The sequence below is a fragment of the Solibacillus sp. FSL W8-0372 genome (genome assembly GCF_037969735.1).
Classification (GTDB): Bacteria; Bacillota; Bacilli; order Bacillales_A; family Planococcaceae; genus Solibacillus; species Solibacillus faecavium.
Genome location: NZ_CP150204.1, coordinates 2,230,224 through 2,287,387, shown reverse-complemented (window position 1 = coordinate 2,287,387; position 57,164 = coordinate 2,230,224). Strand labels below are relative to the sequence as shown.

The window sequence follows — 57,164 nt, the reverse complement described above, 5'->3', positions numbered from 1 at the left end:
CGACTGCAGAACGTGTAAAAGATAGCTTAAAATATTTGGTTGTTTCAGGTGTTTTCTTTGAAGAATTAGGATTCAAATATTTAGGTCCGATCGATGGTCATGATTTTGAAGCATTGGAAAAAACATTAGAATATGCAAAGAAAGTTCAAGGTCCTGTTCTCGTGCATGTCATTACGAAAAAAGGTAAAGGCTACAAACCTGCAGAAGATGATACAGTCGGTACTTGGCACGGAACTGGCCCATATAAAATGGAAACAGGTGCATTCGTAAAATCTGCCTCTAAAGGTCCTGCATGGAGTAGTTTAGTAGCGGAATCGGTTCGTAAATGCATGAAAGAGGATAACCGTATTGTGACAATTACACCAGCAATGCCGGTTGGATCGAAGCTTGAAGGGATTCAACGTGACTTCCCGAATCGCTTCTTTGATGTCGGAATTGCAGAACAGCATGCAACGACAATGGCTGCGGGTCTTGCCACACAGCATATGAAACCGTTTTTATCGATTTATTCTACGTTCCTTCAGCGTGCGTATGACCAGGTCCTACATGATATAGCCCGTCCAAACCTGAACGTATTTATCGGAATTGATCGTGCAGGCTTAGTTGGAGCAGATGGTGAAACACACCAGGGCGTATTTGATGTTTCATTTTTACGTCATATCCCGAACATCGTATTAATGATGCCAAAGGATGAAAATGAAGGGCAACATATGGTGAAAACAGCACTAGAGTATAATGACGGGCCTATAGCTCTTCGTTATCCTCGCGGTAATGGCTATGGAGTAGAAATGGATGCAGAAATGAAAGCGTTGCCGATTGGATCATGGGAAGTATTGCGTGAAGGATCAGATGCCGTTATTTTAACATTCGGTACAACAATTCCAATGGCGTTACATGCGGCTGAATTATTGGCTGAGCAGGGTATTTCTGTTCGTGTTGTCAATGCACGTTTTATCAAGCCTATGGACGAAGTGATGCTGCATGAAATTATGCAGGCAAATCTACCAATTTTAACAATTGAAGAAACGATGTTGCAAGGTGGATTTGGTAGCGCAGTATTGGAATTTGCCTTTGATAAGCAATATCGAAATGTGGAGATTGAGCGTATCGGTATTCCGGACGAATTTATCGAACATGGTGAAGTAGATCTATTATTAGAAGAAATTAACGTGACGGCTGAAGAAGCGGTAAAACGCATTACACAGCTCGTACCGAATAAACAGTCGGATAGGGTTTAATATAGAATGACAAAGCAAAAAAAAGAACGGGTAGATGTAATGCTTGTAGAGCGCGGGTTGTGCGAAACTCGGGAAAAGGCAAAGCGCTCAATCATGGCTGGTCTTGTGTTTTCCAATGAAGTACGTATCGACAAAGCAGGGGAGAAAATTGAGGTTGACGCCCCGCTGCAAGTAAAAGGATCGCAATTAAAATATGTATCACGCGGTGGATTAAAACTTGAAAAGGCACTTGAAATTTTTGATTTATCCGTAGATGGCAAGCTTATGCTTGATATTGGTTCGTCAACAGGCGGCTTTACAGATTGCGCTTTACAAAACGGTGCCCGTCATTGTTATGCACTTGATGTGGGCTCGAATCAGCTAGCATGGAAAATTCGGTCGGATGAACGTGTGACGGTTATGGAAAAAACGAATTTCCGTTATACAAAACCGGAAGATTTAGTGGAAGGCTTACCGGATTTTGCAACAATCGATGTTTCCTTTATTTCCTTATCGCTTATTTTACCTGTTTTGAAAACGGTATTAATGCAAGGGGGCGATGTAATGGCCCTTGTAAAGCCCCAATTTGAAGCTGGTAGAGAAAACGTAGGGAAAAAAGGAATTGTCCGGGATCCGAAAGTCCACTTAGCTGTTTTAGAGGAAACCGCTAAAATGGCGACTGAAAATGGTTTTGTTGTTAAGGATGCATCATTCTCACCGATAACTGGTGGGGAAGGAAATATCGAATTTTTATTCCATTTGTATAACCCTCATGATGGTGAAGAAGTAGACGCATTTACAAGTTTTGATCAAGTCGTAAACGATGCACATACTAGTTTAAAATAATGAAAAGTACAAAATGGGTCGAAATGACTTATTTTGTGCTTTTTATTTTCAAAATAAAGCAATCTAAACTGAAGGAAAGGAGATAAATATGAAGCATTATTTCATAGGTTTGCTAAGTTTCATTGTACTTTTTACATTTCAAACGACCGCACAGGCTGTTAACGTGAATTTGCAATATAGTGGTGAAGCAGAGACAAATGGAAAACTAAGTGACTTAAATCAATATCCTGAATATTTTATCGGAACAGAAACGCGAAATACACAAATTATAATTCCCGATGAACCAACATTAATAATGCTTAATGCCGCACTTGAGCTGACAAATTACTTATCTAATATATCAGCTTACAATAAAGTGAAACTATTAAAAGAATCACAGGTAAAAGCCATTTTCGATGCAACTATTATTATTGGGCAAGAAAATCAATTTAAAAATGCATCATTTAATAAGTTAATCCGTAAAAGTAAAGTAAATGATGGTCTATCGCTTGAAATCCAGCCAATTACGTTACGTCAATCTACTAAAAATGTACTTGTCGTTACAGGCGGAGATGATGCTGAGTTTGAAAAAATAGCTGTATTAACAGAGGAAGCATTTATTCAGCAGTTATACGGCAGCCAATTAACCATTTCAAATATGCCAATAATAAAAAAAAGGACGGATTTAAATTTAATTACATTTAAAAATATGGGGATTCCGAGTATAACGTTAAGTGGTGAAAAAATGAGTTCAGATATATATTCTTATTATATACCTTACTATCCATTTATCGATATGAAGACTAGTATCCACCTACATTTGAAGATTTCTGAGATGATTCAATCGAGTCAAAAAGAGAAAGGTAACCCTTTGGAAGAATTGGTGCTTCTCGTCAACGATGTGCCTCATAGTATAAATTTACGTAAAGTAAAGACTGAGAGGAATGGCGATATTTTTGTTGATGTACCACTAAGTAAAGCGGTTTTTACAAAGTCAGCTTTCATACAGGTTCAGCTTACAGCAAATGGATTACTTAGTAATCCTGAAAAGTGGGTGTATATTGACGATTCAAGTACATTAAATTTCCATGTTGATAAGCAAACGGTTTCACAATTCACATTCCGCTTCTTCCCATTTCCTAAAATTGATGAATCTGTCACGATAGTTGTGCCTGATCAATTTCGCTGGTCCGATTTAATAACTGTTTACGAGTCACTTACTATTAATAATACTTTACCTAAGATTACACTTGTTAATACTGAGGATGTTAAAACTAACTTATTAGAAAATAGTCATGTAATTTTTATCGGTGGTAAAAAACAGCACAAACTGCTAAAGGATGAAGTATTGGCTGTTCATTACAATGGTAATGTTCCTGATTTAACAGAGCATGGTTTTTTCAATGTATCGGAATTTGCATTTATTCAAAACAATCCTTGGGATGAAGATTATGCCCTAGTAGTTTTTGATGCAGTTAATAGCACAGAACAATATGTGCCAAAGGAATTTGCTGCAAGTTTAAAAATTCTTGGGGACAATGCCAATATTGCAGTTAATGGCAGCGGTGGCAAACTTCATACTAATGAAGCGCAAGTAACTGAAAAAAACTTGATGCAAAAGCTTACAACCAACATGCTTGACAGTAAAAGTTTCTATCTGTTTTTCCTGTTCCTGTTTGCAGTCATTGCGTTAAATGTTTATGTATGGCGGAAACGGAAAAAGAAAAAATAATTAATAATAACCCAAACGCTTTTTGTATTTATACGAAAAGCGTTGTTTGTTTTGCAATTATAGGAAGAAGAAAATACCTGTAAAAAAGGATAATTGAACATATGTACTATTTTTTCTTGTATTTCTTTTATGCAAATGTTAGTGTAAATATACATATATTCTTATCTATTTTAATGAGGTGACTTTTGTGAACAAAGGACAGCGCCATATTCGTATACGCGATATTATTACAAATAATGAAATTGAAACACAGGATGATTTAGTCGATCATTTAAAAAACGCGGGCTACAATGTTACACAAGCTACCGTATCCCGTGATATTAAAGAACTGCATCTAGTTAAAGTTCCCCTGCAGGACGGGCGTTATAAATATAGTTTACCAGCCGATCAGAGATTCAATCCGATTCAAAAATTGCATCGATCATTGTCAGATGCATTCGTATCGATTGATGGAGCTTCACATTTTTTAGTAATGAAGACATTGCCGGGAAATGCCAATGCAATTGGATCCTTATTGGATCACTTAGATTGGACGGAAATTTTAGGAACAATCTGTGGTGATGATACAATCTTAATTATGTGCCGCACAGAAAATGATCGTGAAGAAATAAAAAATCGATTATTAGACATGCTGTAAACCGAGGTGGAGTGGTTTGTTAAGAGAATTAAGTATTCGAAATTTTGCTATTATAGATGATTTAACGGTAAGTTTTTCTGGAGGTTTAACTGTATTAACAGGGGAAACTGGTGCCGGGAAATCAATTATTATTGATGCAGTTAATATATTAGCCGGTGGTCGAGGATCAACCGAATTTATTCGTCATGGTGAAAAAAAGGCAGAGTTGGGTGGACTATTCCAAGTGAATAATAGTCAACATCCGATATTTATGAAACTAGAGGAACATGGGGTAGAGGCAGAAGAAGGGACCATCATACTTCGTCGTGATTTACATGATTCGGGAAAAAGTATTTGCAGAGTTAATGGCAAACTTGTTCCATTATCTGTTTTACGTGATATTGGTGGTAGTTTAATCGATATTCATGGACAGCATGAAAATCAGGAGCTGATGGATGAGAAATTCCATATACATTTATTGGACCATTTTGCACATCATGAACTTCATTCTGTAAAAGCACAATACAGTGAAGCGTATGAAGCATACCGTCAGTTAAAAAAAGAAGTTGCGGAGCTAAGTATGGACGAGCAGCGGATGGCACAGCGTATCGACTTATATCAATTTCAAATTCAGGAGCTGGAGCAGGCTGCATTAAAAGAGGATGAAGAGGATGAGCTGAACGAAGAACGACTGCGTTTAATGAATTTCCATAAAATCTTTGAACGGGCAAACATGGCATATGAAGCAATTTCCGGTGATGCGAATGGTCTTGATTTTATCGGTAATGCTATGAATGCACTTGAAGATATTGTAGATCTTGATTCGAACTTTAAGGAGCCTTCCGAAGCTGTTACAACAAGCTTTTATGCACTTCAGGATGCCGCGTACCAAATTAAAAATGTGCTCGATGATTTGGAATATGATGCCGAGCGTTTAAATGAAGTCGAACAGCGTCTTGCATTATATCAAAATATGAAACGTAAATATGGTACGACTGTAGAAGAAATTTTAAACTACTACGAAAAAATTGAAGAAGAGCTTAGCCAGCTTATGAACCGCGATGAAACATTGCAGCGAAACGAGCAATTATTAGCGAGCATGGAAGAAAACTTAAATCAAATGGCAAAAGAATTAACTGCCATTCGAAAAGAAAATGCCGTAAAGCTAAGTGAAGCAATAATGAATGAATTACGCATGCTGCATATGGAAAAAGCGCAGTTTATCGTTCAGTTTAATCGATTGGCACAATTTGATGCGAATGGTAGAGATTTCGTTGCATTCTATATTTCAACAAATGTCGGAGAACCTCCAAAATCGTTGCCTAAAGTGGCATCAGGTGGAGAGCTTTCACGAATGATGCTTGCTTTAAAGACAATTTTTTCAACTTCCAATGGCATTACATCCATCATTTTTGATGAGGTGGATACTGGTGTAAGCGGTCGAGTTGCTCAAGCCATAGCCGAGAAGATTGCTGCGATTTCAGTGAATTCTCAAGTATTGTGTATTTCGCATTTACCACAAGTAGCAGCAATGGCTGATCATCATTATTATATAAAGAAACAGGTTGAATATGATCGTACTTTTACAACACTTTCTGAAATGGAAGAAAAAGAACGCGTTGAAGAAATCAGCCGCATGATGAGTGGCTCTGAAATTACAGAGCTTACATTACAACATGCTTCAGAACTAATTCAAATGGCAAATGAACGTAAAGAATCCATGAAATAATAAATTATAGAGCCGTCTAAAAAATAAAAAAATTTTTTAGACGGCTTTTGCTGTTTTGTTTATTAGAGGAATCGCTTCGTTAAGCTAAATGTAATTGAATACATTCTAATTTTTCCTCATATCAACAAAATTTTTCCGTTCATAACTCCTTCGTTTCTTCACATAGTAAGCGCATAGAGGAGGTGAATGATGATAAAAAAATGGTCGTTACTCGTTGCAATGCTTTTAATATTGTCGCCAATGCAGGTTTTTGGGAAATCTTTAATTCCGATGGGGCATTCAATCGGAGTACAATTGCAAATGCCATATGTTATAGTTGCTCAGGACGTTTTATTAGAAAGTAGTGAATGGCTGAAAAAGGGAGAGCGGGTTTTAAAATTAAATGGTGAAACAATTAGCCAGCTAGAAGATTTATCCGGTCAAGATGAATCGTTTACCCTAACATTGGAAAATGGAAAGCAACAGCGAGAAATTAGTGTATCTGCCCATGAGTTGGTACATTTAAAGCCATTTTTAAGAAGCGAAACAGATGGTGTAGGAACACTCACGTATATCGATCCCGAAACGATGGAATACGGAGCACTTGGCCATCAAATAGTAGACTCCACGATGAAACTGCCTCCAAAATTCAGTGAAGGTGCTATTTATGAAGCATCGATTTCACAGGTGAAAAAGAGTACTCCGGGTCAACCAGGCTACAAAATTTCAATTGTAGATAAATCTCAAACACCACTCGGAACTGTTAACAGTAATGATGTATACGGTATTTTTGGAAATTGGGAACAATCATTACATGACAGTTTGCATCCACCGCTTGAAATTATACATGCAAATCAATTAAAAAAAGGTAAAGCACAAATCTTAACGGCAATCGACGGTGAAGAGGTCAATTTATTTGATATAAAAATTGACAAACAAACGGATAATACTTTTACGTTCCATGTTGTCGATGAGCGTCTAATCGATAAAACAGGCGGTATTGTTCAAGGGATGAGTGGCAGCCCGATTATTCAAGACAATCAATTTGTAGGAGCTGTAACGCACATGTTTATTGAAGAACCTACAAAGGGCGCCGGAATTCTTGTCATAGAAATGTTAAAAAAGAGTCCATAATAAAAAAAAATGACTACACTTTTAATAAAGTGTAGTCATTTTTTCCTTTTTTCATTACAATAGTACTTAGAGATAATTCGACAAAAGTAGAACCATATATTTCCTTGTCGATAAAGGTAGAAATCATAATACTTGTTACTCATTTTTGTGTGTGGAGAAGGATTTATAGTAATTCTGTCGAAACTTCCCTACAGGACAATGCAAAAGGGATTGGTATCAACTGTCGATCATTTTTGTTATATTCTTATGACAAATAATTTGGGGCATTTGTTAATAAACTCGGCAAAGTTTGTTTTTGTAGGGGAGAAATTGGACAAAATAAAAGGGGGATTTTGATTGACAAAGGTAAAAATTGCGATTGCTGATGATAATCGCGAATTAATAAAAATGATGGAGATTTATTTCGCGAACCATCCGCAAATTGAAATTGTGGCAACTGCTTCAAATGGAAAATTATGCATTAAAATGTTGGAAGAGCATAAAATCGACGTACTGCTTCTGGATATCATTATGCCACATTTAGATGGACTGGCTGTATTGGAAGAAATGTACAATGATGAACGTCATCTAAATACTCAGGTTATTATGCTTACTGCTTTTGGACAAGAGGATGTTATGAAGCAGGCTGTGAATTTTGGCGCATCTTACTTTATGCTGAAACCATTCGAATTTGAACAGCTTGTGCACAAAATTCTACATTGCGCTGGCAAAAAGTTTGAACAGGAAAAACGTACACCAATTTTAGCAACAAACACACCTACAAAAATTGATACGCGTTTATTGGATACAACAATTACAGGTATAATTAAAGAAATCGGTGTACCTGCCCATATAAAAGGATATGCTTATTTACGTGAAGCAATTCAAATGGTGTACAATGATATCGAATTATTAAGTTCCGTAACGAAAATTCTGTATCCGGAAATCGCCAAGAAATTCAGCACAACGCCTTCTCGAGTAGAACGGGCTATCCGTCATGCAATAGAAGTAGCATGGAACAGAGGCAGCTATGAGAACATTTCAGAGCTATTTGGCTATACAGTGCACCATATGAAGTCAAAGCCGACAAATTCGGAGTTCATTGCAATGATTGCGGACAAGATTCGTATTGAAATGGTAGCTTCGTAATATAATAGATTTTAACACGTTCATTTTCAGCTTAAATGCTAATATGGAGGTGTTTTTTTTATCAATTAAGTTTAAGACTGGAAAAGTCGGGGAATATTTAAAACAAGTAAGGCCTAGAAGTCTCCCTTACCTCCTTTCAAAGAATAATGCCATGCTCGGTATTACTCACTTTTTGTGTCCAGGAATTGTACTGGACACTTTTTTATTTCATCGTGTTTCATTCTGTTATGTGAATTTAACATTAATTTTACATTACTCATATTAATCTTAGGTAAAATGATAGGAAATGATTATAGGAGAGATGATAGATGAAGCGATTGAAAATGCCCATATTTGTACTTGTTATAATCATATTCATTCTTCTTTTAACATTTCCTTTCAATTTTAAGACAGCTTCTGCACCAGCGGATTTTACAACGGATGTTAAAAGAAATTATATAGAAGGATTACAGACTCAACGGGAAGAATGTTATAGTGATATATTATTATTAGGGACATTAAACAATTCAGAACTAAAATTGGCTAACGAAAACATGCAGGAGTACTTAAATGAACTAAATAGTTTGAAAAATGTCATAATTTCGAAGGGGGTTAAAAATAAAATCCTTAACGAGTCTATTGAACTAGACATTATGCTTATTAACAATACTATCAAGGCCATAGAGACTAATGATGAACGTTATTTAGATGGGGTATCAGAAATATATCATAGTTTATTACAATACCATCATACTTTATATTAATAGTAGATAGGTAATAATACCTTTTGGGAATAATGCTTTATAATTAACTTTTTAACTAAGCAAAATAGCCATTTTTTGTGAAAATTTTTAACTAAACAAATATCAAATCTTTGTATATACTGAATGTATCCGGGAGGTTGATATTCGTGGTTATTTTTGAAAATAGTTTTTTTGAAATTACAGTGGATAATGAAATAGTATATATAAAAACAATACAACCAGGTTTTTTATTAAAAGATTTTGATATGATTGTGCGTCTAAATCCTCGCATCAAATTAACCAATTTTGCAGTATTGAAAAAGGTATTAATGGAGATTACATCTACCCCCGTAGAAATCGGGACGTGGCTGCCGGCTATTACGGTTGAAGTGTCGCGAGATAAAATGTCTGCTTCTCTCTTCGTCTATGAAACTGTAGAGTCCATTAAAGTAAATCCACAATTATTTCTAGATAATGTAAAAAATATATTATCTCAAAATAATATAAGTTATGGTATTATCGATTTACAAATCGACTCTATAGTAAGTGGCAAGGCTATAATGATCGCCCAAGGCTCACCTCCAGTTAAAGGGGATGATGCAAAAATTACCTATTTACAGCTACCTAATCGAAAACCCGTTATTCGAGAAGACGGTACAGCGGATTATTACGATATGAATTTTATATTTGAAATTGAACAAGGGGCATGGCTAGGTGAAAAGATTCATGCCAAACCTGGAACCCCAGGAGTAAACGTTTATGGAGAGTCGATTCCAGCGCAGCAGGGACGTGATTTACCACTGAAATATGACAGCAAGTCAGCCTATGAAAAGGAAGAAAACGGAAAAACAGTCCTTCTTTCAAAAATTAGCGGGGTATTTGAAAACCATAAAGGCATGATAAGTGTCAATCATCATTTACCGATTAATGGTGATGTTAGCGTTGAGACTGGAAACATTGACTTTAATGGATCAATTTCTATACGAGGTACGGTTCAGCCAGGATATTCCGTCATTGCAAAAGGGGATATTTCGATTGAAGGTCCAGAAGGTGTATCTGGTGCAAAACTCATTAAATCGACAGATGGAGATGTTTTTATACGAGGTGGCATTTTTGGATTAGGTCAAACCCGTGTTGAGGCAGGAGGCAGTATATTCGTCAAACACGTAAATGAAGCCCATCTCGTAGCAGGAAAAGATGTTAATATTGGGTTTTATGCTTTAGGATCTATCATTACAGCACAGTCGATTTTTGTGGATGAACGAAAAGGTAAAATTATAGGCGGTACAGCTATTGCAAAAAATAAAATCGTTACAGCCATTACGGGAAACCGACTGGAACGAAGAACAGAACTAATTATAAATGGCGTAAATAAAGCAGAGGGGCTTGAGCTCATTCAATCGAAGGCCGCATTGCTGAAGACGATTCAGGAGGATATATTGCAGTTGGAAAGCCAAATAAATCGTCTAATGCCGGTCGTCCAAAATATGACGAAGCCACAACTTGCAGTGTTTGAGCAAACAAAGCAGAAGCTCGACAATAATAAATCGACGGCAATGGAACTAGATCGGGAAATTAAGCAGTTAATGAATGATTTACGTAAAGTCGGAAAGGAAGAAATCGAAGTGAAAAAAGAAGCTTACCCAGGAACGTATATTCAAATTGGTAAAAAGTCTTCGTTTTTATCGACGATGACTAATGGAAGATTTTTAATTGAAAACGGAGAGCTGAATGTATAATGAATGACATACCTGTTTTTGCTCATCGTGGTGCATCGAGTTTTTATTTGGAAAATACTTTCTCTGCATTTAAAAAGGCAAAAGAACTGGGTGCAGATGGAATTGAACTTGATCTCCAAATTTCAAAAGATGGCATTTTAGTTGTGTTCCATGATCTCGATTTGAAAAGGCTGGCAGGAAAGAATAGACTTGTTTCACAGTGTGATTACAAAGAGCTCGTAAAATACAATTTAGGTCCCCGCTTTAAACGGTTCTTTCTTCAAGAGAGGATGATGTCCTTTGAGGATGTGCTGAAGTGGGCAAATAAAGAAAATATTGCACTAAACATAGAATTAAAAGAATCACTTATCTCCAAAGAGACTGTCCTAAAATCATTCCTACATAATATACAATTGCCGGCAAACAGTCATTTTTCGTCATTTCATGAATCATTATTAAAATCAGTAAAAGAAGTCCTACCGAAAGCTGAAACGGCCATCATTATAACGAAAAAGTTCGATTGGAATTCATTAGGGAAGTGCAATTATATTGATGCGATTCATGCACATAGGAAATACTATAAAATGCAGTACTTGGAATTGTGTACAGCAGCAAATATGGGTATACGATTTTACAGCATTAGGGGGAACGAACCATTTTTAAAAAATCCCCATCAAGCGGTGATTGGGTGGATAACCGATTTTCCACATAAAGTACTAGAAGCTCAACAACGTAAAAAAGGTGTCTAGAATATTTTCTAGGCACCTTTTTCGTATACTCAATTATTTTTGCCAGCGCTCCGATACTTTACCACGCTTGCGATCCCGATGTAGTAAAAAGCCTGCAAAAAACAAAAACGCTACTGCAAAAAAGATGGCGCCTACAATGAATTGTAACCAAATCCATGGAAATGGTGAAATTAATATACCAAAAAGAGTATCGCGCATAAATTTAATACCAGCAGCCATTAATATTGCTGGAATGACTAGAACGATAAATGCAGCCATACGTGCCATTAAAAGACCTCCTACCGACTGATTGCACAGCCTACCGTATAAACAGGCTAATGTCATTAATATTGAAGTTTCACTTAATTTTACAATGACACAAAAGAATGTCAATAACATCAATCCAATTTAACGAATTCTATTAAAAGATATGTCGAATTTACATCAACATGTTATGTTGGCATAATAAAAGCCTCATAGAAAATATTGCATTTTTTAATGATAATAAATGCTCAAAATAGTCCGAATTTTCTAATTTAATTAAATTTGGAGATTTCTAGTTGCATCATTTTTAAATTATAAGTATTGTAAAAATAACGATAATAAAATTATACAAATTTAAGTATTTATTATCTTAATTAACAAAATATAATAATATACGAGAAAGTAAGCGCTTTCTTAATTGGAGGAGTAGAGTATTATGGAGATTTTCAAGTACATGCAGAAGTATGATTTTGAGCAAGTTGTCTTTTGCCAAGATGAAGCATCGGGGTTAAAAGCGGTAATTGCAATTCATGATACAACATTAGGTCCAGCTCTAGGAGGTTCACGGATGTGGACTTATGCCTCAGAGGAAGCGGCAATTGAAGATGCACTTCGTCTAGCCCGTGGAATGACATATAAAAATGCGGCGGCAGGTTTAAATTTAGGTGGTGGTAAAACCGTAATTATCGGGGACCCATTCACAGATAAAAATGAAGAAATGTTCCGCGCTTTAGGGCGCTTTATCCAAGGCTTAAACGGTCGTTACATTACAGCAGAAGATGTAGGTACGACAGTGGCCGATATGGATTTAATTCACGAAGAGACAAATTATGTAACAGGTATATCGCCAGCATTCGGCAGCTCTGGCAATCCGTCGCCAATTACAGCATATGGTGTATTTTTGGGGATGAAAGCAGCAGCGAAGGAAGCGTTTGGCGATGATTCACTGTCGGGTCGTACAGTATCAGTACAAGGGCTTGGAAATGTTGCATATACTTTATGTGAATATTTACATAAAGAAGGCGCGAAATTGATTGTAACCGACATTAATCAGCAGGCGATCGACCGTGTCGTATCAAATTTTGATGCTGTCGCAGTTGCACCGGATGCAATTTACGAGCAGGAAGTCGATATTTTCTCACCATGTGCACTTGGCGCTATTGTGAATGATGTAACGATTCCACAATTAAAAGCAAAAGTGATTGCAGGATCGGCGAATAACCAGCTGGCAGAATCTAGACACGGTAAAGTATTGCATGAAATGGGTATTGTCTATGCACCGGACTATGTAATTAATGCTGGTGGTGTAATTAACGTTGCTGACGAATTATACGGCTATAACCGTGAACGTGCGATGAAGCGGGTTGAGACGATTTACACAAGTTTAGAGAAAATTTTTGCGATCTCGAAAAAGGAAGATATTCCAACATACTTAGCAGCGAATCGTTTGGCTGAAGAGCGTATTGCCCGTGTAGCAAAATCCCGCAGTCAGTTCCTGCAAAATGAAAAAAACATATTAAATGGACGTTAATAGATTTCTTCTAGCTTCTTGCTAAAAGATAAAGCCTTTGTTAAATGTGACGGGTGTGGTTTTGCAACAAAATGCCACATCCGGATGACTGCAGAGGTGTATTGGATTTTAAATGCAAAAAGGGGTGTTGGAAATGGCGAAAGATTATGATGTTGTGATTTTAGGCGGTGGCACAGGCGGTTATGTTGCTGCAATCCGTGCATCACAGCTTGGCTTGAAAACGGCAATCGTTGAAAAGAATAAGCTTGGGGGCACATGCCTACATGCGGGCTGTATTCCTACGAAGGCATTGCTCCGCAGTGCAGAAGTATATGTACAATCAAAAAAAGCGCTTGATTTTGGAGTGGAAGTTAATGATGTAAAGGTTAACTTCGAACAAGTTCAAAAGCGGAAGTCAAACGTCGTAGAGCAACTTTATAAAGGTGTCCAACACTTAATGAAAAAAGGGAAAATTGATGTATATGACGGTTTCGGTCGTATTATGGGTCCTTCTATATTCTCTCCGATGCCAGGTACCATTTCAGTAGAAATGAATGACGGTACGGAAAACGAAATGCTTGTCCCGAAAAACGTAATTGTTGCGACAGGCTCCCGTCCTAGACACCTGGATGGGTTAAAAGTCGATGGGGAAAAAGTTTTCACATCGGATGAATTTTTAACAATTGAAAAGCTACCTAAGTCTGTCATTATTATCGGTGGTGGTGTAATCGGTGTTGAGTGGGCTTCGATGCTTGTTGATTTTGATGTCGATGTCACGATTTTGGAGCTGGGTGACCGTTTATTACCGACAGAGGATGAAGCGATTTCTGCTGAAATGCTTAAATCATTGAAAAAGCGTGGTGTAAACGTCCATCTGAATGTGAAGCTTGATCCTTCAGCAATTAATGTACAGGATAATGTATCACTACAGCTGAATGATAAGGAAATTTCGGCAGAGGCACTTCTATTGTCAGTCGGAAGAATAGCGAATACAAAAAATATCGGACTTGAAAACACGGAAATAGAAGTCGAAAATGGCTTTATTTCAGTAAATGATAATTTCCAGACGAAAGAAAGTCATATATATGCTATTGGAGACGTTATCGGTGGAATGCAGTTGGCACACGTTGCATCACATGAAGGTATTTTGGCAGTGGAACATATTGCTAGCGGAAATTCCAATCCACTTCATTACGCCAACATTGCAAGAGGTGTTTACAGTAATCCGGAAGTAGCTAGCGTTGGTCTTACAGAACAACAAGCAAAAGATAACGGCTATAATGTCGTATCGACAACTTTCCCGTTCAAGGCAATAGGTAAAGCAATTGTTTATGGGGAAACAGAAGGATTTGTAAAAGTCATTGCGGATGAAAACACAAATGATTTAGTAGGTGTACACTTAATTGGTCCTCATGCGACAGATTTAATATCTGAAGCAGCACTAGGGCTATTTTTAAACGCTTCTCCTTGGGAACTTGGACAAATGGTGCACTTGCATCCTTCGTTGAGTGAAATTATCGGAGAAGCAGCACTTGCAATTGAAGGAAAAGCAATCCACTTTTAACTTCTTATAACTTTTAGCGCTATGATTCAATTATGCAAAGAAATAATTGATAAATGATAGGGGGTATTTTATGACTGAAACAAATATTACACACGAAGAGTTAGGGTTAACGGATGCAGATGCAATTAAAATGTATGAAACGATGCTAATGGCTCGCCGTATAGATGAGCGTATGTGGCTATTAAATCGTGCAGGCAAAATCCCGTTTGTTATTTCATGTCAAGGACAGGAGGCGGCTCAGGTAGGGGCTGCATTTGCACTTGACCATACGAAGGATTATATAGCACCATACTATCGTGATATGGGGGTAGTCCTTCATTTTGGCATGACAGCAAAGGATTTAATGCTTTCTGCCTTTGCAAAAGCTGAAGATCCAAATTCAGGCGGTCGTCAAATGCCGGGACACTTCGGACAAAAGAAAAACCGCATACTTACGGGATCATCGCCTGTAACGACACAGTTACCGCATGCAGTCGGTGTGGCACTTGCAGGAAAAATGCAGCAAAAGGACTTTATTACATTCGTGACATTAGGTGAAGGTTCGTCAAACCAAGGGGATTTCCATGAAGGAGCCAACTTTGCAGGCGTTCATAAATTACCGGTCATTATCATGGTTGAAAATAATCAATATGCAATCTCTGTTCCGGTAGAACGTCAGTTGGGCTGTGCACAAGTGTCTGACCGTGCAATTGGTTATGGCATGCCTGGGGTAACAGTAGACGGCAAAAATCCGTTGGAAGTGTATAAAGTTATTAAAGAAGCAGCGGATCGCGCACGCAGCGGTGGGGGCCCTTCTTTAATTGAAACGGTTACTTTCCGTTTAACGGCACACTCTTCAGATGATGATGATCGTCAATACCGTACAGCCGAGGATATTGCAGAAGGAAAGGCAAAAGATCCGATTCTTCTTTTCGAAGCATACTTAAAAGACCGCGGAATTGCGGATGATAATTTATTTGAGCAAATAAATGATCGCATAATGCAAACGGTTAACGAGGCGACAGACTATGCAGAAAATGCAGCATATGCCTCACCGGAACATGCGATGCGTTTCGTGTATGCGGAAGGAGAGGATGCGTAATGCCGGTAATTTCTTATATTGATGCGATTAACTTAGCAATGAAAGAAGAAATGGAACGTGATGAGCGTGTCTTCGTATTAGGAGAAGACGTCGGTTTAAAAGGCGGGGTATTTAAAGCAACAACTGGTTTATATGATCAGTTTGGTGAAGCACGTGTGCTCGATACACCTTTAGCTGAAAGTGCCATAGCAGGTGTTGCGATTGGAGCAGCGATGTATGGGATGCGTCCAATTGCTGAAATGCAGTTTGCAGACTTTATTATGCCAGCAGTGAATCAGATTGTTTCAGAAGCAGCAAAAATCCGCTACCGATCTAACAATGACTGGAGCTGTCCGTTAGTTGTCCGTGCTCCATTTGGCGGTGGGATTCACGGTGCACTATATCATTCACAATCGGTAGAAGCAATGTTTGCCGGGACACCAGGATTAAAAATCGTTATTCCTTCAACGCCATATGATGCAAAAGGATTATTAAAAGCGGCTATTCGCGATCCGGACCCAGTGTTATTTTTTGAACATAAGCGTGCTTACCGCCTGATTAAAGGGGAAGTACCTACAGATGATTATATATTGCCGATTGGCAAAGCGGATGTGAAGCGTGAAGGTGATGATGTCACAGTGATTACGTACGGATTAGCTGTTCATTTTGCCCTACAAGCTGCAGAGCGTTTAGCCAAAGATGGTATTGAAACACATATTCTGGATTTGCGGACAGTGTATCCTCTTGATCAAGAAGCGATTATTGAAGCCGCAAAGAAAACAGGGAAGATCCTGCTTGTAACAGAGGATAATAAAGAAGGTAGCATTATGAGTGAAGTAGCGGCGATTATTGCAGAGCATTGTCTATTTGATTTAGATGCACCAATCAAACGATTGGCAGGACCTGATGTTCCCGCGATGCCATATGCACCAACAATGGAAAAGTTTTTCATGATTAATCCTGACAAAGTGGAAAAGGCAATTCGCGAACTCGCAGCGTTTTAGAATTTATAATGTAATACATTTTTATTCGAAAGTTGAGTATGCGCTGGCCACAAACTTATAAAAGAAGGAGTTGATTGAAATGAAGGGGAGGCGACTCCTGCGGGAAGAGCACGAGCGGAAAATCCACTTATTTCGGAATGTATTCCGAAATAAGTTAGTTGGAGCCGTGCCCGCGGAAAGCGTCCGACCCGGAATGGAAATCAACTCTTACATTATGCGGAGGAATCATATTAAATGTGGAAATTTGTACTATTTCACCAAAGTGTTATTAGTTAAAGGGGGATTGTTAAATGACCATTCAAAATATTGTCATGCCACAACTTGGCGAAAGTGTAACAGAAGGTAAAATCGAGCGTTGGCTAGTCCAGGTGGGCGATAAAGTAAATAAATATGACCCGTTGGCAGAAGTGACGACAGATAAAGTAAATGCAGAAATCCCTTCTTCTTTTGCTGGTGTTATTAAGGAACTCATCGCTTCTGAAGGCGAAACTCTACCGGTAGGAGCAGTTGTATGTACGATTGAAATAGAAGGGTCCGAACTGCCACCTGCACCTGTAGAAAAAAGCTCAAATGTCAGCTCAGCAATTTTAAATGCAGGAGTACAGCGAAAAGAAGAAGAGCCGGTTGCAAAAAAAGAGGAGAAACCAGCTCGTACAGAACGAAAACCGGGCAGATTTTCTCCGGCAGTTTTAGCATTGGCAAATGAACATGATGTAGATTTGTCCCAAATCGAAGGTACAGGAACGGGCAACCGTATTACGAGAAAAGATGTCGAAGCATACGTGGCAGCTGGAAAGCCTACTAATCAAGCAATCTCAAATGATGAACAACCAGTAGCATTTGTTGAGCCACAGCATGAAATGACACCTCAACCACAGCCTTCGTCACCGTCTCCAGCTGCACCACGTCCAAACGAACAAGTGACGGCTGCAGGAGATATTGAAATTCCGGTAACACAAGTACGTAAAGCGATTGCGAAAAACATGCTGCGCAGTACACATGAAATTCCTCATGCATGGATGATGATGGAAGTGGATGTAACCGAGCTTGTCGAATACCGAGATAGCATTAAAGAGGAATTTAAGAAAAAAGAGGGCTTTAACCTAACTTATTTCGCATTCTTCCTAAAAGCTGTTTCGCAGGCGTTAAAAGAATATCCAATCATCAACTCTGTATGGGCTGAAGATAAAATTATTCAAAAGAAAGATATTAATCTATCAATTGCAGTTGCTACAGATGATGCATTGTTTGTGCCGGTTATTAAAAATGTCGATGAAAAATCGATTAAAGGCATTGCAAGAGAAATTCACGAATATGCACATCTTGTACGCACTGGGAAGCTGAAACTCGAGCATATGCAAGGTGGTACATTTACGGTCAACAATACGGGTTCATTTGGTTCTGTTCAGTCAATGGGCATTATCAACCATCCACAAGCAGCAATATTACAGGTGGAAAGTATTGTAAAGAAGCCTGTAATAGTACAGGGTAATATGATTGCACCTAGGTCCATAGTAAATTTATGTTTATCATTAGACCACCGAATTTTGGATGGTATGATTTGTGGTAAATTCCTATCTCGTGTGAAGGAAATTCTCGAAAACGTAGATAAAAAGAAGATGTCAGTCTACTAAAAGTACCGCGAAAGCCTGTAAAATAAGGCTTTCGCGTTTTTTTTTACTTTATTGTCAGAACATTCTCGTGTAAAATATAGTACAGAAATATAACAAGGGGGGAAGCTACTAAGCGTCCACATGTCAATGAATATGAAAGATATTGAATTTCAGTCTGCTAGCTACAATCAGTGGAAGGAAGAAGCGGTAAAAGCTTTAAAAGGAAAACCGTTTGAATCCCTATTCACAAAAACGATTGAAAACATTACGCTTGAGCCACTATATACACAAGAAACATTATTGGAGAAGCTGGGGGATCAATTAGAAAAGCAAGTATCAACGATTCGCTCGCTAACTGAGTCAGCAAGTTTTACTGTTGCACAGCAAATTAATGGGGCAGATGCTGCAAGCTTTTTTGCAAACCTAGAAGAAAGCTTATTACGTGGCAACGAAATGATTACTATCTACAGCCCTGTTGCTTTTGACTGGTCAGAAGAAAATTTAAGCAAACTCGCTACTTATTTTTCTGAAAATTCATTTAAAGTTACAGTGAAATCTTCTGAAGATGACGTGTTACGTGTATTTGATTATATAGATAAATCAAAACGTGCAGCTGTAAAAGGATTCATTGTTGCACCAGAAGCCATTTTGCTGGCTGATTATCCAAACGTCCGTACATATGCGGCCGACACAGTTCCGTTCCACAATGATGGCGCAAATGCAGTTCAAGAGCTTGCTATTGCATTAGTACAAGCTGCTGAACTGGCTAAAGATACGGATGATTTCAAAACGTTTGAAAATAAATTTTTCGTGCAATTTGCTGTCGATACACAATTCTTTGCAGAAGTCGCAAAAATCCGTGCATTCAAAGTGTTATGGAAAGCGTTTACTTCAGCATTTGGTCATGAAGCAAGTGCAGTAACGGTAGTAGCTGAAACATCTGTACGTAGCTTCTCAAAGTATGATGTATACGTAAACTTATTACGCGCAGGAAACGAAGCATTCTCAGCGGCAATCGGTGGTGCCGATGTAATTACAGTGCATCCACATGACGCATTAACAGCACTGACTGGCCAATCTGTCCGTATTGCACGCAACGTATCCCTTGTTACAAAAGAAGAGTCTCACGTAACAAACGTAATCGACCCAGCTGGTGGTTCGTACTTTATCGAATCATTGACAGCGGATTATGTAAAAGAAGCATGGGCACTGTTTTTGGAAATCGAAAAAGCAGGCGGATTACACGCTTACGGCATTGATGCAAAAATTGAAGAAGTTTATAACACAAGAATTGCGCAAGTGGAAACACGTAAGCATTCTTTAATTGGTACAAATATTTATGCAAATCCTGTAGATGAAATCCCTACAGCTGAAAACGCTCAATTTGCTGATGTGAAGCGTATTGCACTTCCATTTGAAAATTTGCGTGCTAATTTTGCTCAATCAGGATTAAAGCCAGCTATTTTAACATTTGGTGAGCTGAAAAACTATAAACCACGTGCTGATTTCGTACAAGGCTTCTTTGCAACAGCAGGAATTGTGGCACATCAAACTGCCGGGTTCCAAACAATTGAAGATGCTGTGCAGTGGTTAGAAAGCGCGGAATATGATTATGTGGTTGTTGCAGCTACTGATGATGATACAAAGGCCATTTTACCGACACTGCTACAAAGTAAAAAAGCAAATGTCGTACTGGATGTTGCTGGTAAATTCAAAGATGATGAAGCAGCATGGACTGCAAATGGCTTAAACGGCTTTATTTTTGCGGGTCAAAATATTGTTCAAAAACTAAATGATGTCGTGACGCGTGTGAAGGAGGTACAACAATGAGTAAAGCAAATTTCGAATCCGTTGTAATTGAAGATGTGCTAAAGGCGGAGCAACTTACTTCTACAGGCTCATATTTAACAAATGAAGGCATCGAAGTAAATTCGGTATACAATCAAGCAGATAATCAACAAGCTAAACATTTAAATGATGTGGCAGGTATCGCACCTAATACGCGTGGACCATACCCTACAATGTATGTTGCTCGTCCATGGACAGTTCGTCAATATGCAGGCTTCTCGACAGCAGAGGAATCAAATGCGTTTTACCGTCGTAACCTTGCGATGGGACAAAAAGGTTTATCTGTAGCATTCGACTTAGCAACACACCGCGGCTATGACTCAGATCACCCTCGTGTAACAGGGGATGTCGGAAAAGCCGGAGTGGCAATCGATTCTGTTGAAGATGCGAAAATTTTGTTTGACGGAATTCCGTTGGATCAAATGTCGGTATCAATGACAATGAATGGTGCTGTACTACCTGTATTGGCTTTCTATATTGTGGCTGCAGAAGAGCAGGGCGTTTCACCAGACAAATTGGCAGGAACGATTCAAAACGACATTTTAAAAGAGTATATGGTGCGTAATACGTATATTTACCCACCAGCTATGTCGATGAAAATTATTGCCGATATTTTCGAATATACAGCTAAATACATGCCAAAATTCAACTCGATTTCAATTTCAGGCTACCATATTCAAGAAGCTGGTGCGACGAATGATATCGAGCTTGCTTATACATTGGCTGACGGTTTGGAATATGTACGTACAGGATTAAAAGCAGGGATTGATATCGATGCATTTGCACCACGATTATCATTCTTCTGGGCTATCGGTATGAATTACTACATGGAAATCGCAAAAATGCGTGCAGCACGTCGTATTTGGGCACAAATGATGTCTACATTTAACCCGAAAAATTCAAAGTCTCTTGCACTACGTACACACTCGCAAACATCAGGCTGGAGTTTAACGGAGCAAGACCCATTCAATAACGTAACGCGTACATTAATCGAAGCGAATGCAGCAGCGATGGGGCATACTCAATCACTTCACACGAATGCACTCGATGAAGCAATCGCCTTACCAACAGACTTCTCGGCTCGTATTGCACGTAATACACAGTTATTCCTGCAAGAAGAAACGGGTATGACGAAAGTAATCGATCCATGGGGCGGTTCGTATTATGTTGAAAAACTAACAGAAGAACTGACAGAAAAAGCATGGGAATTAATCGAGGAAATTGAAGGGCTAGGCGGTATGGCAAAAGCGATCGAAACAGGTCTGCCAAAAATGAAAGTTGAAGAAGCTGCGGCAAAACGCCAGGCAAAAATCGACTCAAAAGCAGAAACGATTGTTGGGGTTAACAAATATCGTCTTGCTGAAGAAGATCCGATTGATATTTTAGATATCGACAATGCAATCGTTCGTGAAGCACAAATTGCCCGACTTGAAAAAATGAAGGCAACACGTGATGAAGCGGAAGTGCAAAAACATTTAGCCCGTCTTACAAAAGCAGCTGAGGACGGCTCTGAAAACTTATTGGCGATTGCTGTAGATGCAGCTCGCGCACGTGCATCATTAGGTGAAATTTCTGATGCGATTGAAGCGGTATCAGGTCGTCATAAAGCGATTATCCGTTCAATTTCAGGGGTATATTCAGCAAACTTCTCAGATGATGAAATGATTGCTGAAGTAAAACAAATGACAGAAGATTTCCTAGAAGCAGAAGGCCGTCGCCCACGTATTTTAGTGGCGAAAATGGGACAAGACGGACATGACCGCGGTGCGAAAGTTGTTGCAACGGGCTATGCCGACTTAGGCTTTGACGTAGATATTTCTCCATTATTTATGACACCAGAAGAAACGGCTCAAATGGCAAACGAAAACGATGTTCACTGTGTTGGTGTTTCTTCACTTGCAGCAGGACATAAAACATTAGTGCCTGAATTAATCGCGGAACTGAAAAAACTAGGTCGCGAAGATATTATCGTTATTTGCGGCGGGGTTATTCCAGCTCAAGACTACGATTTCCTATATGAAGCGGGTGCTGTAGCCATTTTCGGTCCAGGTTCAGTAATTCCGGTTTCAGCAATGCGTATCATAGAAGAAATTTATAAAAAGCTAGGCTATGAGGAAGTGGCGGAATAATGAAGCCACATCAAGACAAAAGTGCTTTATTTGTCATGGATGGCGTGAAGGGTGGTCATGATGGTATGAGCTATTCAAACCCAAAGAAATTCAGGAAAAAAAAGCAGGAAGCGCTTGATATTCAACAGTTAGCAGGGGAAGTTCGAGCTGGTGACCGTACATCGCTTGCAAAGGCAATTACGCTTATTGAAAGCTCGAACAATACCCATAAAGAAGACGCACAAAAGCTATTACAAGAGCTTTTGCCACATACAGGCAATGCAATTCGGATAGGTATAACAGGTGTTCCGGGGGCAGGCAAAAGCTCATTTATTGAAGCGTTTGGCACAATGCTCTGTAAAATGGGGAAGCGTGTAGCCGTGTTGGCGATAGATCCTAGCTCGTCACTTTCAGGTGGCAGTATTTTAGGAGATAAAACACGGATGGAAGAACTAGTGCGCCAAGAAAACGCATTTGTTCGTCCATCACCTAGTGCCGGAACATTAGGCGGTGTTCATAAAAAATCTCGTGAGACTATGCTCTTATGTGAAGCGGCCGGCTATGACGTGATTTTAATCGAAACAGTCGGTGTCGGACAAAGTGAAACGTATGTACGCGGCATGGTCGATTTCTTCCTGCTGCTCGTATTAACGGGTGCAGGCGATGAGCTGCAAGGTATGAAAAAGGGCATCATGGAGCTTGCAGACGGTATTATCGTCCATAAAGCGGATGGTGACAATGTTCGCCCGGCACGTCGGACAATGCAGGAATACAAACAAATACTTCACTTCCTGCAGCCATCTACACCAGGCTGGTTAAGTACAGCTTTAACTGTTTCTTCAATGGAGAAAAAAGGCCTGGATAATGTTTGGGCGATGTTGATGGAATTTGAGCAGACCGTGAAAGAGTCCAACTATTGGAATCTTCGCCGTCATAAACAAACACGTGATTGGTTCCATTCGATGATTACCGACCATTTAATCGATTCGTTTTATAAAAATTCAGATCGTAAAAAGCAAGTACGTTCACTTGAGGATGAAATTTTGCATGGACGTTTAACCGTTACACAAGGGGTCAATACATTATTTGGTGAAGAAGATAATAATAAATGAATCAACAGTCTTTGCACATCTTTCGTAACCTTGCTATAGTAAAAAGGAATATTGAAAGGGGCTAAAAAGCTTATGAACATGGATTATGATTTATTTATGCAACAAATTACAACGACTGCACGTGCAGAAATGGAAGCAGCAGGCTATGAACAACTGCGCACTCCGGAAGAAGTAGAAGCAGCGTTTGCTCGTAAAGGGACTACACTTGTAATGGTGAATTCTGTATGTGGCTGTGCAGGCGGTATTGCACGTCCAGCAGCAACACATGCTGTACATTATGATAAACGTCCGGATTATTTAGTAACAGTATTTGCTGGTCAAGATAAAGAAGCGACAGCAGCTGCGCGTTACTATTTCGGTGAAGATCACATTCCATCATCACCATCATTTATCTTATTAAAAGATGGTCAAGTTGTTGGAGAAGTGGGTCGTTTTGAAATCGAAGGTCATGATCCAATGAGTGTAGTAACAAACCTACAAGGACACTTCGAAGAGAACTGCGAAGAAATCTAAGCAATTATTTTAAGTGGACGGGTGTCATAATGTGCACCCGTCACACTTACTATAAAAAGGGGGTACTACCGATATGAAAAAATTTTCAATCGGCTATCGTACACTGAAAACAGCGCTTGGAGCTTCTATCGCGATAGCAATTGCCCAGTATTTTGATTTACAGTTTTTTACGGCGGCCGGAATTTTAACGATTTTATGTATTCAGCCAACTAAACGAAAGTCTCTCCATGCAGTTTATACGAGAGGCGTTTCCACATTAGTAGGTATGACTTATGCATTCATATTTTTCGAAATATTCGGTTATTCACCGATAGTTTTGGGGATTGTTTTACTTCTATTCATACCTACGATCGTATCATTGCGGGTTGTGGAAGGCTTTATCTCGAGTTCTGTCATTATGATGCATATTTTTTTAACTGCTGATTTTACAACCGATTTACTATTAAATGAATTGGGATTAATGGCAATCGGCTTTGGCGTCGGGGTAGTTATTAATATGTACATGCCTGATATACAGCACGGCCTGTTTTACAATCGTGAAAAGATTGAATCATTATTAAAGAAAATACTGGCGGAAATTGCCGTGTATTTACGAAATGGTGATACGTTATGGGATGGTAAAGAAATTATTGAAGCCGCAAAGGTGATTGATGCAGGGAAAGCACTGGCATTCAAAGATGTAGAAAACCATTTAACACGTAAAGAGAATAGATATTATGTGTATTTTGATATGCGTGAAAAGCAGCTCGAAATTATTGAACGTGTGTTGCCTAAAATTACTACACTGCCAGTTATGACAGAGCAGGCGCCACTAGTTGCAGCATTTATTGAGGACCTCAGTGAACATGTTCACTCGGGAAATACCGCAAGTCATTTTTTGGAGAAGTTGGATAAAGTGAAGGAAGAGTTTGCAAAAATGCCGCTGCCTAATGACCATGAGACGTTTATTGCGATGGCATCGTTGTATCAGTTTATTGAGGAAATGGATGCTTATCTTGTTATAAAGCAATCATTTAAAGGTTTGAAATAAAAAAATGGATGTACGAAACATCCATTACATGATTGCTGCTACGCCCATTGCCACAGTTGAAATTAACATAATTACAACCATTGAATAAACAACGATCTTTTGGAATTTTTTGTTGCTCATTGTTTTCGCTCCTTCATAATGAACTAATTTTAGTTTAACAAATCTGAAGGAATTCTCAAGTACTAATGAATTACCTCATAGAAATTTTATTATAAGGGAGTCAAACATCGTGGAAAAAGTCGATCATATTGGTATTGCTGTACGCAATATTGAAGAACGTATTACATATTACACAGAAACGCTAGGTTTAAAGCTTTTAAAAATGGAAGAAGTAGAATCTCAGCAAGTGAAAGTAGCGTTCATTGATGCAGGAAATGTGAAAATTGAGCTTCTCGAACCGATGAGTGAGAAGAGTGCGATTCACGGCTTTTTGGAAAAGCGTGGAGAAGGCATTCACCATGTTGCTTTTGGTGTAATGGGGATCCGCGAGCGCATGGCAGAATTACGTGAAAAAGGTGTAAGACTGCTGTCGGACGAGCCAGGCCCAGGTGCTGGTGGCGCAGAAGTGGCGTTTTTACATCCTAAAGACTCATTTGGTGTACTTTATGAATTATGTGATAAAAGCGGAAAAGGGGATAAATAACGATGACAATTACGATGGATATGTTTGATAAAATTAATGAGCTATATGACCGCAAAGAAGCAATCCAGCTTGGCGGCGGAGATGCACGTATTGAGAAGCAGCATGAAAAAGGTAAAATGACTGCCCGCGAGCGAATCGAAATGTTATTGGATGAAGGGTCTTTCGTAGAGATTAACCCATTCATTACACACCGTACTGTTGACTTTGGTATGGGGAAATTAGAGGGACCTGGTGATGGTGTTGTTACAGGTTTCGGTAAAATTAATGGTCGTAACGTTTATTTATTCGCGCAAGATTTTACTGTATTTGGCGGAGCACTAGGTGAAATGCATGCGAAAAAAATCGCTGCAGTTATGGATTTAGCTGCTAAAAACGGTACACCATTTATCGGCATTAATGATTCAGGCGGTGCACGTATTCAAGAAGGTGTTCTTTCTTTAGATGGATATGGCCACATTTTCTACCGTAACTCAATTTATTCAGGTGTAATTCCGCAAATCTCGGTAATTATGGGACCATGTGCTGGCGGTGCTGTTTATTCACCAGCAATTACGGACTTCATCTTAATGGTTGATAAAACGTCTCAAATGTTTATTACAGGTCCAAAAGTAATTGAAACAGTTACAGGTGAGAAAATTTCTGCTGAAGGCTTAGGTGGCTCGAAAGTGCATAACGCAGTTTCAGGTAACGCCCACTTCCGCGCTGAAAATGAAGAAGCAGCCATTGCACAAATTCAGCAATTACTATCTTACTTACCGCAAAACAATAAGGAAAAAACACCAAAGCAGCCAGCTCCAGAAGGTGATAACTTCCGTTCAGAGCTTGTTGATGTCGTACCTATTGACCAAACGAAATCTTATGATGTTCGTAAAGTAGTAGAGCAAGTTGTAGATGAAGGTTCATTCATGGAAGTGCAAAAAGAATTTGCGAAAAACATCGTAGTTGGTTTTGCACGAATTGCGGGTGAATCAGTAGGTTTAGTTTGTAACCAGCCGAAGTTCTTAGCAGGTGGACTTGATATCGATTCATCTGATAAATTAGCTCGTTTCGTTCGTACATGTGATGCATTTAATGTTCCAGTTATTACATTCGAAGACGTATCTGGTTTCTTCCCAGGTGTTAAGCAAGAGCACGGCGGAATTATCCGACATGGCGCGAAAATTCTTTATGCATACTCAGAAGCAACTGTACCGAAAATTACAGTAATTTTACGTAAAGCATACGGCGGTGCATATGTAGCATTAAACTCTAAAGCAATTGGCGCGGATTTAGTGTTCGCATGGCCAAATGCTGAAATCGCGGTAATGGGTGCGGCTGGTGCAGCGAATATCATTCACGCAGGTGAAATCGCGAAATCTGCAGATCCAGACGCTACACGTGCAGCGAAGATCGAGGAATATAAAGAAAAATTCGCTAACCCATATGTTGCGGCATCTCGCGGTATGGTAGACGATGTAATCGATCCTCGTGAAACGCGTATTAAGCTAATCCAGGCATTGGATATGCTTTCAACAAAGCAAGAAGACCGTCCGTACAAAAAACACGGCAACATTCCACTATAATTATGACTGCTTAAAACAGTCTAGCACCAGCTCTTTGTTTCATTGAGGGCTGGTGTTTTTGTTTAGAGTGGGTGTGATAACCGAGCAAGGATTCCGACCAGCAAATAAGCGGAGATTTTCCGGCTATTTTAAAGATGGCACTGATTTTGGCTTAAATAAGGGGAAGTTTTCCGTTTATTTAGTGAAAATTTCCCGATATTTATGTTTTACGTAACAATAAGCGGAATTCCTCCCTCTAATTGAGCGATAAAGTATATAATTTTCCAAATAAGCGGAAATTCTCCGTCTATTAGATTCATCACCATAAGTTTGGGATGACAAAATTGAAAAAATTAGATTTTCTAATGAATTGCGTTCTGCTGCGCTACGGGGAAAACGCGTCGAGCAAGTGTTATTGAAGCTCGCGTCCGTTGTACTCCGTTCCGAGCGGCGTGGCTCCAAAGCTTTTGTCAAAAAGCTTTGCGACGAAAGCGGCAGCGACAGGAGCAACTATTTTCCGCGCACGCTTAATCGCCAAGGAGTCCAGTATTTTGGGCGGTTCACCCTTCGCTCCACGTCACTCTGCTTTAGCGCTGTCTTGCCGCAGCCCACCAATCAAGTGGAATTTTATTAGAAAAGCAACCCCATGTTATGGTGATGAGCCGTCTATTTTCCAAGTATCTATGATTACCATTTTGAAGAAGGGGGTTAATTTATGAGAAAAACAATCATCCGTAAATGGACAAGTGATTGGAATAAATTATATGAAGAAGAAGCGCGGCGGCTAAAGGATATTTTCCAGGAGGAGTTAATCCAAATTTATCATATTGGAAGTACAGCTATTCCGACTATAGGCTATGCAAAACCGATTATCGATATTGTGATTGGACTATCAAATATAGAACAGGCTTCACTTTATGATGAGACAATGTGCAAGCTTGGCTATAAAGTTCGTGGAGAAAACGGTATTAATGGCCGTCATTATTATACAAAAGGTGACAAAAATCGAAGCCATCATGTGCATATTTATCGTGCTGGGCATGAAAATATTAATAAGCATTTACAATTTAAATATTATTTAATGAATCATCCCGAGCAAGCACGGAAATATGGACAATTGAAAATAGAACTTGCAACTAAATTTCCAGATGATACGTCCAGTTACCAACAAGTTAAAGAAAGTTTCATGAGTGCGTTAATGGAAAAAGCATTACATTGGCCGATTATTAAAAAGTCGTACGGATACATAACGAGACAGGTGAATGGGAAAACTCAAATTCTAGTATTTCAGCATCCGGTAAAGGAAGCAGGTATTCAAATTCCTAAAGGAACCGTAAAGCATGGGGAGATGCCTGTAGATGCAGTGAAGCGTGAAATGGAAGAGGAAACGGGGTTAAGCAATTTCCCCGCCATTCATTATCTCATTGACGATTTCTGGGAAAATGATGATGGTGTGATTCATCACCGATACTTTTATAGGATAAATATAGATAAGACTCAAGATGAATGGAACTATAAGCCAACTGGTGGTGGAGCAGAAGATGGCAAGGTATTCCGTTTTTTCTGGGTTACACCGGATGATGGAAAACAGCTCATTCGTGGTCATGCGGATTATTTTCGTTTAATATCTTTAAATTAAGCACATCAAGGGGTGATGGATTGAAATTAAAAGAGGTTATCAATTTTTTATTGTATACGGCGATGATCGGCTTTATCGGCTACTTTTGCCATCTTTTATCAGAACTGTTTATGGGCATGCTTTTATTCATTGCAGCAGATGCACCGCCGGGAGATATATCGAATAGTGGACGTCTGTTTTATATTGCCTTCTATACATTGGGTACTTTACTTGTGCAATTTGTTTATAGTGTTATTCACTGGTCCATTGCATCGTTACTAAAAATACCTTTCCCGAAACGACTAGTTATTATTTTGAATATAGTTGTCGGTATTTTGATAGCTGGTTCATTAATATATAATTTTGTTATAAATAACGGCAGTTTTTTGTAAGGCTAGTCCACAACGTTCGGGATATTCACTGGAACTCTTTGTTTTAACGGTTCTTTTTCGTAAGGATGTTCGTGCTCAGCAAATAGAAAAATGGCCCCTTGCTCGATTCCGTGACCATAATGCGCGATTTCCTCTTTTGTAAGCTGTAAAATCCGCAAGCTCACTTCATATACATTTTGACCTGTAATTAAGCTAATTATCTGATCCATCCAGCTGCCGGCAGCGTGTATGTTAATTTCGGTATACATTTTTAAAGAATGAAGGGGACGGATATCTTTAGCAAATAGATGGATTTCATGCTCAGAAAAGCCATGTGCACGAATAATATTGAGCTTTGCCAATGCTTCGTCAACTGAATATACTAACCCGATTTCACGTCGATACTCCATCATTGTCACCTCTTTTTTTCATTGTAATGGATTTTTTTATGAAGTGGTAGTAATAACAAAACGAAATCATACTATTAAAAATATAAAATGCAGAAAATTCGAAACTTATACCACTTTCAATCCGTAGATCATAAAAAGGGAGGTTTTTTGATGGGGAACTATTCCATTCGTGATTTTGTGAATAAAACACAGCAGGACCAGCTGGAAAATGATTTTTTTGAACTGGAAACAGAGCGCGTGCTAGAGGTGAATTTGAACGGGGAAGTATGGTCAAAAATGGGCGCAATGATTGCGTATGTGGGCTCCATTAAGTTTGAGCGTGAGCGGATGCTTGAGCATGGTATGTCAAAAATGTTTAAAAAGGCGCTGACTGGTGAGGGTACACAGCTGATGAAGGCAAAAGGTAAGGGGCGCCTCTATTTAGCGGACCAAGGGAAAAAGGTGACAATCTTTGATTTACAAAATGAAAGTTTATGTGTCAACGGCAACGACTTGCTAGCTTTTGAACCTACTATTCAATGGGATATTCATTTAATGCGTAAAATGGCTGGGATGATGGCAGGCGGATTATTTAATGTGACATTAAAAGGTAAAGGGAAAGTAGCGATTACTACCCATTTTGAACCATTAACATTGATCGTAAAGCCTGGTGAGACGGTTTATACCGATCCGAACGCCACAGTAGCTTGGTCTGGTAACTTAAAGCCGGAATTTGTAACAGATATCACGTTTCGTACGCTAATTGGCAGAGGGAGCAGTGAATCAATTCAAATGGCGTTTTCAGGAGAAGGTTTTGTAATTATTCAGCCGTTTGAGGAAGTGTATTTGTCGTCAGAAAGTTAACAAAGTAAAATTTACAGCGATGTTCGAAGGAGTAGACCTATGTTTTTAAAAACGATTAAATTAAAAAAAGATCAAATACCTGACTATAGTGAGTATCCTTTTTCCATTCCATTTATACGTCATATGAATGAGCTGGATGTCGATGTTCCGGTTACTTTTTTTGTCGGCGAAAATGGTGCGGGGAAATCGACATTACTCGAAGCGATTGCAGATCAAATCGGCTTCAATCCAGCAGGGGGTAGTACACAAAATTATAAGGCGTATGAGGTGCATGAAGCTGAATCTGCGCTTGGAGAATTTGTGAAACTTTCATGGTGGCCAAAAGTAACAAACGGCTTTTTCCTGCGTGCCGAAACATTTTATCAGTTTGCTTCCCACTTAGATGAAACCGATATGAACGGTTACAAAGCATATGGGGGGAAATCGCTCCATCATCAATCTCACGGGGAATCGTTCTTTTCTCTTTTTCAGCATCGTTTTACAGAACAGGCCATTTATTTACTGGATGAACCGGAATCCGCGTTGTCTCCGGCCAGACAGTTGGCTTTTTTAACATTATTAAATGACTTAGTAAAAGCGGGAAATGTACAGTTTATTATTGCGACACATTCTCCGATTTTACTAGGGTTTCCGAATGCAGTTATATACCAATTTGACGAACATGGCATTGAACAGGTCGAATATGAACAAACGGAGCATTATCAAATTACATCCTACTTTTTGAAGCACCGGGAGAAAATGTTGAAAGAGCTTTTTGAAGAGGATGAGGAATAGAAGGCACGTTTATATTATAGGAGGCGGTAAGTATGGAATGGCAGCAATTGCACCAACTTTCGGAAGAATATCAATTACAGTTACTTGAAGCGGATAAGCTGCATAAAAAAAACGAAAATGTGGAAAAACTTCTCTCCCATGCGAAACGGGAAATAGATCGACATCAGCTGGATCTGCAAAACGCACGCCAACAATTAAATAAGCTAGAGAACTTTTCTTTTATCAACTTATTCCGTGGTTGGTCAGGGAAAAAGGATCAGTTGATGGAGCAAAATCTTGACCGTGTTGCAGTCATAGAATTAAAGCTTACAGAAGCTCAATTAACATATGAAGATTTGCAGGATGATCGCGTTGACTTAATTCATAAACTAAATGCAATCAATGAATCCTATGTGGGACAGCAGTTAAATCAAATTAATGATCAAAAACAGCAGTGGCTACAGAAACATGCCGCTCATATCGCGGCGGAGCTTACGGCAATTATTGACCAGGAACTTTTATGCAGACAGTTAATCAAAGAAATTAAAGAAGCAATCGAGGCAGGGAAGCATGCGTTAACGAAGCTGACAGATGCCGGTTATGCGTTAAATGATGCTAAATCCTATTCAACATGGGATACGTTTTTAGGCGGAGGATTTATGGCTACGATGATGAAGCACGATAAATTGAAAGAATCCAATAATTATTTACATGGTGCGCAAATTGCTTTACAACGTTTCCAAAATGAACTCCTGGATGTGAAGGAAATACGACAGGATGCCCTCCTTATTGATACGGACGGTTTTGTCATGTTTACGGATTACTTCTTCGATAATATTTTCACCGATTGGTCGATCCATTCAAAAATTACGACATCTATGAACCAAATTTCACGCGTACAGGATGATGTCGCAAATACAATTAGTGAGTTGGAGCAAAAGCTGGATATCGCATCACGAAAAGAAGCAGCGCTCATAAAACAGAAAGAAGCAATACTGAATGCCGATGATCTTTCATTGTTTTTTCAAAAATAGAGGCGTAAAATAAAGCGTAAACTTGTTTAGTTAAAAGGAGTTATGGAATATGAATCGTTTAGTAGAAGAGTTTTTACAATTAGTGCAAATTGATTCGGAAACAAAGCACGAAGAAATCATTGCACCTGTATTAGTAGAAAAATTGGAGCAAATGGGCTTTGAAGTATACCAGGATGATGCGCATACACGTAATGGTCATGGGGCAGGCAATATTATCGCTACATTAAAAGGCGACGAATCAATCGAACCAATTTATTTTACAGTACATATGGACACAGTCGTACCAGGGAAAGGGATTAAGCCTGAAATTCGTGAAGATGGCTATATTTATTCTGACGGCACGACTATTTTGGGCGCGGATGATAAAGCTGGTATGGCAGCATTATTTGAAATGGCACGTCGTTTAAAAGAAAAGAATATCGCACATGGCACGATTCAATTCATTATTACTGCTGGTGAAGAAAGCGGCTTGGTCGGTGCAAAGGAACTGGATCCGTCGAACATTATAGCGAAGTATGGCTTTGCGGTAGACAGTGACGGAAAAGTAGGCGGTATCGTTGTAGCAGCTCCTTTCCAGGCAAAAGTTTTTGCAAAAGTCATTGGTAAAAAGGCACATGCGGGTGTTGCACCGGAAAAAGGAATTTCAGCAATTACGGTAGCTGCTAAAGCAGTTGCTCAAATGAACCTTGGTCGTTTGGATGAAGAAACAACTGCAAATATCGGTCGCTTTGAAGGTGGACAGGCGACGAATATCGTATGTGATGAAGTGAATATTTTAGCAGAAGCCCGTTCAATCGATGAAGCAAAATTAAATGCACAAACAGCACATATGAAAGAAACATTCGAGCGTGTCGCGAAAGAAAACGGTGCACGTGCAGAAGTGGAAGTAAAATTAATGTATCCTGGTTTCCGTGTAACAGAAGATGATCAAGTGGTGAAAATTGCAAAAGCTGCAGTAGAGGCGGTTGATCGCACACCACTGTTAGGTATTTCAGGAGGCGGTAGTGATGCGAATGTCATTGCAGGCTTTGGAATTCCGACAGTAAATTTATCGGTAGGCTATGAGGAAATTCATACAACGAACGAAAGAATGCCGATAGAAGAACTAGAAAAGCTGGCTGATTTATTAGAAGCCATTATTATCGAAACGGCGAAATAAGAGGTGAGCATATATGGGATTTGAAAAAGCAGTCGTATTTTTATGCGGGACAGAAGAATATGCCGTACCAGTTGAGCAAGTTGTCTCTATCGAAAAATTGGAGCAAGTAACACCTATACCACACTTACCTAAATATTTATTAGGTTTTTCACGGATTCGTGGGGAGCTTACACCGGTCATTGATTTTCAGTCTGTCTTATACAACCGTCCAACAGATACGAAAAACTCAAAGGTCATCGTATTAAAAACGGAAATGATTAACTACGGTCTATTAGTAGTAGATGCGAAGGAAATTATTGATTTTGAAGAGGGCGTTTTAAAACAGCTAGGGCTTGTTAATTATAATAAAACGAAATATTTTACAGCTGTTGCGAATTTGGAGAACCGTATGATTTCCTGTGTTGACCCAAGCATTCTCGTTCATTCACTTGAGGGCATGCGTGAAATTATTGACTATTTACACAAGATGCTAGAAGAAGAACAAACGAACGTATAAATGAAAGTACATGTTTTACCGAAAAAAGGAGCAAATCATCAAATATAATGATAGCTCCTTTTTTCACTTTAGGGGAATGGTCTTTTTCTTTTTAAATTGTTTTAAGTAGGCGAATCCCGCAAAGCCGAAAACAATAATCGAAATAATGGCCAACGTTAACACGATATTGTCTTCTACCCAAGGAATGTTTCCGAGTAAAAAACCTCCACCGAGCCAGACGACTGTCCAAAGTGTGGCACCAATAAAGTTGTAACGTAAAAAAGTTGAGTAGGATAACCCGGTATAACCGCATATAAAAGGAGTCATCGTTCGCATTAATGGAACAAAGCGGGAAAAAGTAATGGCAACACGGTCATATTCCTCTAAAAATTTTAACGCTTTTTCGTTTGTTTCTTCGGAAATGAATCGCATAAAAAGGTTGCGCCTTTCCGGGATTGTCCGAACGATTTTACCGATTAAGTAGTTGTTGCTATCTGCAAGTGTGGTTGCGACAATAAATATAATCAGTAATGTAATTAAATCAAGCTTTCCAATCGCAGCTAATGTACCGCTCGTAAAAACCGTACTGTCTCCAGGTAGGAACGTTAATATGACAAAGGCAGTTTTTGAGAAAACGACCGCAAATAATAGTACGTAAATATATAAGCCGAGCTCTTTTATGTAATAAAAAATGACCTGGTCGATTTCCCGTAAAAATTGAATAATATCAAGTAACATGTGATGTTTTTCTCCTATCAATAGGATTAGTAACTTTAAGTATAACGGATACAGCCATATTTAGGTTATAAAAAGCATCGGAGAATAAATGAATGAGGTGAGAGAAGTTGAGTAATCTAAAGCAACCTAAAATTGACATACCGAAAACGAGATCGGAATGGGTAATGGATATTATTGGCTATGTGGCATTGGCCGTTATGATTGCCATTTTACTGATGAACTGGCGTGACATGCCAAATGAAGTTCCGGCTCATTTTGACGGCAGCGGGACTGTTGATCGTTGGGGCTCTAAAATGGAACTTATAATATTACCAGGCATTGCTATTGCATTGCATTTCTTTTTAATGGTATTTGAAAAATTTCCCCAATCACATAATTACCCTGAAAGATTGAACGAATCTAATCGTGAAGCCTTCTATCAAAACAGTCGCCAAACATTAAATTATATGCGAAATATAATTAATATATTATTTGCCTATATAGTATACCGGTCAGTTGCTATTGCATTAGGTGATGACGCTATAATTGGCTGGCCGTTCTTTGTGATAATGATTGTGCTGTTCATCGTACTGATTTGGAAGATGATCAAAACGAGTAGGATAAAATGATAGTTTCTATTGTCATGCTCCTAGAAGGGTTCAACATAATATATTAAAAGCGCATTCGATATAGTCATCGAATACGCTTTTTTGCTAGTTTGCAGTTTTATTGACACTTTTCACAAATTACACGGTTTGCCGTTCTAGCAATGGCTTGATCCATTCTTGACACAAGCATTTTCTTTTCTGCAGGCATTGTAATATGTGCGATAAAACGATCACCCTCTTCAATTTTACTTGCGCAGTTTGTACAAATGAGAAGTCTCGGTGTAAATAGATTCTTGATTTTATTTACCATTTAGATCAACTCCAATCTTTCATATTGGCCATTCTTCACTTATTCTACAATGATTAACATAAGCCTTTTTGGTACTTTATAAATTTTTTATAAATACTTACATATTTTTTCGTTTCGTTCGTCTATATAAATAAGAGAGGTGAAAGACATGGACTTTGATGAGTTGTATGAGCTTCATTTTCATAAAACATATCAGTACATACGGTATATGGTATCAAATGCGCAACTGGCCGAGGATTTAACACAGGATACTTTTTTACGGATTTATAAATCTAATACAGAAAACGTCGCTAATTTCCAAACCTATATAAGGCAAGTCGCCCGAAATCTTGTTTATGACTATTACCGAAAAAAGGCATTAATTCAATGGCTGCCATTTAAAAGTGCTCCGGAACAGCAGGAATTCGTTTATGTGCCACATGAATGGCTAGTGCAGGAGGAAGCGCGGAAGCAATTATACGAAGCACTTCAACAATTAAAGCCCGTGCAGCGTGAAGTGATCATTTATCGCAAAATTGAAGAGCTCTCGATTCAGGAAACATGCGACATTATGGGTTTAACGGCCATGAAGATAGCCAATACACAAAGAAGCGCAATGAAGGCATTGCAGCAGCTTTTAGGGGGTGAAATCGATGAAGCTTGATGAACGATTAAAAGAGTTAAACAAAATTCCCGAAAATGAACGATTAAAACAAACGATATTAAACAAAATAAAAGATCAACCAGTAAAAAAATCTAGTACATTGAAACCTCTACGAGAATTGGGTGTCATCACAGCTATTTGTTTTATCGCCCTATTTTTATTTTATACATCCAATAATCAAATAAATCAGGCAGCTTCAGGTGAAATTGCTAAAATTACCTCGTATGATAACTTTGGAGAAACGGGCTTTAGGGGGAAAGTATCAACAAATTATATGGGGGTAGAAAATATAACAACTCCCAGTATTGTGACTTTGTTTGAGAATTTATCTGATCTCCCAACAATTTCGGCTCCTGAAAAGCTTGCCCAATTTCATTATGATATTGTCGTTTTATATAAAAATGGGGAGCAGCACCAATATGAATTGGCAGCGAATTATTTATATGATATTCAGCAGGAACTTTATTATCCCGGATATGTAGATTATACATCTGCGGTTTATTCAGATTTATTTGATGCGCATTATAAAATACAGCTTTCGGTAATATGGATTGCTGTAGCAGTACTTCTGATGCATGGCTTTACTGCCATGTATTATAATCGCAGAAAACTTTATAAACCAACTAAAATTCGAGGGTTAGGGGTTTCTTTAACAATTAGTTTAATTATTTTGTCCCTACTTTTTTGGTATCATGATGCGGTTGGGCCGTTGTATAAGCCGTTCTTAATACTATTAACGGTTGGTTACGGCTTCAGTGTGTGGCTGCCGATGAAGCGTCATATTACAAATTTGAATATTTTAAAGGTGGAAAAGTATAAAATTTTGCTAATTGTTTTACTTTTTATCAGCTGGATAGTTACGTACTAACAGACAATATCTAAAATGTACTCAACCGGAGGGACAATACAAAAGTCTTTCCGCTGGGTACTTTTTTTATAATTTTTTATAAACTACTTACTTATAGGGGAAATGGTTAATATCAAATATATGACAAAAATTGTAAATTTATAAAATTGCTAAAGTGAAACGGTTTTGTGACGAATGCCGCTATTTTTTAAGCTTTTTTATTACTCTTAAACCTTAAAATACGATGACAAAAACAATATTATTTGTTAAAATATTCTTATAATTCGGAATAAATTTGGGGGTGTTGTTTTGTATATGGACTATCAACTAAAGGAAAGGTTTGGTGAGTTTTTTTTACAAAGGAACTATAAAATAATCTATGAAAATACTTCCATTACATTTCAGAAACTTGTATCTTTTGAAGAATTTTTAAAACTATCTATTAAGTTTAATAATGGTGTGAGTCAATATAATTGTATCGCATCCAATATTATTCATGGCTTGTACCGATATATTTGGGTGGATGACGCACAAACAAAGGCAATAATTATAGCCTTTGATAATAAAGATGTCATTCAAGGACTATACTTAAAACCGTTTGAAACATATCGAAAGAGTGATCAAATAAGGACAATAAATACATACAGGATGCCGATTACAGATGAATGGTTTGTTTATTGGGGAGGCACGAATGAATTTGTAAACTACCATTACCCTTTTGAACAACAAAGATATGCATATGACTTAGTAAAGATGGTTAATCATCAAACATTTAAAGATTCTCCACTAAAAAATGAAAATTATTATGCGTTCGGAGCTGAAGTAGTAGCACCTGCTGATGGAACTGTTATTCAAGTAATGAGTTCGATAAAAGACAATATTCCTGGCGTAAGGGATGAAGCGAATATTCTAGGTAACTATTGTATTATTGCTCATGATAAGAATGAATTTAGTATGCTTGCTCACTTAAAAAAGGATTCGATTTTTGTAAACGTAGGGGACCATGTAAAGATAGGGCAACTACTGGGGTTATGTGGGAACTCAGGCTATTCCTCTGAAGCTCATATCCATTTTCAAGTGATGAATCATGCTAATTTCATGCAAGCAAAATCGTTGCGCATTAAATTCCCGGAAGAATCTGACCCGATTCAAGGGGAGTTTTTGAAGCCGTGTTAAAATGTCTTTTTGTAATTTACGTTATAAAAAAGTCTTTATTCAAAATCAAAAACACCACATAGGTAGTACCAACCTTTGTTTAGATTTCTATTCTAAATTTTGTGGTACTGTACCAAAATGGTGTTTTTTTCTATGTATTTACATTTATAATGAAAAGACTTATATATGTATAAGTGAATTTCTCTTTCAAATAGCAATCTCGTAAATATTAAATACCCTATAAAGAAGTGTGGATTTAAAATAATAGGAGGATAATGAAAATGATACAGTTATTTATATGGGCTTTTATATGGGGAATCCCGGTACTATTGGTGTGGGGCATTGTTTTAAGTATTTTCCGATTTGTTAAAGAGCCTAAATTGGATCATTTTTTGGAACGGATATTATTGTTTATTGGCTTAATTTATTCTTATATTGTGAATTCTCTTGCTGCGTGGTTTGGTCTCATATCTTTTATTATGGGAATCTTAGGTTATCTAGATGGAACAATTATTGGTCCGACCTTGTGTTTACTATTGGGTGTATTTTTAATGTATTATTTTTTCCCTCGATACAATATGCCGGAATGAATTTCGACTCAGGTGTTAAAATATGACTTTCAGAGCGTAATAGGAATAGAAGGTTAGAGTCTATATACTTATAATAAGGTGCATGGCCGAATTCATGAAGGTTTGTTTCCATCCAATACGTATCCGCCACAATGCTACAGAGGACGCGAATGTTTTAATCGCTATGGATAACTTAGGAAGAATTTAACCGCATTGTGTGGAGTGCTAGTATTAGTCCATTCTTTCCTACGGGACAGCTTAATGGCTACTTTAACGGAAAACCACCTATGGAATTTTTCTCGCTTTTAGCTCTATATATTTGTAGTAATATGTTGTCGTCCATCCCTTGGGCTATCCAATTCGGAGAGGATCAAATAACCTTTATGAAGAATCAGGCAAAAAATGTTTTAACCTCATTTAATGGTTTGAGCAACCCAGTACCGATTTGGTACCTTGAACATTTCCATATTCAAAATCCTGTTTTTTAGAACAGGATTTTTTGTTCTGCAAGGGAATTTCATTCTAAAATTCTACGAAAATATTAATTTTTAAATTTTGGAATCTTTTTTTTAGGTTGTTTCGTACATTAAAAGTGGAAAGGAAATGGAGGCAGCAAAATGGAGAAAACAAAGAAATTGATGGTCGGTATTTCCGCAACAGCACTTTCATTAACCTTGGCTGGGTGCGGGACTTCGACAAACAGTTTACCGCCAAAGCCTACTGATAAAAGCTGTAATGATTGGGACTGGTCAGAGGAAGATGGTGTTTGGCGATGTGATGAAAGTCGCTCAGGCTATTATGGGGCGTACTATTATGGCGGCAGGTACTATAACAATAAATCGGCACTACATAGTAACAGTAATTATAACAGTTATAAAAACAGTTCAAGTTTTAAAGCCACTCAGTCCAGCTCTGGGTTTGGTAGTGGTACAAAAAGTTTCGGTGGATAGGAGAGACAAAAAAGCATGAATGGATATTTGAATTTTTTATCATATCTCGGTGTATCATTGGGTTTACTTATAATCGGTATGGTACTGTTTGCGTTAAGTACGCCAAAGATTAAAGAGTTTCAGTTGATTTCACAAAAGAATGTAGCAGCCGCTATGCTGTTAGGCGGGAAAGTAGTAGGACTTGCGATTGTATTAGGTGCAGCTGCCGAATATTCGATTTCGTTATTGGATATGGCGATTTGGGGTGCAATCGGAATAGTGGCGCAAGTAATTGTATTCTTTGTTGCAGAACTAATAACAATTCGCTTCAGTATTCAAAAGGCGATTGAAGAAGACAATCGTGCAGTTGGGACGATGTTACTATCGCTATCCATAGCGGTGGGCTGGATTGTAGCAAAATGTATATCTTATTAGTCTGAGGAGAGAAAATATTGAAGCGGTTAATTTACTATATAGATAGAGGAAATGGACATTTCGAGCCGTTTTATGAATATACGGAAACTAATGTTGGGGCGGATGAATTTTATGCGCGCCAGCTTTGCACGTATTTTATTATGCGGGGTACACAGTATGAGCTTATATCGAATGAAATGGAAGATGAAATGGAAGTGCTCGTTTTAAAAGAGATTGGGCGCAATTTATCAGGCGAAGATGAGCAAAGTTTCCGCGAACGGGGCATTCATATTGAATTCAGAAGCCCGAACGAACGTGAAAATTACCGTTTGTTCGCACGTATTCCTTGTGATACGCACTTTGAAGTGATCCGCTATTTACTAAAAGATATTGTGGATATTCCCGAAACCGGGCAAATGCTTGTTACTTCTACCGAAATTGATGAAGACCGCGGTGTGTATGTAATTTACGCAACAGAGTTGAAAGTGGGCTGAAAAATTTCATGACTAACAGCGAGCGACAACAATTTTATTCGAATATAGAACATTTTTGGGCAGATTTATATAATGAAGAATACGCGCTTTACGATCTATATGAAGTGAAAGAGGTAGAAGTTAAAAAAATTCGGTTGGCGACGGAATGTGTTGGGAAAATCTTTTTTAAGGTGGCTCACTTGTTGCGAAACATTCCGGATGAGGCACTGCTTGAAATGGGCTACCCAAAAGAAACACTGCATTTTCTCCGTTTGAAAACCCTGGATGCTGAAAGTGTCATTGCGCGCTTTGATTTTATTCCGCATGAAGGAAGCTATAAGTGCATCGAAATGAATGCTGATACGCCAACATTTATTAAGGAATTGTTTGTTGTTAATGAGCAGGTATGCAATGCGTTTGGCATGGATAATCCGAATGCGGAAATGGAGCAGTTATTAAAAAGTACGGTCCGGAAAAGTGTAGCCCAAAGCATATTTTCCCCTAATGCCCATATCGTTTTCACCGCACATGATCAAAATATTGAAGACTATTATACAACGCTTTACTTAATGCAATTTGTACCTCACGCGAAATTTACGCCACTGTCACAACTACAAATTCAAAGAGGTGTTGGGTTGTTTGACGAGAACGGAAAGCGGGTTGACCTGCTTTATCGTCCTACTTTCCCGATTGAAAATCTCCTAATGGATGAAGATGATGCACAGAACAAAATCGGATTGTGGCTATTAGAGCTTGTTGAGCAAAACCAGTTGACCATACTTAATCCGCCGTCCGCTTTTTTACTGCAAAATAAGGCGGTGCAGGCGGTCATTTGGGGATTACATGAGGAACGAAATGCCTTTTTTACAGAAGATGAGCATAAGTGGATTGCTGAATACTTTCTGCCGACCTATTTGGAAGAACAACCTTTTATTGAAAAAGGGATACGCTATGTAAAGAAACCGGTCTTTGGACGTGAGGGGGATACAGTAGAAATATACGACGCAGGTGGGCAGCTCCTAAAAGAGGATAAACAAAAATCGTATCTTCAATATCCGAAAGTTTATCAGCAATATATTGAGCAGCCAAAAACAACGTTCCAAAGTGAGAAGGGTACACAAACAGGAGAAATATTAGTCGGCAGCTTTCTAATAAGTGGTAAGCCTGCAGCGAACGGTTTACGGGTTGGCGGGATGATTACAAATAATCTTTCTTATTATTTGCCAATTGGAATAAAAAAACGGTAATTCGCTAACAGAGTTAGTTTATAGAACTGTTCAAGGGGTGGCATTTGCCAAGAGATGCGATTAGGAATGGGACTGTCATTAGACAATATACACGTTAAAAGCTTAGCGAAATTTTGCTAAGCTTTTTTAAAGAGATGAGGGAGAATGCTTCTCATTTATCGCACCTGAATAATATCCTCACACTCAGACAGATCATTTACATAGAAGAAAGCGATTCTTTTTAAATCATTTGCATAGTCCTCCATCAGTTGATTAAGGATTTCATCTGATGAAGCTTCTGAATAATCTGCTTCAAGATCTATCACGCATTGCACCTCCCTTTATTAATTAGACGACTCTCAATTTGGTAATGACTCATAAAATTTTAGGATTAAACTATAAATAATAAAGTTCATCTCTATTAGAATACGTTAGAGTTACTATATAATGGTATTAAATTACAAATTTACTACTATAGAGGTGCTAATAGATGGTGAGAAGAAGAGGGATATATAAAGTGAACGTAATAGGTAAACCGCTAGTTTGTTTATTTTGCGAAGAAACTAGATTTAGTCACCGGGAAGTCTATGTGAAATTGACTAATCATGAGCCGGGTGTACAAAAAAAGAAATTAACGCTGCAATCTTTCTCCTGTATTGCATGTGCTCATGAAATGAAATTTGAAGAACGAAAACATAATGGGGTAAGTACGATTGAATATGTTCAGGTGGGTGATTAAATGGTAGATTCCTTAGTATCAGAAGAGAGCCGTTTATATATTTTTAAAAAGCCAATCCTTTGTCATATCTGCTCCCACGATATTTTTCTCCCTATTGAAACGTTTACAGATGTTGAAAAACCGGGAATTCAAGTTACATTTGTACATAATACAGCCATTTGTCAGCAATGCGGCTTTGTTATACAATTTGGCGATCCGAGTTATTATGATAATGAAAATGACATATACCGCTGGGCACTCGATCAGCAGTTTATCAATGAACAACCAACCACAGAAGCTCGCGAGCCTTTTATAGATGCGGATACAATTGCCAAATATGAACGGTGCATTTATTTATCACTGCAAATTTTGATTAAACATGACGAGTCCCCACAGACAATGCTTAATTTATATGACAATGCTGAATATTTAGCCATTGCCAACTATTTCGATGCGTCCTATGAGCAAACATATAGTCAGCTCATAACAAGAGATTGTTTAGGCCTTTTACTGAGGAAGCTGATGGATAAAAATATAGCGGATTCGGGTGAATTAATAAAGGTGCTACAACATGACGATAACATGCATCTTGAATCGTTTTTAAAAGCGTTGATCATGAAGTAAAAGGAGACTCTATGAAGAAAATTATTATTTCTTTATTTATTGGGCTTGTCATTTTGTTCATCTATATTGCCTCCTACCGGGTTTCGGTAACACCTGAAGAAATGGTGGTGCAATATAAGGAACGCTGGGATGTGGAGCTACCAGTTCCAAATGAAATAATCGACGTTTGGTCTACTAAATATCCCGCACGTGGGGATGGGGAGTGGGTGAATGAATTGCGGTATGATCTTGTTGTTAATCCAGAACAACTACGTGATTTTGAAGAAGTAACTGATGAAAATTTAATTGCGGCTAATCGGCTTGTTAATAATTTTATAAATAGAGTTCAAAATATGTATAAAATTCAGCAAGATGAAGCATTCAAAAATGTGATTGCAGCATATACTACCAACTTGAAACCGGGTGATTATTACTTCCATCGATCAGAAAATGGTGATTTCGATACATTTACGGCAATTTATCAGAAAGAGGAAAATCGCATGTTACTCTTTCAATGGCATCAGTAATGGGAGACCAATTGATCAGAAAAATAGCCATCCACTTCATTATTTGTGGATGGCTTTAGTTATGTATATTCATGATGCAGTTATTGCTCCTTGCTTTTGAAATTTTTTACAATGTTATTGATACTCATAGGGTTTCTTACATGGGTGTAGTAATTGCTGGCAGCACCTAAACTTTCAAAAACTACTTTTATCATTTCTACGTTATCCTCCAATCTTATCTCTGCGAATTCATTTTCAGGCTCGTTTAATGAAATAGTCACAGAATATTTCTCCTTATCCAAAATAATAGAAACAAACGATGGATTCTGTTCAACACCGAAGAAAACGTCGATTTCATAATATGGATTTGTTTCTTGCAGGATGCCAGGATGGAACATTTAATCACCCCCTTTATCAAAATATATAGTAAATAGAAGTGGAAATCTATCAAAAAATTCAAAAAAATCAATTGTAGGATTGAAAATATCTTTCCCTTGGTCATTGATGAAATATCTACTATAATTAGAAATCGATTGGGTAAGGAGTAGGGGTGTTTTTCTAGTGATACAATTACAGCAAATTTCAAAAAAATTTGGTACGTTTGAGGCTGTTCAAAATGTGACGTTAACAATTGAAAATGGGGAAATTCATGGGCTTATTGGTGCGAGTGGAGCTGGGAAATCGACGTTGCTACGTTTGATGAACTTGTTGGAAGTTCCTGATTGTGGTGCTGTTATTATCAATGGCCAGCAGCTGACCGAGTTAAATAGTACACAGCTTCGGGAAGCGAGAAAATCGATTGGGATGATTTTTCAGCATTTTCACTTAGTAGCGAATAAGACCGTCTTCGCTAATGTAGAAATTGCCCTCTCATTGGCGAATTATCCAAAACAATTACGTCAGGCGCGTGTTTTGGAATGTCTGAAATTTGTCGGGCTGGAACAGTTTGCACAGCAATATCCTGCACAGCTAAGCGGTGGGCAAAAGCAGCGTGTCGCAATAGCAAGGGCGCTTGCAAATGAACCGGCAGTATTGCTTTGCGATGAGCCCACCTCTGCACTCGACACGAATACATCAGCGGAAATTCTGCGTGTTCTACAAAAGGTAAATGAAACGCTAGGTGTAACGATTGTGCTCGTTAGTCATGAGCTTAATGTAGTCAAAAGCATCTGCCATCGCGCAACGGTTTTGGATGCCGGTCAAATTTATGAAACAGTGGATTTAGTACCGACAGGCATAAAGGAAACGGACCATCACCCCCAAAGCTTCGTTAATCAGCTTGTGAAAGGTGGAGATGGACATGCCTAATGTACTCATCCAATATGAAGCCGAGATATGGCGGGCAGTAAGCGAAACGTTCTTCATGGTAGGCGTATCCATTATCGCGGCTGTACTTATCGGACTGCCAATTGGTACATATTTATTTCTTTGCGGCAAAGGGAAGTTACTAGAAAATCGCATCGTCTACAATATACTGAACTTAGCTGTAAATACAATCCGCTCGTTTCCATTTTTATTGCTCGTCGTATTTTTGATACCTTTTACAAGGCTAATTGTAGGGACTGCAATTGGTACGGTTGCAGCTACTATCCCGTTATCGATTATTGCCATTGCGCATTATGCAAGGCTTGTCGAGCAGTCATTACTGGATGTACCAAAAGGGGTAATCGAGGCTGCCGTATCAATGGGGGCATCAGTTAAAAGAATTATTTTTAGCTTTCTTTATGTGGAGGCGCGCTCGGGGCTTGTACTTGGTTTAACAACGTCGATTGTCAGCTTTATTTCGTATTCCACAATAATGGGGGTTGTTGGTGGCGGTGGGATTGGTGATTTTGCCATTCGTTACGGCTATCAGCAATTCAAAACAGATTTAATGCTTTACATGATTTTGATTATGATTATTTTGGTACAGCTCATTCAATTGCTTGGAACGACTGTAGCAAGATGGTTGGATAAAAGATAGGAGAATGATTGTGAAAAAAAGATGGTTATTAAGCTTAGCAGCAGCCTTTGCATTAGTTGGCTGCACAGAGCAAGAGGAAGCAAAGGACAATAAAGATTCAGGAAATGAAGAAACAACATTAAAGGTCGCATCTTTAATTGCACCAATGACGGAAATTCTAGAGTTGGTTGAGCCGCAATTAGCGAAAGACGGCATCGACTTGGAAGTTGTCGTTTTAGGTGATAATGTACAACCTAACAGTGCACTCGCTGCGAAGGAAGTGGACGCAAACTTCTTCCAGCACGTCCCATACATGGAGGAATTCAATCGGAATAATGGCTCGAATTTAGTGCCAATTCAGCCGATTTACTTTGCGAATTACGGTGTCTATGCAAAAAATCATGATTCGATCGATGACTTACCGGATGGTGCGACCGTAGCGATTGCCAATGATATTTCAAATGTTGACCGTTCTTTAATGCTGCTTGCCCAGCATAATGTCATTACATTAAAGGAAAAAACAGATGTGTATTATACGTTAGCGAGTATAGAGGACAATCCGAAAAACCTACAGTTTAAAGAAGTTGATCTATTAATGCTGGCGCGGATGTATGATGATGCCGATGCAGTTGTCATGACACCAGCCTATGCGGCACCACTTGGTTTAACGCCAAAAAGTGATGCACTTCTGACAGAAGGTGTGGAAAATGACTTCGCGATTACATTAGTAGCTCGTGAGGACAATCAGGACGACGAAGCGATCCAAAAACTTGCTGAAGCAATGACAAGTGATGTAGTACGCGATTTCCTAAAGGAAAACTACAATGAAACGGCTACACCTGCTTTTGAATAGATAAATATATTGAAATGCCGAATCGCAGTTTTAGATGTGCGTTTCGGTTTTTTTCTATGAGAAGAATTAAAGATGTAATATAATAAGTGAAATTGTAAAAAAGTGGGTGAAAGAATGTTTCCGACGTTATCAACAGACCGTTTAGTTTTAAGGGAAATTTTCCAGGAGGATGCAGAAGCTATTTATTCTAATTTTTCGGATGACCGCGTAACAAAACTTTATGGAATGAATATTTTTACAAAATTAGAAGAAGCTGAGAATTTAATTAATGCTTTTTCTTCAAATTTCACACAAAAAAGAGGCATTCGCTGGGGAATTGAAAGAAAAGATAAAAAAGGTTTAGTAGGTACGATCGGTTTCAACTTATGGTCACCAGCTCATAAACGCGCTGAAATCGGGTATGAAATACATCCGGAATTCTGGAGACTTGGCTATACTTCAGAGGCTTTAAAGGAAATAGTTAATTACGGCTTTAATGAATTAGGTTTAACAAGAATAGGCGCCGTTGTCTTTATCGAAAATGATGCATCGAAACAATTATTGCTGAAAAATGGTTTTGAAAAAGAGGGTATTTTAAAAAAATATATATATCAAAATAATATAGCTTGCGATGTAAATATGTTTTCAATAGTTAAATAGATGCAGAGAGTAGGGGTACAATGAAAACTTTTGGTAAACGAAATGATGATTTAAATTATTGTAAAAGAACGGGAGCTTATGCTGTTATTCAAAATGAAAAAGGGCAATTTTTATGTGTGGAAGAAGTGAATGGATATTTGTTTTTGGCAGGTGGAGGTATTGAGGCGGGTGAAACTTCAGAGCAGGCACTGTTAAGAGAGTGTATAGAGGAAACAGGCTATAAAGTAGAAATTGTAAAATTTATAGGGGAGGCCGAAAGACATTGGGTATCAACAAAATATCCAAAGGACTCTCAGCATAATATCGGCATATTGTATGCTTGTGAACTATTGGAAAAGGTTGCGGAACCTGTTGAAATTGAACCGGTGCGCTGGGTATCTTTTAACGAACTGGAGGAGCGCCTTTTCCATGAACATCATTTATACTTAGTGAAACAGTATTTAAATAGATTGTAATGGATAAGTGCTTGGAAACCGTCTTCTCTTTTACTTACATAGCACATAATGAAGTGCCGCGCGGTAATATTAGCGTTTCGGCATTTTTAATTAAGGCATCCACCCGCCTACAATCCCATTATTCTCGGCGAACGTATACAGCTGTTCAAGCTTAGCTGCATTGTAATGATTCAAGTTGTCTTTTAAAATTTCTTGATTAAGTAATGCCTCGTTTCTTTCGATTAAGCTATTAAGATATTGAGGGGCAGCCAATTTATCGCTTTTTCGTGTGTTACATATAGGGCAAGCGAGAACAAAGTTCCAGAGTAAATCATTTTGGAAATAGCTCCAAGGAATAAAGTGATCGACATGTGTTTTCGAGTGCAGTTTTTTATTACAATAAAAGCACTCCGTCACTCCTGCTTGTTGCAATAAACGTTCAAAAGCCTTTAACGACTGGCGCTCTGTAATGAATTCCACCTTCGTCAATAAACTTTGTACTTTTTCGACTTCGTTAAATTTTTCAGGGAATAGAGCCAATTGATAATTTGTCACATTCGTTAAAATGCGTTTATACGTTTGTAGGAATAATAAATATTTAGGGTGAAGCTGTAAATATTCCCGCTTTAAATCAAACGTATAGATTTCTCCATTAAAGTCTCCGTAGAGTGCACCAATGACATATTTTTTCCCTACTTGCTTCACTTTTTGAATGAGCTCAATTTTCTGTGTATCTGTCAGCTTTTCAAAATTCCAATGGGGTGGTATAGCATTTTGTTGGGCAAATTTATCGATTTCTTTTTGAACACTAGATGGCTGGGTACGAGTATTGGATTGCCAAAGACCATCTTCAATGACAAGGTTCCAATAAATTTTCGTAAAGGAGTAAAAAATAGCATCATAGGAAATTTCATTATGTTCATTGGCAGTAATACACGCCTCTAATAAAGCTTTAAAAAATCCGTATTTATAGGTTGTTTTCGTTTTCCCATGATAAAAGAAATGGTGAAGTGTATTCCAGACTTCCTGGTCTGTTATATAAGTTTTTTTCATTTCTGCGACTTGCAACTTCCAGGACATCTCTTCACCTCATCAAATCATGATATGGGATTATTATACAATAAAGTTGATGCTTTAATATAAAAAATAACCCATCTTTAAGCTTAATGCTCAGATGGGTTACTGCTAACTATTAAAAAATCTTCTTTGTATCACGGTCGTCTTTTAGAATTTCTACAGCCTCTCTAAATCGCAGCGAATGGACAATTTCGCGTTCTCTTAAAAAAATTAAACTATCATTTAAGTCACGGTCATCCGACATATCAATGATCCACTGGTACGTAGCGCGGGCTTTTTCTTCTGCAGCGATATCTTCATACAAATCGGCAATCGGATCTCCCTTTGCCTGGATATAGGAAGCGGTAAAAGGTACTCCGGCAGCATTTTGATAGAATAGGGCTTTGTCATGATTGACGTAATGGTCAGCTAGACCTGCTTCTTTCATTTGTTCAGGAGTGGCATCTTTTGTGAGCTTGTAAATCATCGTTGCGATCATCTCAAGGTGAGAAAATTCTTCTGTGGCAATATCTGTCAAAAGACCGACTACTTTATCTGGAAGTGTATAGCGTTGATTCATATACCGGAGTGCGGCAGCTAACTCCCCATCAGCTCCCCCATACTGTTCGATTAAATACTTTGCAAGCGTAGGATTACACGTACTAACCTTTACCGGGTATTGCAATTTCTTTTCATAATACCACACACATTTTCCTCCTAAATAAAATAGCTTTTAAACTTGCCAAGGCCACGGAGTATCCACCCAGTTAAAAGGATAATTGGAATAGCTTCTGCCAAAATTCATTAAAGGACCAAATTTTTGCTCAAATTGGATTTTTAATTTCATACTTTGTTCCGTAAAGTCATTAAACTGCTGAATTATTTCAAAATCATCAGGGTGGGTATCTAAATAAAGGTTTAACTCAACAATGACAAAATCAATTGCCTGAATTTCCTCCAGAAGGGTATAAAATTCAGGGGGCATTTGTTTGCTCACGATGATTCATTCCTTTTTTCAGGATTAGGATATGGACTAAATAGCTGAGGCCATAGGGTACCATGCATTAAAGCTTCTTTAGCTGTTTGAAATTGGGGTAATCCACTAGGTTGAAATCCGATGTAAAGTTGTGGGGGAGTAGAATAGCTTTTTATTTCAATAGGTTTGCACGGGTCGTTCGGGCTAATATACGGTTTCCAGTATTTATATTGTGTAAACACAAAACGCTCCTCTCAGGGTAGTGTGTATCATTTAAGTGTATGTTAAGAAATAAAATTAATGAATCCCGTGCTTGTTTAATCATGTATTTTCAGGGAGAATGGTGTAATTTTATGGTTATTCATGGGAATTTATAAGATGAAGCAAGTTAGAAGTGCGCACAAATTGCCTTGCCTTTAAAGCAATTTGTGCTTTGTGGATAGTCTACAGGTATGAGCTGAATTTTATATAACGTGTGTCAGGGGAAGCATTTACTGTGGAAACGCTATTCTGATTTTATAATTAAATTATACCAAATCGAACGCCAATTTTTGTTTTGGATTCGATTTAGATAAATAGTATGTAGATTGGCGTTTTGGTTAAATGGAGGCGTAGGTCTAACTATGCCTTCAAACAAATCGCTCAATCCATAAGGAGCCATTATTTCTATCTTTTCATTATTTAGACGGACAGCAATTGCTGTTGGTGTTTCGGGAAAATGGGCTACGCCATCAAATGAAGATAAATAAGGAGAGACTTTATTTTTAATATGCATTCTTGCTTGGTTTTTTACCGACCAAGGTTGAGTGGGCATTATATGTTGCAACTTGGATTCCAAGAACTTTTCCGTCTCTGTTGAACGATCGGATTTATCAAAATAAATGACATCAATATCGTTTATTTCTGTTTGTAAGTTATGTAAATAATCCCAAACCTTATTTCGAATAACGCCAGCTGCAACCCAGCAATCGTTTAATTGTAAGGCCTGTACGTTTTTTAAAATTGACATAAATACATCGTCCGATTTTATGATTTTAGTCAGCTCTAATTCATAATGCAAAAAGGTTATCTCCTTTGGTTAGTATCAATCGTATTTCCATTTTCAATTTTACTTATACGTTCATTCAATTCATCTATTTGTTTTTGTAAATTAAGTATTTCTTGTTTTTCAGCACTGGATCGTTTCGCTGCTCGATTCGCGTTTTTCTTATACGATTTATAGAAGAAAATCACTAAAATAAAAGGAAGTGCCATAACCCCCAACATAATGAGTGTTGCCAATATATCTCCTATATTTAGAACAGTTGCTCCGCTGGATATGCTGTTAGTCATAAGTTTATTCCTCCATATTTTTTGTTTTTTCGAAATGAGTGAGAATTGATTTTACAAAATTTAATTTTTATCCGATTGCTTTTCCAATTCACTTTCGATTTCCTCATCACTTACTACTTCTACTACTTCTGTATTTTTAGCTTCTATATCATCGGGAAACTTATTTTTAGCTAATTGACCAATATACGAATAATTGATTCCATGTTTTACTGCAAGAAATATAACGATATAAAGCAAAAACAAGAAAAAGATTGTTCCCATTTAACTACCCCCATCTTTTATTTCAACTACAATGTATTATTGCGCGTTATGCTTATTAATAAAGACTACTCAAAATTTCTCATAATCAAATCGGAGGAAACAGGCTTTAGCTGCATTTCTCTTGCCCAGATGGATAATTGACCGATGTGGTGGACTTCATGTGTGATGATATGGGCCAATATCTTTTTTTGAGTAAAATGCAGAATAGTTTTGTCGCGCCGTGTTACATTAACAATTACATTCTCATAGTCAGAAGGTAAATGTTTAATGAATCTTTCCGTATGTGCTTTTACAAAAGTAGAGTAAGCTTTAACTGCATTTAAATCGTCAATTTCTTTACGTGCTTCAAAAACAATTTTTGATTCAAGCATTGAATTTAACCATAATAGTTCACAATCTACAATATGTATTAATGTTTCCCGAATGCTTTTCATACCGCCTGTACGCTCTTTTTGAAACTCTTCTACAGGTAGTGTCTCACACCACTGCAGCCAGTCTTCACGTACTTGCCAGTTATATTGGAATAAAGATAACATCTTCCACCTCGTCTTATCAAAATAGAAAATCTAAAAGAATTATAACTTAGTGGTTGATATATTGGAACAATATGTATAGTGTAATAAAAAACCCGCTACAAAATTAAAATATATAAACAGTTGACATATACCCCATGGGGTAGTAAGATGAAATCAAGCTAATAAAAACATTTAAAAAAGAGGTGAGCATATGCAATACGATCCAAAGGTGCTGGCACGCATGAAAAAGATGGAAGGTCAGCTTCGAGGCATTTTACGGATGATGGAAGAAGAGAAGGATTGCAAAGATGTCATCACTCAGCTAAGTGCTGTTCGATCTGCTGTTGACCGGACGATTGGTGTTATTGTGACAGATAATCTAGTGGAGTGTCTTTCACAGGAAGATGCAGAAACAGTAGATAAAAATGCAATCGTTAAACAGGCAGTAGATTTATTAGTAAAAAGTCGATAAGGCTTTTTATTTTTAACATAAATTATACCTATAGGGGTAGGGGGACAATAAATTGGAAAAGAAAAGAACAACCATCGTTTTATTCAGCGGTGATTATGATAAGGCAATGGCAGCTTATATTATTGCGAACGGTGCAGCAGCATACGATCATGAGGTAACGATTTTTCATACATTCTGGGGAATCAATGCTTTAAGAAAGCAAGAGCCAGTAGCCGTACAAAAAGGATTTTTAGAAAAGATGTTTGCAAAAATGATGCCTCGTGGTGCTGAAAAGCTTGGCTTATCAAAAATGCAAATGCTAGGTATGGGACCGAAAATGATTAAGCATGTTATGAAAAAGCATAATGCGTTAACGTTGACACAATTGGTTGAAATGGCACAAGAACAGGATATTAAGCTTGTTACATGTACGATGACAATGGATTTATTAGGTCTTCAAAAAGAGGAATTATTAGATGGCATTCAGTACGCGGGTGTTGCAGCATACTTAGCAGATGCGGAAGAAGGAAACGTAAATCTATTCATTTAAGAGGTGACTTATGGAAATAGTAATTCTGATTGCTGTAATTGTTGCATTTTTTGTTTGGCGTATGAAGCCGACAAAAGGAGTAAATACTATATCGACAGCTCAACTTAAAACAATGATTAATGATCGTAATAAAGTATTTATTGATGTTCGTACACCAGGTGAGTACAAAGCACGCAATATCAAGCAATTTAAAAACATCCCACTAGGCTCTGACTTTTCAAAATTGCCAAAGGATAAGGAAATTGTTGTGATTTGTCAAAGTGGTATGCGATCTAGTCAGGCTTGTAAACAATTAAAAAAACAAGGGTTTGAAAATGTGACGAATGTCCGTGGCGGCATGAGCGCATATTAGGAGGAATTAACATGAAAACCATTTTACCAGAAGAAGTAAAGAAAAAGTTAGAAGCAGGCGAGTCGGTACATTTAATCGATGTTCGCGAAGTAGATGAAGTAGAGTCAGGTCATATTCCAGGGATTAAACATATTCCTTTAGGATTACTTGAATTCCGCATGAATGAATTGGATAAAAAAACACCATATATTATGGTATGCCGTTCTGGCGGTCGCAGTGGTCAAGCTACAGCATTTTTAGAGTCCCAAGGTTTTAATGTAACGAATATGGCTGGCGGTATGCTTGAGTGGACTGGCGAAGTAAAATAAAAAATTTTAAACGAAAATATACCCTGTTAGGTATGGATGGAGGATTCATATGATTAAATCAGACGTACAACTCGATGCAAAGGGGCTAGCTTGCCCGATGCCTATTGTCAAAACAAAGAAAGCAATGGGTAATTTAGAAGAAGGTCAAGTATTGGAAATTCAGGCAACAGATAAAGGTTCTGTAGCGGATTTAGCAGCTTGGTCAAAAACAGTTGGTCATCAATACATTGGGACTAATGAAGAAAATGGCGTATTTTATCACTATATCCGAAAATGCAATCCAGATGTAAGCAAAGCAGCGGAGAAGTCGTATGAAAAAACGATTTCAAATGAAGCAGCTATAAAAGAAGATGGCATTATTTTAGATGTGCGTGAAGCAGCAGAATATGCTTTCGGTCATATTCCAGGAGCAACATCTATTCCAATGGGTGAGTTATCAGAGCGTATGAATGAACTGGACAAGGAACAAACTATTTATGTTATTTGCCGTACAGGAACACGCTCAGATTTAGCAGCTCAGCAATTATCTGAAGCAGGCTTTACAAAAGTTTATAACGTCTTACCTGGTATGACAGGGTATGAAGGCGAACTACAGAAAGAGGTTGAATAATATGTCAAACAAAGTAGCGATTATCGCAGCAAACGGTGGACTTTTCGATGCATATAAAGTATTTAATATTGCCACTGCAGCAGCAGCGTCCGAAAAAGAAGTTCAAATTTTCTTTACATTTGAAGGCTTGAATCTAATTCATAAACAAGGTATGCATGCACTCGAAATGCCAGCTGGCAAAGAGCACTTTGCACAAGGGTTTGCCAATGCAAATGTCCCAGCAATCCCACAATTAGTGGAGATGGCACAAGATTTAGGCGTACAATTCATCGCATGCCAAATGACAATGGACGTAATGGGCTTAACGAAAGAAGATTTCGTAGATGGAATTAGTGTAGGTGGAGCTGTAACATTCCTGGAATATGCGAAGGATGCAGCACCAACATTAACGTTTTAATTTCATGGTTTTAGTAGCATTTTGCTACTAGAGCCTAAAAAATTTTAAATAAAATAATACCTATGGGGGTACTTGATATGACAGTAACAGCTTGGACAGCGGCACAAGTTGCACGCAAAGTAATCGAGAACAAAGAATTATTTATTTTAGACGTACGTAATACAGATGCATTTGAAGATTGGAAAATTGAAGGACAACAATTCGAATACTTAAATATTCCTTACTTCGATCTTTTAGATGGAGTAGAAGAGATTTTACCGAAGATTTCTAAAGATAAAGAAGTTTTAGTCGTATGTGCGAAGGAAGGTTCTTCTATTATGATCGCGGAAATGCTGTCGGATGCAGGCCTTACAGTAGCTTATCTTCAAGGTGGTATGAAATCATGGTCAATGTATCTTGAGCCAATCAAAGTGGGCGACCTAAAAAATGGTGGCGAGCTATACCAATTTGTCCGTTTAGGTAAAGGCTGTCTTTCTTACATGGCGATTAATGGCGGAGAAGCTGCAATAATTGATGCGGTACGCTTTACAGATGTATTTACAAACTTTGCAAAAGAAAAAGGTGTAGAGATTAAACATGTATTCGATACACATCTACACGCGGATCATATTTCAGGTGGGCGTCACATTGCGGAAAAAACTGGTGCAACATACTACTTGCCGCCAAAAGATGCGGAAGAAGTAGTGTTTGAATATGAAGCACTAGAAGATGGCTTAACAGTAAAATTAGGTGAATCACAAATTGAAGTAGGCGCGATGTACACACCAGGTCATACAATCGGTTCAACATCTTTCGTAATTGATGGTAAATATTTATTAACAGGTGACATTTTATTCATCGATTCAATCGGTCGTCCTGACTTAGCTGGTTTAGCTGAGGACTGGGTTGGTGATTTACGCGAAACGTTATATAAACGCTACCGCACATTAGCAGAGGACTTAATCGTATTACCTGCACACTTCATGATTATTGAAGAGCTGAATGAAGATGGAACAGTGGCAAAACGCCTTGGTGACTTATTTGCAGAAAATCATGGTTTAAATGTAGAGGACGAAGCAATATTCCGTTCAATGGTAACAGATAACTTACCGCCACAGCCAAATGCTTATCAAGAAATCCGTATTGTAAACATGGGGAAAGTGACACCTAGTGATGAAGAGCAAACAGAAATGGAAATTGGACCAAATCGTTGCGCAGTACGTTAATTCATTCATAAATAAAATGTTATACCTAACGCTTGCCTCGTGCTCAAGAGGCAAGCAACCGTTTTGTACGGTAAATAAGAAAATCGCTTACAAAAATCATTTTTAAGAATAGAGGAAACCAATATGAATATCGCAAAAACTTTAGATGCAAAAGGCCTAGCTTGCCCAATGCCAATCGTACGTACGAAAAAAACTATCGACACAATCAATTCTGGAGAAATTTTAGAAGTATTAGTAACAGACAAAGGCGCACTAAATGACTTTACTGCATGGGCTGGTGCTGGTGGTCACACAATAGTAGAACAAAAAGAAGAAGCAGGCGTACTGTACTTCTACATCCAAAAAGCATAAAAAAATAGCGAGTAGAGAAAAGTTCTACTCGCTATATTTTTTTCGAAAGAAGGCATTTATATGGAAATCGATTTATCGTTCGCATTTATAGCGGTCATTTTTGCACTCGGGTTTGTCGGCTCATTTATTTCCGGCATGCTCGGTGTTGGCGGTTCGATTATTAAATACCCATTGTTACTTTATATCCCACCAATGTTTGGTCTAGTCGCATTTACTGCTCATGAAGTTTCAGGGATAAGTGCTGTACAAGTGTTATTTGCTTCGATTGCAGGAGTTTGGGCTTATCGTAAAAGCGGATTGTTAAACAAGGACTTAATCATATACATGGGTGCCGCGATTTTAATTGGTAGCTTTATCGGTAGTTACGGATCTGGATTTTTATCAGAAGATGCCGTCAATATCGTTTATGGTATATTAGCCGGAATCGCAGCTGTAATGATGTTCATTCCACGGAAAACGGTTGAAGATAGTAAAGAGATTACATTTAATAAGGTATTAGCCAGCTCGCTTGCACTTGTTGTCGGAGTAGGCTCAGGAATTGTCGGAGCAGCAGGTGGATTTTTACTTGTGCCGATTATGCTGACGATCCTTAAAATCCCAACACGCGTGACAATCGCAACTAGTTTGGCGATTACGTTTATCTCGTCAATTGGCGGCAGTATCGGGAAAGTGATGACTGGTCAAGTCGAATATTGGCCGGCTTTTATAATGATTATTGCAAGTATTATCGCTGCTCCATTAGGTGCAAAGGTTGGGCAGAAAATGAACGTGAAAATGCTACAATGGCTACTTGCAGTGATGATTGGTGCAACTGCAATTAAAATATGGGTTGATATTTTTCAACAATAGGAGGTGGAGCGTATACTTGCGCTTCACTTTTTTTATTAAGAGGTAATCATTATATACATGTCGAAATGAATTAAAAGAGTGGAGATTTTGGAGGTGAAAAAATGTGGATTGAAACGGAACGATTGTATATACGAGAATTTGAGCGGGTAGATGAACAGGCAGTATTTGAATATACATCCGATAACCTTGTCATGAAATATATACCTGAAGGCGTTTTTACAAAAGAAGCTGCAAAAGAATTTATTACGCAAAATATAGGGGAGAAAGCTGAAAAATACGCTGTCGTATTAAAAGAAGAAAACATTTTGATTGGGCATATCTTTTTTTGCAAATATTTTGGTGATCATACATATGAGATTGGCTG

General features: G+C 38.1%; 71 protein-coding genes (2 of these 71 cut by a window edge). 56 read left to right on the top strand and 15 right to left on the bottom strand.

What is annotated here, in order from left to right; all coding sequences use genetic code 11:
- From dxs to MKY13_RS11445, 10 genes are all read left to right on the top strand, one after another.
- Positions 1-1,238, top strand: partial view of a 1-deoxy-D-xylulose-5-phosphate synthase gene (gene dxs / locus MKY13_RS11490; protein ID WP_191699979.1) — the 3' portion only. It extends 658 nt beyond the left edge of the window; the window shows 1,238 of its 1,896 coding nt (coding positions 659-1,896); its start codon lies off the left edge, out of view; the stop codon is at positions 1,236-1,238.
- A 6-nt stretch (positions 1,239-1,244) separates the two neighbouring features.
- A complete protein-coding gene (locus MKY13_RS11485) occupies positions 1,245-2,063 on the top strand; it encodes a TlyA family RNA methyltransferase (protein WP_191699978.1) in 819 nt (272 codons plus the stop codon).
- An 88-nt stretch (positions 2,064-2,151) separates the two neighbouring features.
- Positions 2,152-3,774: a hypothetical protein gene (locus tag MKY13_RS11480; protein WP_339212790.1), complete on the top strand. Its 1,623-nt coding sequence runs from the start codon at positions 2,152-2,154 to the stop codon at positions 3,772-3,774.
- Between the two features lie 187 nt (positions 3,775-3,961).
- Positions 3,962-4,411, top strand: coding sequence for a transcriptional regulator ArgR (gene argR / locus MKY13_RS11475; RefSeq protein WP_191699975.1), 450 nt, complete (start codon positions 3,962-3,964; stop codon positions 4,409-4,411).
- Between the two features lie 16 nt (positions 4,412-4,427).
- Positions 4,428-6,119, top strand: coding sequence for a DNA repair protein RecN (recN, locus tag MKY13_RS11470; protein ID WP_339212787.1), 1,692 nt, complete (start codon positions 4,428-4,430; stop codon positions 6,117-6,119).
- Positions 6,120-6,308: 189 nt separating this feature from the next.
- Positions 6,309-7,232: a SpoIVB peptidase S55 domain-containing protein gene (locus tag MKY13_RS11465; protein WP_191699971.1), complete on the top strand. Its 924-nt coding sequence runs from the start codon at positions 6,309-6,311 to the stop codon at positions 7,230-7,232.
- Between the two features lie 336 nt (positions 7,233-7,568).
- Positions 7,569-8,360: a sporulation transcription factor Spo0A gene (gene spo0A / locus MKY13_RS11460; protein ID WP_191699969.1), complete on the top strand. Its 792-nt coding sequence runs from the start codon at positions 7,569-7,571 to the stop codon at positions 8,358-8,360.
- A gap of 308 nt (positions 8,361-8,668) precedes the next feature.
- Positions 8,669-9,103 carry a hypothetical protein gene (locus MKY13_RS11455; RefSeq protein WP_191699967.1) on the top strand — a complete coding sequence of 145 codons (435 nt, stop codon included), beginning with the start codon at positions 8,669-8,671 and terminating at the stop codon, positions 9,101-9,103.
- 146 nt (positions 9,104-9,249) lie between these two features.
- A complete protein-coding gene (locus tag MKY13_RS11450) occupies positions 9,250-10,821 on the top strand; it encodes a FapA family protein (protein ID WP_191699965.1) in 1,572 nt (523 codons plus the stop codon).
- Positions 10,821-11,549 (top strand): glycerophosphodiester phosphodiesterase family protein, encoded by a 729-nt coding sequence (locus MKY13_RS11445; RefSeq protein WP_339212781.1) that lies wholly within the window; start codon positions 10,821-10,823, stop codon positions 11,547-11,549. The genes MKY13_RS11450 and MKY13_RS11445 overlap by 1 nt, the downstream gene beginning before the upstream one ends.
- A gap of 33 nt (positions 11,550-11,582) precedes the next feature.
- Here MKY13_RS11445 and MKY13_RS11440 read toward each other — a convergent pair whose 3' ends face one another.
- Positions 11,583-11,816: a DUF2627 domain-containing protein gene (locus MKY13_RS11440; RefSeq protein ID WP_191699963.1), complete on the bottom strand. Its 234-nt coding sequence runs from the start codon at positions 11,814-11,816 to the stop codon at positions 11,583-11,585.
- A gap of 412 nt (positions 11,817-12,228) precedes the next feature.
- Between MKY13_RS11440 and MKY13_RS11435 the strand changes: the two genes are divergently transcribed.
- From MKY13_RS11435 to MKY13_RS11390, 10 genes are all read left to right on the top strand, one after another.
- Positions 12,229-13,323 carry a Glu/Leu/Phe/Val dehydrogenase gene (locus tag MKY13_RS11435; RefSeq protein WP_191699961.1) on the top strand — a complete coding sequence of 365 codons (1,095 nt, stop codon included), beginning with the start codon at positions 12,229-12,231 and terminating at the stop codon, positions 13,321-13,323.
- A 133-nt stretch (positions 13,324-13,456) separates the two neighbouring features.
- Positions 13,457-14,866: a dihydrolipoyl dehydrogenase gene (gene lpdA, locus MKY13_RS11430; RefSeq protein ID WP_191699959.1), complete on the top strand. Its 1,410-nt coding sequence runs from the start codon at positions 13,457-13,459 to the stop codon at positions 14,864-14,866.
- Positions 14,867-14,936: 70 nt separating this feature from the next.
- Positions 14,937-15,947, top strand: a complete 1,011-nt coding sequence (locus tag MKY13_RS11425; protein WP_191699958.1) for a thiamine pyrophosphate-dependent dehydrogenase E1 component subunit alpha — start codon at positions 14,937-14,939, stop codon at positions 15,945-15,947.
- On the top strand, positions 15,947-16,930 hold the full coding sequence (locus MKY13_RS11420) for an alpha-ketoacid dehydrogenase subunit beta (protein ID WP_191699957.1): 984 nt from the start codon (positions 15,947-15,949) through the stop codon (positions 16,928-16,930). Before MKY13_RS11425 ends, MKY13_RS11420 begins: the two co-directional genes overlap by 1 nt.
- A 290-nt stretch (positions 16,931-17,220) precedes the next feature.
- Complete coding sequence (locus MKY13_RS11415) at positions 17,221-18,564, top strand: dihydrolipoamide acetyltransferase family protein (protein ID WP_191699956.1); 1,344 nt, start codon at positions 17,221-17,223, stop codon at positions 18,562-18,564.
- A 126-nt stretch (positions 18,565-18,690) separates the two neighbouring features.
- Complete coding sequence (locus MKY13_RS11410; protein ID WP_339212777.1) at positions 18,691-20,373, top strand: methylmalonyl-CoA mutase family protein; 1,683 nt, start codon at positions 18,691-18,693, stop codon at positions 20,371-20,373.
- Positions 20,370-22,520, top strand: a complete 2,151-nt coding sequence (scpA, locus tag MKY13_RS11405; RefSeq protein WP_191699954.1) for a methylmalonyl-CoA mutase — start codon at positions 20,370-20,372, stop codon at positions 22,518-22,520. The genes MKY13_RS11410 and scpA overlap by 4 nt, the downstream gene beginning before the upstream one ends.
- The gene (gene meaB / locus MKY13_RS11400; protein ID WP_191699953.1) at positions 22,520-23,611 is read left to right on the top strand and encodes a methylmalonyl Co-A mutase-associated GTPase MeaB; all 1,092 of its coding nucleotides are present in this window, start codon (positions 22,520-22,522) and stop codon (positions 23,609-23,611) included. Before scpA ends, meaB begins: the two co-directional genes overlap by 1 nt.
- Before the next feature lie 72 nt (positions 23,612-23,683).
- Positions 23,684-24,124 (top strand): BrxA/BrxB family bacilliredoxin, encoded by a 441-nt coding sequence (locus MKY13_RS11395; RefSeq protein ID WP_191699952.1) that lies wholly within the window; start codon positions 23,684-23,686, stop codon positions 24,122-24,124.
- 73 nt (positions 24,125-24,197) lie between these two features.
- Complete coding sequence (locus MKY13_RS11390; RefSeq protein WP_191699951.1) at positions 24,198-25,154, top strand: aromatic acid exporter family protein; 957 nt, start codon at positions 24,198-24,200, stop codon at positions 25,152-25,154.
- 24 nt (positions 25,155-25,178) lie between these two features.
- Here MKY13_RS11390 and prli42 read toward each other — a convergent pair whose 3' ends face one another.
- A complete protein-coding gene (gene prli42 / locus MKY13_RS11385; protein WP_008404197.1) occupies positions 25,179-25,274 on the bottom strand; it encodes a stressosome-associated protein Prli42 in 96 nt (31 codons plus the stop codon).
- Positions 25,275-25,383: 109 nt separating this feature from the next.
- Here prli42 and mce point away from each other — a divergent pair, with 109 nt between their 5' ends.
- The 4 genes from mce (at position 25,384) to MKY13_RS11365 (ending at position 29,348) form a co-directional block, all read left to right on the top strand.
- The gene (gene mce / locus MKY13_RS11380; protein ID WP_191699950.1) at positions 25,384-25,797 is read left to right on the top strand and encodes a methylmalonyl-CoA epimerase; all 414 of its coding nucleotides are present in this window, start codon (positions 25,384-25,386) and stop codon (positions 25,795-25,797) included.
- Positions 25,798-25,811: 14 nt separating this feature from the next.
- The gene (locus tag MKY13_RS11375) at positions 25,812-27,359 is read left to right on the top strand and encodes an acyl-CoA carboxylase subunit beta (RefSeq protein WP_191700443.1); all 1,548 of its coding nucleotides are present in this window, start codon (positions 25,812-25,814) and stop codon (positions 27,357-27,359) included.
- A gap of 694 nt (positions 27,360-28,053) precedes the next feature.
- Positions 28,054-28,977 carry a GrpB family protein gene (locus tag MKY13_RS11370; RefSeq protein ID WP_225231234.1) on the top strand — a complete coding sequence of 308 codons (924 nt, stop codon included), beginning with the start codon at positions 28,054-28,056 and terminating at the stop codon, positions 28,975-28,977.
- Positions 28,978-28,997: 20 nt separating this feature from the next.
- Positions 28,998-29,348, top strand: coding sequence for a hypothetical protein (locus MKY13_RS11365; protein WP_191699949.1), 351 nt, complete (start codon positions 28,998-29,000; stop codon positions 29,346-29,348).
- Between the two features lie 2 nt (positions 29,349-29,350).
- On the opposite strand, the gene MKY13_RS11360 is transcribed toward MKY13_RS11365, so the two are convergent.
- Entirely contained in the window at positions 29,351-29,740 is a 390-nt protein-coding gene (locus MKY13_RS11360; RefSeq protein ID WP_225231233.1) for a general stress protein, read from the bottom strand.
- A 147-nt stretch (positions 29,741-29,887) separates the two neighbouring features.
- On the opposite strand from MKY13_RS11360, the gene MKY13_RS11355 reads away from it, so the two are divergent.
- The 5 genes from MKY13_RS11355 to MKY13_RS11335 are packed head-to-tail and all read left to right on the top strand — an operon-like array spanning position 29,888 to position 34,022.
- Complete coding sequence (locus MKY13_RS11355) at positions 29,888-30,580, top strand: AIM24 family protein (protein ID WP_191699948.1); 693 nt, start codon at positions 29,888-29,890, stop codon at positions 30,578-30,580.
- A 39-nt stretch (positions 30,581-30,619) separates the two neighbouring features.
- The gene (locus MKY13_RS11350) at positions 30,620-31,354 is read left to right on the top strand and encodes an AAA family ATPase (protein WP_191699947.1); all 735 of its coding nucleotides are present in this window, start codon (positions 30,620-30,622) and stop codon (positions 31,352-31,354) included.
- Positions 31,355-31,386: 32 nt separating this feature from the next.
- On the top strand, positions 31,387-32,367 hold the full coding sequence (locus MKY13_RS11345; RefSeq protein WP_191699946.1) for a hypothetical protein: 981 nt from the start codon (positions 31,387-31,389) through the stop codon (positions 32,365-32,367).
- A 49-nt stretch (positions 32,368-32,416) separates the two neighbouring features.
- The gene (locus MKY13_RS11340; protein ID WP_191699945.1) at positions 32,417-33,526 is read left to right on the top strand and encodes a M20/M25/M40 family metallo-hydrolase; all 1,110 of its coding nucleotides are present in this window, start codon (positions 32,417-32,419) and stop codon (positions 33,524-33,526) included.
- Positions 33,527-33,539: 13 nt separating this feature from the next.
- Positions 33,540-34,022 (top strand): chemotaxis protein CheW, encoded by a 483-nt coding sequence (locus tag MKY13_RS11335; RefSeq protein ID WP_191699944.1) that lies wholly within the window; start codon positions 33,540-33,542, stop codon positions 34,020-34,022.
- A 63-nt stretch (positions 34,023-34,085) separates the two neighbouring features.
- On the opposite strand, the gene MKY13_RS11330 is transcribed toward MKY13_RS11335, so the two are convergent.
- Positions 34,086-34,739: a VTT domain-containing protein gene (locus tag MKY13_RS11330; RefSeq protein WP_191699943.1), complete on the bottom strand. Its 654-nt coding sequence runs from the start codon at positions 34,737-34,739 to the stop codon at positions 34,086-34,088.
- Between the two features lie 107 nt (positions 34,740-34,846).
- Between MKY13_RS11330 and MKY13_RS11325 the strand changes: the two genes are divergently transcribed.
- Positions 34,847-35,347 (top strand): DUF1648 domain-containing protein, encoded by a 501-nt coding sequence (locus MKY13_RS11325; protein ID WP_191699942.1) that lies wholly within the window; start codon positions 34,847-34,849, stop codon positions 35,345-35,347.
- A 97-nt stretch (positions 35,348-35,444) separates the two neighbouring features.
- On the opposite strand, the gene MKY13_RS11320 is transcribed toward MKY13_RS11325, so the two are convergent.
- Positions 35,445-35,636, bottom strand: coding sequence for a hypothetical protein (locus MKY13_RS11320; RefSeq protein WP_191699941.1), 192 nt, complete (start codon positions 35,634-35,636; stop codon positions 35,445-35,447).
- 148 nt (positions 35,637-35,784) lie between these two features.
- Here MKY13_RS11320 and MKY13_RS11315 point away from each other — a divergent pair, with 148 nt between their 5' ends.
- The 8 genes from MKY13_RS11315 (at position 35,785) to MKY13_RS11280 (ending at position 41,913) form a co-directional block, all read left to right on the top strand.
- Positions 35,785-36,279: an RNA polymerase sigma factor gene (locus MKY13_RS11315; RefSeq protein WP_191699940.1), complete on the top strand. Its 495-nt coding sequence runs from the start codon at positions 35,785-35,787 to the stop codon at positions 36,277-36,279.
- Entirely contained in the window at positions 36,269-37,147 is an 879-nt protein-coding gene (locus tag MKY13_RS11310) for a dehydrogenase (protein ID WP_339212765.1), read from the top strand. The genes MKY13_RS11315 and MKY13_RS11310 overlap by 11 nt, the downstream gene beginning before the upstream one ends.
- 294 nt (positions 37,148-37,441) lie before the next feature.
- Entirely contained in the window at positions 37,442-38,302 is an 861-nt protein-coding gene (locus MKY13_RS11305) for a M23 family metallopeptidase (RefSeq protein ID WP_191700440.1), read from the top strand.
- A gap of 260 nt (positions 38,303-38,562) precedes the next feature.
- On the top strand, positions 38,563-38,871 hold the full coding sequence (locus tag MKY13_RS11300; protein ID WP_191699938.1) for a hypothetical protein: 309 nt from the start codon (positions 38,563-38,565) through the stop codon (positions 38,869-38,871).
- A 596-nt stretch (positions 38,872-39,467) separates the two neighbouring features.
- A complete protein-coding gene (locus tag MKY13_RS11295) occupies positions 39,468-39,800 on the top strand; it encodes an aminotransferase yhxA (protein ID WP_339212760.1) in 333 nt (110 codons plus the stop codon).
- Positions 39,801-39,815: 15 nt separating this feature from the next.
- Positions 39,816-40,214, top strand: coding sequence for a DUF350 domain-containing protein (locus tag MKY13_RS11290; protein ID WP_191699936.1), 399 nt, complete (start codon positions 39,816-39,818; stop codon positions 40,212-40,214).
- A 17-nt stretch (positions 40,215-40,231) separates the two neighbouring features.
- Positions 40,232-40,687, top strand: coding sequence for an RNA helicase (locus MKY13_RS11285; protein ID WP_339212756.1), 456 nt, complete (start codon positions 40,232-40,234; stop codon positions 40,685-40,687).
- Between the two features lie 8 nt (positions 40,688-40,695).
- Complete coding sequence (locus tag MKY13_RS11280) at positions 40,696-41,913, top strand: glutathionylspermidine synthase family protein (protein ID WP_339212754.1); 1,218 nt, start codon at positions 40,696-40,698, stop codon at positions 41,911-41,913.
- A 155-nt stretch (positions 41,914-42,068) separates the two neighbouring features.
- On the opposite strand, the gene MKY13_RS11275 is transcribed toward MKY13_RS11280, so the two are convergent.
- Positions 42,069-42,218 carry a hypothetical protein gene (locus MKY13_RS11275; RefSeq protein WP_339212751.1) on the bottom strand — a complete coding sequence of 50 codons (150 nt, stop codon included), beginning with the start codon at positions 42,216-42,218 and terminating at the stop codon, positions 42,069-42,071.
- 191 nt (positions 42,219-42,409) lie between these two features.
- Between MKY13_RS11275 and MKY13_RS11270 the strand changes: the two genes are divergently transcribed.
- Genes MKY13_RS11270 through MKY13_RS11260 form a run of 3 tightly spaced genes read left to right on the top strand, consistent with a single transcriptional unit; the run spans position 42,410 to position 43,740 of the window.
- Entirely contained in the window at positions 42,410-42,631 is a 222-nt protein-coding gene (locus tag MKY13_RS11270; protein WP_339212748.1) for a hypothetical protein, read from the top strand.
- Entirely contained in the window at positions 42,632-43,234 is a 603-nt protein-coding gene (locus MKY13_RS11265; protein ID WP_339212745.1) for a hypothetical protein, read from the top strand. It begins immediately after the preceding gene.
- A gap of 11 nt (positions 43,235-43,245) precedes the next feature.
- Complete coding sequence (locus MKY13_RS11260; RefSeq protein ID WP_339212742.1) at positions 43,246-43,740, top strand: hypothetical protein; 495 nt, start codon at positions 43,246-43,248, stop codon at positions 43,738-43,740.
- A gap of 80 nt (positions 43,741-43,820) precedes the next feature.
- Here the strand turns inward: MKY13_RS11260 and MKY13_RS11255 are convergent, their stop codons facing one another.
- On the bottom strand, positions 43,821-44,117 hold the full coding sequence (locus MKY13_RS11255; protein WP_339212740.1) for a hypothetical protein: 297 nt from the start codon (positions 44,115-44,117) through the stop codon (positions 43,821-43,823).
- Between the two features lie 163 nt (positions 44,118-44,280).
- On the opposite strand from MKY13_RS11255, the gene MKY13_RS11250 reads away from it, so the two are divergent.
- From MKY13_RS11250 to MKY13_RS11230, 5 genes are all read left to right on the top strand, one after another.
- Positions 44,281-45,027 (top strand): ATP-binding cassette domain-containing protein, encoded by a 747-nt coding sequence (locus MKY13_RS11250; RefSeq protein ID WP_339212737.1) that lies wholly within the window; start codon positions 44,281-44,283, stop codon positions 45,025-45,027.
- A complete protein-coding gene (locus tag MKY13_RS11245) occupies positions 45,020-45,682 on the top strand; it encodes a methionine ABC transporter permease (protein WP_191699927.1) in 663 nt (220 codons plus the stop codon). The genes MKY13_RS11250 and MKY13_RS11245 overlap by 8 nt, the downstream gene beginning before the upstream one ends.
- 10 nt (positions 45,683-45,692) lie before the next feature.
- On the top strand, positions 45,693-46,514 hold the full coding sequence (locus MKY13_RS11240; protein WP_339212735.1) for a MetQ/NlpA family ABC transporter substrate-binding protein: 822 nt from the start codon (positions 45,693-45,695) through the stop codon (positions 46,512-46,514).
- Positions 46,515-46,628: 114 nt separating this feature from the next.
- Positions 46,629-47,153 carry a GNAT family protein gene (locus MKY13_RS11235; protein WP_339212733.1) on the top strand — a complete coding sequence of 175 codons (525 nt, stop codon included), beginning with the start codon at positions 46,629-46,631 and terminating at the stop codon, positions 47,151-47,153.
- A gap of 20 nt (positions 47,154-47,173) precedes the next feature.
- Positions 47,174-47,608, top strand: a complete 435-nt coding sequence (locus MKY13_RS11230; protein ID WP_339212730.1) for an NUDIX domain-containing protein — start codon at positions 47,174-47,176, stop codon at positions 47,606-47,608.
- Between the two features lie 90 nt (positions 47,609-47,698).
- On the opposite strand, the gene MKY13_RS11225 is transcribed toward MKY13_RS11230, so the two are convergent.
- The 8 genes from MKY13_RS11225 to MKY13_RS11190 form a co-directional block, all read right to left on the bottom strand.
- A complete protein-coding gene (locus MKY13_RS11225; RefSeq protein ID WP_339212728.1) occupies positions 47,699-48,640 on the bottom strand; it encodes an HNH endonuclease in 942 nt (313 codons plus the stop codon).
- 139 nt (positions 48,641-48,779) lie between these two features.
- On the bottom strand, positions 48,780-49,349 hold the full coding sequence (locus tag MKY13_RS11220) for a manganese catalase family protein (protein WP_191699923.1): 570 nt from the start codon (positions 49,347-49,349) through the stop codon (positions 48,780-48,782).
- A gap of 27 nt (positions 49,350-49,376) precedes the next feature.
- A complete protein-coding gene (locus tag MKY13_RS11215) occupies positions 49,377-49,640 on the bottom strand; it encodes a spore coat protein CotJB (protein WP_318245196.1) in 264 nt (87 codons plus the stop codon).
- A complete protein-coding gene (locus tag MKY13_RS11210; RefSeq protein WP_191699922.1) occupies positions 49,637-49,861 on the bottom strand; it encodes a spore coat associated protein CotJA in 225 nt (74 codons plus the stop codon). The genes MKY13_RS11215 and MKY13_RS11210 overlap by 4 nt, the downstream gene beginning before the upstream one ends.
- Before the next feature lie 263 nt (positions 49,862-50,124).
- Positions 50,125-50,679 carry a nucleotidyltransferase family protein gene (locus MKY13_RS11205; RefSeq protein ID WP_225231231.1) on the bottom strand — a complete coding sequence of 185 codons (555 nt, stop codon included), beginning with the start codon at positions 50,677-50,679 and terminating at the stop codon, positions 50,125-50,127.
- A gap of 5 nt (positions 50,680-50,684) precedes the next feature.
- Positions 50,685-50,951 carry a hypothetical protein gene (locus tag MKY13_RS11200; RefSeq protein ID WP_191699921.1) on the bottom strand — a complete coding sequence of 89 codons (267 nt, stop codon included), beginning with the start codon at positions 50,949-50,951 and terminating at the stop codon, positions 50,685-50,687.
- 60 nt (positions 50,952-51,011) lie between these two features.
- Positions 51,012-51,212, bottom strand: coding sequence for a hypothetical protein (locus MKY13_RS11195; RefSeq protein WP_191699920.1), 201 nt, complete (start codon positions 51,210-51,212; stop codon positions 51,012-51,014).
- 65 nt (positions 51,213-51,277) lie between these two features.
- Positions 51,278-51,748, bottom strand: coding sequence for a DinB family protein (locus MKY13_RS11190; RefSeq protein ID WP_191699919.1), 471 nt, complete (start codon positions 51,746-51,748; stop codon positions 51,278-51,280).
- A gap of 190 nt (positions 51,749-51,938) precedes the next feature.
- On the opposite strand from MKY13_RS11190, the gene MKY13_RS11185 reads away from it, so the two are divergent.
- The 10 genes from MKY13_RS11185 to MKY13_RS11140 all read left to right on the top strand — a co-directional run.
- Positions 51,939-52,199: a metal-sensitive transcriptional regulator gene (locus tag MKY13_RS11185; RefSeq protein ID WP_191699918.1), complete on the top strand. Its 261-nt coding sequence runs from the start codon at positions 51,939-51,941 to the stop codon at positions 52,197-52,199.
- Between the two features lie 52 nt (positions 52,200-52,251).
- A complete protein-coding gene (locus MKY13_RS11180) occupies positions 52,252-52,728 on the top strand; it encodes a DsrE/DsrF/DrsH-like family protein (protein ID WP_191699917.1) in 477 nt (158 codons plus the stop codon).
- A gap of 10 nt (positions 52,729-52,738) precedes the next feature.
- Positions 52,739-53,080: a rhodanese-like domain-containing protein gene (locus MKY13_RS11175; protein ID WP_191699916.1), complete on the top strand. Its 342-nt coding sequence runs from the start codon at positions 52,739-52,741 to the stop codon at positions 53,078-53,080.
- An 11-nt stretch (positions 53,081-53,091) separates the two neighbouring features.
- A complete protein-coding gene (locus tag MKY13_RS11170; RefSeq protein WP_191699915.1) occupies positions 53,092-53,388 on the top strand; it encodes a rhodanese-like domain-containing protein in 297 nt (98 codons plus the stop codon).
- A gap of 49 nt (positions 53,389-53,437) precedes the next feature.
- Positions 53,438-53,998 (top strand): sulfurtransferase TusA family protein, encoded by a 561-nt coding sequence (locus MKY13_RS11165; protein ID WP_191699914.1) that lies wholly within the window; start codon positions 53,438-53,440, stop codon positions 53,996-53,998.
- Between the two features lies 1 nt (position 53,999).
- Entirely contained in the window at positions 54,000-54,395 is a 396-nt protein-coding gene (locus tag MKY13_RS11160) for a DsrE/DsrF/DrsH-like family protein (protein WP_339212716.1), read from the top strand.
- A gap of 77 nt (positions 54,396-54,472) precedes the next feature.
- Positions 54,473-55,600 carry an MBL fold metallo-hydrolase gene (locus MKY13_RS11155; RefSeq protein ID WP_339212713.1) on the top strand — a complete coding sequence of 376 codons (1,128 nt, stop codon included), beginning with the start codon at positions 54,473-54,475 and terminating at the stop codon, positions 55,598-55,600.
- Positions 55,601-55,723: 123 nt separating this feature from the next.
- Positions 55,724-55,951 (top strand): sulfurtransferase TusA family protein, encoded by a 228-nt coding sequence (locus tag MKY13_RS11150; RefSeq protein ID WP_191699911.1) that lies wholly within the window; start codon positions 55,724-55,726, stop codon positions 55,949-55,951.
- Between the two features lie 60 nt (positions 55,952-56,011).
- Positions 56,012-56,800 (top strand): sulfite exporter TauE/SafE family protein, encoded by a 789-nt coding sequence (locus tag MKY13_RS11145; protein WP_339212710.1) that lies wholly within the window; start codon positions 56,012-56,014, stop codon positions 56,798-56,800.
- A 101-nt stretch (positions 56,801-56,901) separates the two neighbouring features.
- A protein-coding gene (locus tag MKY13_RS11140; RefSeq protein ID WP_339212708.1) for a GNAT family protein crosses the window boundary here: on the top strand, positions 56,902-57,164 show its 5' portion. The gene runs 259 nt beyond the window's last position; 263 of the gene's 522 nt are visible here — the first part of the coding sequence; the start codon lies at positions 56,902-56,904; its stop codon lies beyond the right edge, outside the window.

Coding starts and splice junctions, on each gene's coding strand:
- MKY13_RS11160 (WP_339212716.1), top strand. CDS start 54,000: ATGTCAAACAAAGTAGCGATTATCGCAGCAAACGGTGGACTTTTCGAT.
- lpdA (WP_191699959.1), top strand. CDS start 13,457: ATGGCGAAAGATTATGATGTTGTGATTTTAGGCGGTGGCACAGGCGGT.
- MKY13_RS11330 (WP_191699943.1), bottom strand. CDS start 34,739: ATGTTACTTGATATTATTCAATTTTTACGGGAAATCGACCAGGTCATT.
- MKY13_RS11300 (WP_191699938.1), top strand. CDS start 38,563: ATGATACAGTTATTTATATGGGCTTTTATATGGGGAATCCCGGTACTA.
- MKY13_RS11185 (WP_191699918.1), top strand. CDS start 51,939: ATGCAATACGATCCAAAGGTGCTGGCACGCATGAAAAAGATGGAAGGT.
- MKY13_RS11280 (WP_339212754.1), top strand. CDS start 40,696: ATGACTAACAGCGAGCGACAACAATTTTATTCGAATATAGAACATTTT.
- MKY13_RS11465 (WP_191699971.1), top strand. CDS start 6,309: ATGATAAAAAAATGGTCGTTACTCGTTGCAATGCTTTTAATATTGTCG.
- MKY13_RS11340 (WP_191699945.1), top strand. CDS start 32,417: ATGAATCGTTTAGTAGAAGAGTTTTTACAATTAGTGCAAATTGATTCG.
- MKY13_RS11290 (WP_191699936.1), top strand. CDS start 39,816: ATGAATGGATATTTGAATTTTTTATCATATCTCGGTGTATCATTGGGT.
- MKY13_RS11245 (WP_191699927.1), top strand. CDS start 45,020: ATGCCTAATGTACTCATCCAATATGAAGCCGAGATATGGCGGGCAGTA.
- MKY13_RS11190 (WP_191699919.1), bottom strand. CDS start 51,748: ATGTTATCTTTATTCCAATATAACTGGCAAGTACGTGAAGACTGGCTG.
- MKY13_RS11420 (WP_191699957.1), top strand. CDS start 15,947: ATGCCGGTAATTTCTTATATTGATGCGATTAACTTAGCAATGAAAGAA.
- MKY13_RS11150 (WP_191699911.1), top strand. CDS start 55,724: ATGAATATCGCAAAAACTTTAGATGCAAAAGGCCTAGCTTGCCCAATG.
- scpA (WP_191699954.1), top strand. CDS start 20,370: ATGAGTAAAGCAAATTTCGAATCCGTTGTAATTGAAGATGTGCTAAAG.
- MKY13_RS11355 (WP_191699948.1), top strand. CDS start 29,888: ATGGGGAACTATTCCATTCGTGATTTTGTGAATAAAACACAGCAGGAC.
- MKY13_RS11265 (WP_339212745.1), top strand. CDS start 42,632: ATGGTAGATTCCTTAGTATCAGAAGAGAGCCGTTTATATATTTTTAAA.
- MKY13_RS11295 (WP_339212760.1), top strand. CDS start 39,468: ATGGAGAAAACAAAGAAATTGATGGTCGGTATTTCCGCAACAGCACTT.
- MKY13_RS11315 (WP_191699940.1), top strand. CDS start 35,785: ATGGACTTTGATGAGTTGTATGAGCTTCATTTTCATAAAACATATCAG.
- MKY13_RS11155 (WP_339212713.1), top strand. CDS start 54,473: ATGACAGTAACAGCTTGGACAGCGGCACAAGTTGCACGCAAAGTAATC.
- MKY13_RS11435 (WP_191699961.1), top strand. CDS start 12,229: ATGGAGATTTTCAAGTACATGCAGAAGTATGATTTTGAGCAAGTTGTC.
- MKY13_RS11255 (WP_339212740.1), bottom strand. CDS start 44,117: ATGTTCCATCCTGGCATCCTGCAAGAAACAAATCCATATTATGAAATC.
- MKY13_RS11455 (WP_191699967.1), top strand. CDS start 8,669: ATGAAGCGATTGAAAATGCCCATATTTGTACTTGTTATAATCATATTC.
- prli42 (WP_008404197.1), bottom strand. CDS start 25,274: ATGAGCAACAAAAAATTCCAAAAGATCGTTGTTTATTCAATGGTTGTA.
- MKY13_RS11235 (WP_339212733.1), top strand. CDS start 46,629: ATGTTTCCGACGTTATCAACAGACCGTTTAGTTTTAAGGGAAATTTTC.
- MKY13_RS11345 (WP_191699946.1), top strand. CDS start 31,387: ATGGAATGGCAGCAATTGCACCAACTTTCGGAAGAATATCAATTACAG.
- MKY13_RS11335 (WP_191699944.1), top strand. CDS start 33,540: ATGGGATTTGAAAAAGCAGTCGTATTTTTATGCGGGACAGAAGAATAT.
- MKY13_RS11410 (WP_339212777.1), top strand. CDS start 18,691: ATGAATATGAAAGATATTGAATTTCAGTCTGCTAGCTACAATCAGTGG.
- MKY13_RS11395 (WP_191699952.1), top strand. CDS start 23,684: ATGAACATGGATTATGATTTATTTATGCAACAAATTACAACGACTGCA.
- MKY13_RS11480 (WP_339212790.1), top strand. CDS start 2,152: ATGAAGCATTATTTCATAGGTTTGCTAAGTTTCATTGTACTTTTTACA.
- MKY13_RS11360 (WP_225231233.1), bottom strand. CDS start 29,740: ATGATGGAGTATCGACGTGAAATCGGGTTAGTATATTCAGTTGACGAA.
- MKY13_RS11165 (WP_191699914.1), top strand. CDS start 53,438: ATGATTAAATCAGACGTACAACTCGATGCAAAGGGGCTAGCTTGCCCG.
- MKY13_RS11390 (WP_191699951.1), top strand. CDS start 24,198: ATGAAAAAATTTTCAATCGGCTATCGTACACTGAAAACAGCGCTTGGA.
- MKY13_RS11230 (WP_339212730.1), top strand. CDS start 47,174: ATGAAAACTTTTGGTAAACGAAATGATGATTTAAATTATTGTAAAAGA.
- MKY13_RS11425 (WP_191699958.1), top strand. CDS start 14,937: ATGACTGAAACAAATATTACACACGAAGAGTTAGGGTTAACGGATGCA.
- MKY13_RS11175 (WP_191699916.1), top strand. CDS start 52,739: ATGGAAATAGTAATTCTGATTGCTGTAATTGTTGCATTTTTTGTTTGG.
- MKY13_RS11200 (WP_191699921.1), bottom strand. CDS start 50,951: ATGACTAACAGCATATCCAGCGGAGCAACTGTTCTAAATATAGGAGAT.
- MKY13_RS11225 (WP_339212728.1), bottom strand. CDS start 48,640: ATGAAAAAAACTTATATAACAGACCAGGAAGTCTGGAATACACTTCAC.
- MKY13_RS11415 (WP_191699956.1), top strand. CDS start 17,221: ATGACCATTCAAAATATTGTCATGCCACAACTTGGCGAAAGTGTAACA.
- MKY13_RS11170 (WP_191699915.1), top strand. CDS start 53,092: ATGAAAACCATTTTACCAGAAGAAGTAAAGAAAAAGTTAGAAGCAGGC.
- MKY13_RS11485 (WP_191699978.1), top strand. CDS start 1,245: ATGACAAAGCAAAAAAAAGAACGGGTAGATGTAATGCTTGTAGAGCGC.
- MKY13_RS11145 (WP_339212710.1), top strand. CDS start 56,012: ATGGAAATCGATTTATCGTTCGCATTTATAGCGGTCATTTTTGCACTC.
- MKY13_RS11375 (WP_191700443.1), top strand. CDS start 25,812: ATGGATATGTTTGATAAAATTAATGAGCTATATGACCGCAAAGAAGCA.
- MKY13_RS11370 (WP_225231234.1), top strand. CDS start 28,054: ATGAGAAAAACAATCATCCGTAAATGGACAAGTGATTGGAATAAATTA.
- MKY13_RS11310 (WP_339212765.1), top strand. CDS start 36,269: ATGAAGCTTGATGAACGATTAAAAGAGTTAAACAAAATTCCCGAAAAT.
- MKY13_RS11320 (WP_191699941.1), bottom strand. CDS start 35,636: ATGGTAAATAAAATCAAGAATCTATTTACACCGAGACTTCTCATTTGT.
- MKY13_RS11305 (WP_191700440.1), top strand. CDS start 37,442: ATGGACTATCAACTAAAGGAAAGGTTTGGTGAGTTTTTTTTACAAAGG.
- meaB (WP_191699953.1), top strand. CDS start 22,520: ATGAAGCCACATCAAGACAAAAGTGCTTTATTTGTCATGGATGGCGTG.
- MKY13_RS11440 (WP_191699963.1), bottom strand. CDS start 11,816: ATGGCACGTATGGCTGCATTTATCGTTCTAGTCATTCCAGCAATATTA.
- MKY13_RS11350 (WP_191699947.1), top strand. CDS start 30,620: ATGTTTTTAAAAACGATTAAATTAAAAAAAGATCAAATACCTGACTAT.
- MKY13_RS11260 (WP_339212742.1), top strand. CDS start 43,246: ATGAAGAAAATTATTATTTCTTTATTTATTGGGCTTGTCATTTTGTTC.
- MKY13_RS11445 (WP_339212781.1), top strand. CDS start 10,821: ATGAATGACATACCTGTTTTTGCTCATCGTGGTGCATCGAGTTTTTAT.
- MKY13_RS11195 (WP_191699920.1), bottom strand. CDS start 51,212: ATGGGAACAATCTTTTTCTTGTTTTTGCTTTATATCGTTATATTTCTT.